Here is a 57671-nt window from a genome sequence, read left to right as displayed (position 1 = left end):
GGCACTGGGTGCCGACGTCGCCATCAACTACCGTACAGAAGATTTTGTTGAACTGACCAAAACTGCCACCAACGGCAAAGGCGCCGATGTGATTGTCGATTTGATCGCGGGGGAGTATGTAGAGAAGAACTACCGCGCCGCCGCCATGGACGGGCGTATCGTACAGATCGGTACGCAAAATGGCGTAGTGAAAGAACTGAACCTGATGCCGCTGCTGCTTAAGCGCCTGACCCATACCGGCTCAACCCTGCGGGCGCGCAGTGTGGAAGACAAAGCTCAGATCGCCGCCGACCTGGAACAGAAAGTATGGCCGTTGCTGGCACGAGGGGCATTAAAACCGCAGATTTTCCAGACATTCCCGCTAGAACTTGCCGCACAGGCTCATGCGTTGATGGAGTCCAGCGCCCATATCGGTAAAATTATGCTGACGCTGTAACAGCCCCCCTCCGGCCAGCCGGAGGGGAACTATCAACCGAACAGTTTACCTTTCAGTAAATCCATACCGGCGCTCATCAGGTCGCCGCCCTGTGGCTCTTGGCCATTCGGTGACAGTTTGTCGGTGATCATCGGCAAGTACTGGGCAATCAGGGCGGAAGCCTGCGCCGGATCGATCCCCAACTTGCCAGCCAGTTGTGCAATCGCATCGCTGCTTAACGCCTGCTCAACGTGTTCACCGCTGATTGGCTGATTTTCACCCGTGCCGATCCAGGAGGCGACCACATCCGCCAAATTTCCCTGGCGGAGTTTGTCCAGAATGGCTGGCAGGCCCCCCTGCTGTTCAACCCACTGCAAAATAGCGCTGTAATCCATCCCTTTACCGCCGCTCAATGCGCCGACCAACCCATCTAATAATCCCATTGCTATCCCCTTCTCAGAACGCCGTACGTTCATCACATTTAAATGAAAAAGGGCCGCCGCAGCGACCCCGTTGTCCGGTTGTTGATTAGCTTCTGATCTTTCTGTAGATAAAAAGCACCACCAGGGCACCGATAACGGCAACCACAAAGCTACCCAGATTAAAGCCATCGACCCGGCCCATTCCGAAGAAGGTACTGATATAGCCACCGACAACCGCACCCACCACACCCAGGATCACAGTCATGATAAAACCGCCGCCGTCTTTACCCGGCATGATCCACTTAGCCAAAATACCGGCGATTAAGCCAAAAACGATCCAGGAAATGATACCCATTTTTACTCTCCCTTAGTGACTCGTTGCCTGCACTTGCTGGCAATGCTGTTATCAAGACGTTGTTCGTCAGAGACCACCCCCTGACAGAATTAATGCCTCTGTACCTATACTATAGTCAAAAATCAGCGAGTTACCCATCTCTTGTAGTCTGAAAAACCCTGCGCAAAAAATGTGCAATTTTCATCGGATTGTCATGTTGCCGCACCATAATCAGCTATAATGAATGATGCTCAACAAAACTGTGACCGAGGATGGCACCATGAGCAATCCCCCTTTCATGTTGTTTCTGGTATTGGTCTATGCCTTGGCAGCCTTATGGGACGGCTCTGCGGCGTTATTGTTTATGTGAAAGCAAGAGGAGGGGCTATGCTGATCCAACCCTATCTGTTTTTTTCCGGTAACTGTGAACAAGCGGTGAATTTTTATGCGCAACAGTTAAACGGCAATATAGAAATCATGATGCGTTACCGGGATATGCCGCCAGAGGAACAGCAAAATGGCGCGCCTGATACCGATCCCGATTCGATAATGCATGCCAGACTGGCGATCGGAGAAAACGTCATTATGGCATCGGATGGTTGCCCGGCCGATCCAACCGGACCAACACATCGCGGTTATTCACTCTCTATCCGCAGTGAAAACGTCGAGCAAGGCGGTGAGGTGTTTAATCGGCTAGCCGAAGGGGGAACCGTCACCATGCCCTTCCAGCCAACCTTCTGGGCCAAGGGCTTTGGTATGCTGACCGATAAGTTCGGAGTCAACTGGATGGTCAACGTTGAATAACCGTACGGTACAGTGCCTTGCTCTGATAGCGGGCACTGCTCAACGCTAATAATGCCAACGGTAAGCCACCAGGGCGAACAAGACAAACAGCACCAGCAACGGCAGCAGAGCCAGCCGCCAGAACGGCGATCTGCGCCGCAGGAGCGCGATAATCATCAACCCTGCCAGCCCTCCGAGCGTAAACGGGTAATATACCGCCAGCGTCAGTAAAACCTGCATCATTGCGTCAGATAGTGCTGCCATGCGCCTCCCCGGTGTCAATTTATGCTGATTATATCCTGGAGATATAACTGGACATGCAAGTCGCAGATATAAGGGTTAAGATTGTTCGCAATACCTGTACCCAACTGATTCCATAACAGGAATGCTATGCTAGCACCCCAGCTCCCACCAAAAAAAAATCAATTACCCGGGAAAAAAAAGAACTCGCCGTTACTCTTTCAGGCTGGCGTGTTTGTGATTATCGTCGTGCTCACCCTGGTGATATTCAATGCCTGGCAAATCTGGAACTCTCATCAACGCAACCTGCAACTTGCCGAAAACGACTCGCAGAATCTGGCCCGATCGCTGGCGCAACATGCCGAGGATACCTTTGCCCAGGTGGACAATAACCTGGTCGATCTCAGCGAGCGTATTGAAAACGATGGTCTGGGCGAAACTCAGCGTTTGCGCCTGCAAAAAGTCATGCAGACTCAGGCCAGCAACTTTCCGCAACTGCATGGCAGCTTTGTCTATGATACCCAGGGTAACTGGCTCCTGACCTCCAACGGTAAACCACTCAGCCATGCCAATAATGCTGACCGGGCGTACTTTAAATACCACGTCACCCATAACAATAATGCGGTGTATATAGGCGAAGTGATCCGTAGCCGCTCAACTGGCGATTTGATTATTCCGGTGTCGCGCCGGCTTAACCATGCGGACGGCAGTTTTGCCGGCGTGGTGATTGCGACGCTGTACGTCAATTATTTCCGCCAGTTTTATAACACCTTTGCCCTGAATAACGACGCCTCACTCAGCCTGGTGCTGGCCGACGGCACCATTTTGTACCGCCGTCCATACAATGAGAATGCCATCGGCAAAAATATCTCCCACAGCATCCTGTTCCGTGAAATTCTGCCGCACTCCACGTTTGGCAACGTCACTCTGGTGTCACAGTTTGATAATGTGGAACGAGTCTATGGTTATTCACGGCTAGAACGTTATCCGCTGGTGATCACCGCCGGGCTGTCGAAACGAGACGTTCTCGCAGACTGGCGCAGTGATGCGTCACTGTTTGCCGTCGGCGGCGGCGTCCTGCTGTCGATCCTGTTGGCCCTTGGATTGGTGTTGATCCGCCAGATTAACCATAGCGTCCAGACCGAAGTCGAACTGATGCGCACCCGCGATCAGTTGACGCAAATGAACCACACGCTGGAAGAGTTGGCATTGCTGGATGGCTTGACCGGCCTGGCCAACCGCCGCCAATTTGATATCGCGCTGAAAAACGAAATGACCAGGGCTGCACGCAACGATCGCTCAGTGGCCTTGCTGATGCTCGATATCGATTATTTCAAGCAGTTTAACGATATCTATGGCCACGTGGCTGGAGATCAGTGTTTACAACAACTGGGCCGCTTGCTGCAAGGCATGGCAAGCCGCCCTGGCGATCTGATGGCGCGTTACGGCGGCGAGGAACTGGCGATTATTCTGCCGGATACCGATCTTCAAGGCGCCATTGCCTTTGCCGAGCGGGTGCTGGAGGGCATTCGCCAGCTGAAAATCGCCCACACGGGTAGCCCGCTGGGAATGATCACTGCCAGTATCGGTGCCACCGCTAAAGTGCCGCATCCGCATAATGACACGCCGCTGAGCTTGGTCAGCATGGCGGATAGCGCCCTGTATACGGCGAAAAAAGGCGGTAAGAACCAGGTTTGCAGCATCTAGACTCAGTCTTGCTGTTCCACCACGGTTTCGCCTTGCTGCTGAGAGAGTTGGTAATGCGTTACGGTGCAATGCTCGGCAATCAAACCCGCCAGTAGTGGTGAGTGACTGGTGACCCACAGTTGGCTGTAGCGGCTGGCCTGGGCAATCAGTTGTGCCAACGCGGGCAACAAATCCGGATGCAGACTGTTTTCCGGCTCGTTCAACGCCATAAAGGCAGGCGGCCTTGGGCTGAGCATCGCCACCGTCAGGCATAGAAAACGCAACGTGCCGTCGGAAAGCTCGGCGGCTTCGAGTGGCCGCAGGATCCCCTCACGATGCATCAATAATTGGAAGCGGCCCTGCTGGGCCTGTACCTTAAACATGGAATCAGGGAAAGCCTGTTCCAACGTTTGATACAGCAAAGCGCTGTTTCCTACCTCATGGATGGTTCTGAATGCAGAGGCAAGATTGCTGCCATCGTGCGCCAGCACCGGGGAGCGAATGCCAATCTGCGGCACACGCAGCGACGAACCCGGCCAAACCGCAAACTCATGATAAAAGCGCCACTGGCGCAGAGTTTCCCTGGCCTGCGATAGCTCAGGATAAAGATGCGGATCGGATAACTGACCAAATACCGACTCTTCCGCATGCAACACGGCGGGATAGGCCGCCCGTTCTCCCTGGACGTTGGTGAGAAACGCGGTTTGATTAGCGCGTTCCAGCAGACGCATCGAATTGCGCCGCCCATGCCCACTCAACCACAGAGATTCCTGCTTCACCAGGGGATCTAGCGTAAACAGGCTAGGATCATCACCATTATCAGGCGGGGGAAAGCCAAGCTGAATTTCATAGTCAAAATCGTCCAGCGTAGCCGACAGGATCATCCGTTTTGGATCGCCACGTCTATCCCCCAAGCGCGCTCCCCCCGCCCACATCGCATTTTGAATGCCCCCCTCTTCTGCCAAGGCCAGTGACAGCCGACCGCTAGCCGCCTCATGGATCAGGCGTACGGCTTTATACAGATTGGATTTGCCACAGCCGTTTGGGCCGCTGATCACATTCACGCGGCCAAGGGTGAACTGCATATTGCGGATGGAGCGAAAGCCATTCAGGCTAAGCTGTTGAATAGTCATGGGTAGATAATTTCAGCTAATAATAGGGCATCTTAGCACGATGCCCCCGACGATCCAGCCTTAGTGCGCCGTGTTGAAATCCCCTTCCTGACGCGCCACCAGCGTCAGAATGCTGTACAGCGCCACCGCTTGCTGGTGCTGGTTAAGCACCTGCACATCCCAGACCACCACGCCATGCGGGCGATCTTCAACGGTTTTCTGCGGCTTGCGGATTTTCTTTTTGCAGGTCAGCCGCACCTGAATGGTGTCGCCAATCTTCACCGGTTCGATAAAGCGCAGGTTTTCCATGCCATAGTTGGCAATCACCGGCCCGACGCCCGGATCGACAAACAAACCCGCAGCGGCAGACACGACAAAGTAACCGTGCGCCACGCGTTCACCAAACAGGGATTCCGCCGCGCCGATCTTGTCCATATGCGCGTAGAAGTGATCGCCACTCAAACAGGCAAAGTTGACGATATCAGCCTCAGTGATGGTGCGTCGCGCAGTCAGCAAGCTTTCACCGATCTGCAACTGCTCGAAGTATTTACGGAACGGATGTACCTGCTCTTCCACCACATTGGCACCGCGAACCCATTCGCGGCCAATGGCCGCCAGCATCGACGGACTGCCCTGGATCGCCGTGCGCCGCATGTAATGTTTTACCGCGCGCAGCCCACCAAGCTCTTCCCCACCGCCGGCTCGCCCTGGCCCGCCATGCACCAGCAAAGGCAACGGTGAACCGTGACCTGTCGATTCGGTCGCGGCGTGACGATCGAGCACCAGCATACGACCATGGGCGCAGGCCGTGGCGCGAATAAATTGCGCAGCCAGCCCCTCATCAGCCGTCACCAGCGATCCGGCCAGGCTGCCTTGCCCCAGCAACGCCAGCTCAATCGCCTGCTCGATAGTTTGATACGGCATCAGCGTCGCCACCGGGCCAAATGCCTCTGTGCCATGAACGGCCTGATGGCGGAACGGATCGGCACAGTACAATAAGGTGATCGGGTAAAACGCGCCTGATTGCGCGCTATCACCCACGATCGTCAACTTATCCAGCGTCGCACCGCAAAGTGGCTCACAGCCATTGCGCAGCAGGAATTCCACCTTTTGCTGCACGTCATCGCGCTGTTCCTGATTGACCAACGCTCCCATCCGCACCTGCTCGAGTTGCGGATCGCCAATCGTCACACCGGCCAAGCGCTGCAACAACGCCTGTTGTACCTCAGAAATGCGAGCTGCCGGGACGATAATGCGCCGGATGGCGGTACATTTTTGCCCCGCCTTACTGGTCATTTCGCGGCTGACCTCTTTAATAAACAGCGCAAACTCTGGCATTTCGGGCGTCACGTCCTCCCCCAACACGCAGCAGTTCAGCGAATCGGCCTCCATGGTAAAGGCGATGGATTTTTCCAACAGCCGCGGATGAGCACGCAGCTTTTGCCCGGTTTGCGCCGAGCCAGTAAAGGTGACCGCATCCTGATAATCGAGGTGCTCGAACATATCGCCCACGCCACCACAGATCAGCTGTAACGCTCCTTCCGGCACCAGCCCGCTGTCAATAATCAGTTTCACCATCGCCTGGGTCAGCTGTGCCGACGCGGTGGCGGGTTTGATGATGGCTGGCATACCGGCCAACCAGGTAGGAGCCAACTTCTCCAACATACCCCAGCAAGGGAAGTTGAAGGCGTTGATGTGCAGCGCAACGCCAGGGCGCGAGGTCAGCACATGGCGTGCGGCAAACTGCGACTGTTTGGAAAGAGGGATCAGCTCATCTTCCGGCCACAGCGTATCGTCCGGCAGCTCTCGCCCGGCCAACCCTGCATAGGAGAACAGCGTGGCGATGCCGCCTTCGATATCCACCCAGCCGTCGTTACGCGTAGCCCCAGTTTGATAGGAGATCTGATACAGCGCTTCCTTATGGGCCAACAGGTGCTTCGCTACCGCTTTGATCATCTGTGCGCGCTGTTGAAAGGTCATCGCTGCCAGCGCCTTACCGCCCAGCTCGCGGGCATAGCTCAGGCTGGCCGCCAACGGCAACCCGTCGGAGCAGACCTGATACAAAGGCTCACCGGTAACGGCATGCTGGATCTCGCGGGATTGCCCCTGGCCGTACGCCCAAGCGCCAGAAAGGTAACTGGTTAACTGCTGCATTTGCTCCTCCGGAATTCATAAATAGACAATTACAAGCTTAATGATGTATCACATATTTTCCATTCGGCGCCAGATTAAAATTTAACAAAAACAAAACAAAAGTATAAAACCAAAACAAAGCCAAGAAAACACAGAGATTTAATTACATTAAAATCAATAAATTAACAAATTGCATTGTGATGCGAATAGCAAAACCACACTATTTGCATTTGATCTTATTGTTATCAACTTGTAGCCTTACGGTTAGTTAAAGTGATTCACATTTTTAGTTTCAATGTGAAAAACACGAATCACCAAGAGGCAAGCATGACAACTGACGCACAATTTCAGCAGCACTTTGACGACAAGATTGCCGCCGATATCTCCATCGAAGCCAAAGACTGGATGCCGGATGCCTATCGTCGCAACCTGATCCGGCAGATCGGCCAGCACGCTCATTCCGAAGTGGTCGGCATGTTGCCGGAAGCCAACTGGCTGACCCGCGCCCCTTCCCTGCGGCGCAAGGCGGTATTACTGGCCAAAGTTCAGGACGAAGCCGGGCACGGCCTTTATCTGTACAGCGCGGCGGAAACCCTCGGCTGCACCCGCCAGGATATCTACCAAAAGATGCTCGCCGGCCAGATGAAATATTCCTCAATCTTCAACTATCCCACGCTGAACTGGGCCGACATTGGCGTGATCGGCTGGCTGGTCGACGGTGCCGCCATCGTCAACCAGGTAGCGCTGTGTCGCGCGTCTTACGGCCCGTACGCCAGAGCGATGGTGAAAATCTGTAAGGAAGAGAGCTTCCACCAGCGCCAAGGGTACGAAGCCGTGATGGTTATGGCCCAGGGCAGCGCAGCGCAGAAAGCCATGTTGCAGGACGCCATCAACCGCTTCTGGTGGCCTGCACTGATGATGTTTGGCCCCAGCGATACCGATTCGCCCCACAGCGCGCAGAGCATGGCCTGGAAGATCAAACGCCACAGCAATGACGAGCTGCGGCAGAAGTTTATCGACAACACCGTACCGCAATTGCAAGCCCTGGGCATGAGCGCCCCCGATGCCGATTTGGTGTGGGATGAGGCCAGCGGGCACTACCGCTTTGGCGAGATCGACTGGGCAGAGCTGAACGAGGTGATCCACGGACGCGGGCAGTGTAACCACGAGCGTCTGCAAGCCAAGCGGAAAGCCTGGGACGAAGGCAGTTGGGTACGGGATGGTGCCATGGCCCATGCCAGCAAACGCGCGGCAAACGCTGCTTAATCGAGGAGAGAAAAATGACTCATGTCGAATGGCCGTTGTATGAAGTGTTTATTCGCAGCAAGCAGGGTTTGGCCCACCGCCACGTGGGCAGCCTGCATGCCGCAGACGATCGGATGGCGTTGGAAAACGCCCGCGATGCCTATACCCGTCGTAATGAAGGTTGTTCAATCTGGGTGGTGCAGTCCAGCCATCTGATCGCCTCCCAGGAGGAGGATCGGGCGGCATTCTTCGATCCTTCCGACGACAAAATCTACCGTCATCCGACGTTCTACACCATTCCCGACGGCATCAAGAACATGTAGAGGCAGGCCATGACGACGATTAACGATGCAACCCTCAGCTATGCCCTGCGTTTGGGCGATACGCCGCTCATCCTGGCACAACGCCTGTGCGGCTGGTGCGGCCACGCTCCCGAGTTGGAGATCGACCTGGCGCTGGCCAACATTGGCCTCGACCTGCTGGGGCAAGCGCGCAACTTTCTGAGCTACGCCGCCGAGCTTTCCGGCCCACAGCACAGCGAAGACAGCCTGGCCTTTGGCCGTGACGAACGTGAATTCCATAACCTGCTGTTGGCAGAACAGCCCAACGGCGGCTTTAACGACACGCTGGTACGCCAGTTCCTGCTGGACACCTACCATGTCCTGTTGCACCGCGAGCTGAGCCACAGCAAGGACACCCAACTGGCCGCCATCGCCGCCAAATCGCTGAAGGAAGCAGACTATCACCTGCGCTTCAGCCACGGCTGGATGATCCGTCTGGGCGACGGTAGCGAAATCAGCCACCAGAAGATCCAACAGTCATTGAACGATCTGTGGCGCTTTACCGCCGAGCTGTTCCACGCCGACGAGATCGAGCTGCAATTGGCCGAACTGGGCATCGCCGTCGATCCGCGCCAATTGCAGGCTCCGTGGCAAGCCATGGTCAGCGACACGCTGCACCAGGCCACGCTCGCACTGCCCACCGAGCAGGCATTCCGCCACGGCGGCAAGCAAGGGCGTCACACTGAGCACCTCGGCCCGATGCTGGCAGAGATGCAGTTTCTGCCACGCGCTTACCCGAACTGTAACTGGTAGAGGCCATGATGAATATCACCCGACTGCAACCGGCAGAGATCCCCCAGATCTGGCACTGCTTACAGCAGATCAGCGATCCCGAACTGCCGGTCCTGTCCATTACCGATCTGGGCATGGTGCGGGACGTGGAGCGCGAAGGTGCAGGCTGGCATATCACCTTCACTCCAACCTATTCAGGTTGCCCGGCAACGGAGTACCTGCTCAACGCCATTGAACAGACGCTGAATGACGCGGGTTTCAGTCCGGTGAAAATCACCATCAGCCTTAGCCCGGCCTGGACCACCGATTGGATGAATGCGGATGCTCGCCAGCGCCTGCGTGAATACGGCGTGGCACCGCCGCAGGGGCACACCTGTGAGAAACCGTTGGCACATGGCCCAGTGCAGTGTCCCCGTTGCGGCAGTTCCAGCACGGAAAAGATCAGCGAGTTCGGCTCCACCGCCTGCAAAGCGCTTTACCGCTGTTGCGACTGTCGGGAACCGTTCGACTATTTCAAATGTATTTAGGAGCACTGAAAACCATGACGGTCTTTCATCGCCTGAATGTCGCAGCCATCGAGCGCGAAACCCCGGATGCAGTCGCCATCACGCTGCGCGTCCCGGACGAACTGAAATCCCATTACGGCTATACCCCCGGCCAGCACCTGACGCTCAAGGCGCGGGTCAACGGCGAAGAACTACGCCGCTGCTACTCCATCTGTAGCGCACCGCAGGAAGGCGTCTTGCGGATCGGTATCAAGGCGATCCATCAAGGGCGCTTCTCTACCTTTATCAACCAGAGCTTGCAGGTGGGCGACGAGCTGGAAGTGATGCTGCCGCAGGGCCGCTTTGGTTATCAGCCACAGGCACAGACCCAGGGCAACTATCTGGCGATCGCCGCCGGCTCTGGCATCACGCCCATGCTGTCGATCATCAAGGCGACGTTGCAATTGGAACCCAACAGCCAATTCTCGCTGATTTACGGCAACCGTACCAGCCGCTCGGTGATGTTTAAGGAAGCCCTCTCGGATCTGAAAAACCGTTATCCCCAGCGCTTCCAGCCGCTGTATCTGTTCAGCCAGGAGAACCTCGACAGCCCGCTGCTCAGCGGCCGCATCGATCGTGATCGCCTGACCGCCATAGGCAACACGCTGGTGAACTTCAACGAATTCGACCACGCCTTTATCTGCGGCCCAGAGACGATGATGGACGACGCGCACACCGTGCTGGAACTCGCCGGGATGCCTGCGGAACATATTCACAGCGAGCGTTTCAACACCAGTGGGATGACTGCCCGTCCGGTTAACGCAGGCAGTCGCAACGCTACCCAGGTAGAGATCCGCCTCGACGGTCGCAGCCTGAAGATCGAAGTCGGCAGTGAGGATGACAGCATTCTGGATGCCGCATTGCGCCAGGGAGCCGATCTGCCTTACGCCTGCAAAGGCGGCGTCTGCGCCACCTGCAAATGCAAGCTGAAGGCCGGTGAGGTAGACATGGCGATCAACTACAGCCTGGAGCCGGACCAACTGGCGGCAGGCTATGTCTTGAGCTGCCAGTCCTGGCCACGCGGTGCAGGCGTGGTACTGGACTTTGACGTTTAGGAGCTGACGATGGAAACCCCTTGGATCCTGCATGAGCAGCAACAACGCGTGGTCACGCTGACGCTGTACCGCCCCGATGCCCGCAATGCGCTGAGTACCGCCTGCCTGGAGCAGTTGGTCTATCAACTGGAACAGGCCGATGCCGATACCGGCGTAGGTGCGGTGGTGATCGCCGGTGCCGCACGGTTCTTCGCTGCCGGTGCCGACCTGCGCGAATTACAGCAACAGGATGTCACCGCCACCCAGCTCGATCACCGCCCTTTGCTCTGGCAACGCCTGGCCCAGTTCAGCAAGCCGTTACTGGCGGCGGTGAACGGCTACGCCCTCGGTGCCGGCTGTGAGTTGGCACTGGCCTGCGACATCACGCTGTGCGGCGAAAGCGCCCGTTTTGGCCTACCCGAAATCACGCTTGGCCTGATGCCCGGAGCCGGTGGCACCCAGCGCCTGATCCGCAGCGTGGGTAAATCCCGCGCCTATCAAATGGTACTGACCGGCGAAGCCATCGACGCCCGCTGCGCACTGCAAATCGGGCTGGTGAGCGAAGTCTGTGTCGACGCATTAACGTTGGAACGCACTCAGCAGTTGGCCCAGCGCATCAGCCAACAGGCACCGCTAGCCCTGCGCGCCGCCAAGCAGGCGCTCAAGCAGGCACAGGAAACCGGCCTCAGCCAGGGCTTGCAAATGGAGCGCCAGCAGTTTGTCACCCTGGCCGCCACCGACGATCGCCGCGAAGGCATTGCCGCCTTCTTCGAAAAACGTACACCGAACTATCAAGGGCGCTGATTTATGGAAAACGCATTAATTCTCAGCCACATCGAAGCCGGGGTACTAACCATTACCCTCAATCGCCCCGATCGGCTCAACAGTTTTAACGATGAAATGCACCACCAGCTCAGCGAAGCGCTGACCATTGCCGAACGCGACGAGAGCGTGCGCTGCGTGCTGATCACCGGTGCCGGGCGTGGCTTCTGCGCCGGACAGGATCTGAACGATCGCAACGTCAGCGTGGATCAGGCCCCTCCGGATCTTGGGCTGTCGGTGGAACGTTTTTACAATCCGCTGATCCGCCGTCTGAGCGCCCTGCCTAAACCGATCGTCTGCGCGGTCAACGGTGTTGCCGCCGGAGCGGGTGCCGCATTGGCCTTGGCCTGCGATATCGTAGTGGCCGCCGACAACGCCAGCTTTATCCAATCCTTCTGCAAACTGGGCCTGGTGCCAGACTCTGGCGGCAGTTGGTACCTGCCACGCCTGGCCGGACATGCGCGAGCTATGGGCATGGCGCTGCTAGGCGACAAAATCAGTGCTCAGCAGGCGCTGGAGTGGGGAATGATCTGGCAAGTCGTACCCGCCACCGAGCTGGCCGATCATACCCAAAGCATGGCCAGACAGCTTGCCACCCAACCGACCTACGGTCTGGGTCTCATCAAAAAGGCCATGTACAGCTCGGCCAGCAATACGCTCGACCAGCAGCTCGATTTAGAGCGTGACTTACAGCGTTTGGGTGGCCGCAGTGACGACTATCGCGAGGGCGTCAGCGCCTTCTTCGCCAAACGTCCACCGAATTTCAGCGGGAAATAGCCATGAGAGAAAAGATGGCGGTGAATGCTTCAACCCCCTCCGCAACGGTCGCCGTGATTGGTGCCGGAACCATGGGGATCGGCATTGCCCAGTTGGCCGCGGCGGCAGGACATCGGGTCAAACTGTTCGATATCGCCCTGCCCGCCGCCTCCCGTGCGTTTGAGCAACTCGGGCAACGGCTGCGTAAACGGGTCGAGGCAGGTAAAGCCGATGCCCACAGCACCGAAGTCCTGCTGGGCAATATTCAGTTGACCGACTCGTTGGGCGATCTGGCCGACAGCAATCTGGTGATTGAGGCGGTGGCGGAGAAGTTGGCAATCAAACAGAGCCTGTTTCGCGATCTGGAGGCGATCTGCTCGCCAGAGGCGCTGTTTGCCAGCAATACCTCATCACTCTCGATTACCGCCATCGCCAGCGCGTTACAGCATCCGCAACGCATGGCTGGCCTGCACTTTTTCAACCCGGCTCCGTTGATGAAGCTGGTAGAGATCGTCGGCGGGCTGGAAACCAGCCCGGAAACGCTGAGCAGCCTGCAAACCTTGGCTCAACACTGGGGTAAGCACAGCGTCGTCTGCCGTTCGACTCCGGGCTTTATCGTCAACCGCGTGGCCCGGCCTTTCTATGCCGAAACCCTGCGCGCCCTGGAAGAACAGATTGCCGACCCCGCGACCCTGGACAGCGTGCTGCGTGACGCCGGTGGTTTTGCCATGGGACCGCTGCAACTGACCGACCTGATTGGCCACGACGTCAACTATGCCGTCACCGAATCGGTCTATCACGCCTTCTATCAGGACAGCCGCTTTACCCCTTCGCTGGTGCAGCAGGAACTGGTGGCTGCCGGGCATTTGGGCCGCAAAAGTGGCCGCGGTTTCTACCGTTATGGCAGTGAACAGGCGGCACCACAGCCAACCTTTGCTACCGCAGCAGTGGTTGAATTACCGAAGTCCGTTGCGCTGCACGGCGATTGGTCGGCCATCGGTGAGTTTGCACAGTTGCTGGCAGGAAATGCGGAGACGATCAAACATTCTGGCCAGACCAGTGCGTTAGCCCGGATCGACGAAGTTACATTTATGTTAACAAATGGTAAAACAGCAAGCCAAGTCGCCGAAGAAATCGGATCGCCCGTGGTACTGTTCGACCTGTCCGTCAACTATCAGCACGCCCCCGTTATCGCCATCAGCAGCGCCGAGCAGAACACGCTGCCACAAACGGCCAAAGTCATCCGCCTGCTGCAATCGCTGGGTAAACAGGTGATCCAGTTGCCGGATTACCCAGGTCTGCTGGTGATGCGCACCGTCGCCATGCTGGCTAATGAAGCCCTAGACGTGGTGAATAAAGGCGTGGCCAACGCCGCCGACACCGACGACGCCATGCGCTTTGGCGTCAACTACCCGCAAGGGCCGCTGGCCTGGGGCAGCAAGCTCGGCTGGCAACAGATCCTCACCACGCTGGAAAATCTTCAGCGCTATTACGCAGAACCCCGCTATCGCCCCATGCCGCTACTGCGCCGTTATGCCGCCAACTATTCAGGAGCCAAATGCTGATGAATGCCAATACTCCGCGCGCGCTGGCCCAGCGCTGCGCCGACCAGATGTTTAGCCAGGATACCTGCGCACAGGCGATGGAGATGCACATCGATGCCGTGGATGCCGGTATGGCCAAAGTCAGCATGACCGTCGGCCCGCAGATGCTCAATGGCCACCAGACCTGTCACGGCGGCCAACTGTTCAGCCTGGCGGATACCGCTTTTGCTTACGCTTGCAACAGTCAGGGGCTGGCAGCGGTCGCTTCCGGCTGCACCATCGATTTTATCCGCCCAGCGTTGGCTGGCGATCGTCTCACCGCCTGCGCAGAAGTGCGCCATCAGGGTAAAACCACCGGGCTTTATGACGTCGAGATCGTTAACCAACTGGGGAAAACCGTCGCCTGGTTCCGTGGCCGCGCCCATCGGTTGGGCCACAGCATTGTAGGAGAGCAACCATGAATCAGGCGTTTATCTGCGATGGCGTGCGTACACCGATTGGCCGTTACGGCGGCGCATTGGCCAACGTGCGGGCCGACGATCTGGCCGCCCTGCCGCTGCGCGCCCTGTTGGAACGCCACCCTAACGTGGACTGGTCACGGGTGGATGACGTGATCCTGGGCTGCGCCAATCAGGCCGGGGAAGACAACCGCAATCTGGCCCGTATGGCGGCGTTGCTGGCCGGGCTGCCGCAAAACGTTTCTGGCACCACCATCAACCGGCTATGCGGTTCGGGGTTGGATGCGTTGGCCATGGCGGCCCGCAGCATCAAGGCCGGTGAGGCCAGCCTGGTATTGGCCGGAGGGGCAGAGTCGATGACCCGCGCCCCGATGGTGATGGGCAAGGCCGACAGCGCCTTCAGCCGTCAGGCACAGCTGTTTGATACCACCATCGGCTGGCGCTTTGTGAACCCGCTGATGCACGAGGCTTTCGGCACCGACTCAATGCCGGAAACCGCCGAAAACGTCGCGGCACAGTTTGGCATCAGCCGTGCCGATCAGGATGCCTTTGCCCTGCGCAGCCAGCAGCGTACCGCCCTGGCCCAACAGCGGGGGATTTTGGCACAGGAAATTATCCCGGTGAGCCTCAGCGGCAAGAAAGGGGTGGTCACGCAATTCAGCGAAGACGAACATCCGCGCGCAGAAACCACGCTGGAACAGCTACAGAAACTGAAAACGCCGTTCCGCCAGCCGGGCTGCGTCACCGCAGGCAATGCTTCCGGCGTCAATGATGGTGCGGCGGCACTCATTGTCGCTTCCGAAGCCATGGCTTTGCAGCAAGGCTTGACGCCACGGGCACGCATTGTCGCCACCGCCACCTGCGGCGTAGAACCCAGATTGATGGGGATCGGTCCGCTGCCCGCGACCCGCAAGGTTCTGGAGATCGCCGGATTAAGCCTGGCGCAGATGGACGTCATAGAACTTAACGAAGCATTCGCCGCACAGGCATTGGCGGTATTGCGCCAGCTTGGTCTGCCGGATGATGCCGAACAGGTCAATCCCAACGGAGGTGCCATCGCACTTGGCCACCCATTGGGCATGAGCGGTGCGCGCCTGGCGCTGGCCGCCCTGTTTGAGCTGGAACGACGCGCTGGCCGCTACGCACTGTGCACCATGTGCATCGGCGTCGGTCAGGGCATTGCCATGATTATTGAGCGTGTCTAACCCCTGCGAGGCTAAAAAGATGACTACAAATCCACGGCCAATCGACGCGATTGAATTTGCTTCACGCGACGAAATCGAAGCATTACAACTGGAACGCCTGCAATGGACCCTGCACCATGCCTACAACAACGTCCCGATGTATCAACGCAAGTTCGATCAGGCCGGTGTTCACCCGAGCGACCTCAAACAGCTGAGCGATCTGGCACTGTTCCCCTACACCACCAAGCAGGATCTGCGTGACAACTACCCGTTCGACACCTTCGCCGTGCCGATGGAACAGGTAGTGCGCATTCATGCATCGTCTGGCACCACTGGCCGCCCGACGGTGGTGGGTTACACCCAGCGGGATATCGATAACTGGGCCGATATTGTTGCCCGCTGCCTGCGCTCTGCCGGGGCAACGGCCAAAGATAAGATCCATGTCGCTTACGGTTACGGCCTGTTTACCGGCGGGCTGGGAGCGCACTATGGCGCAGAACGGCTGGGGGCAACGGTGATCCCCATGTCTGGCGGCCAGACGGAGAAGCAGGTGCAACTGATCCTGGACTTCAAACCCGACGTGATCATGGTGACGCCGTCGTACTGCCTGACGCTGATCGACGAACTGGAGCGTAAAATGGGGGGCGATGCACGTAACTGCTCTCTGCGCTTGGGCGTGTTCGGTGCCGAACCCTGGTCAGAATCCCTGCGTCATGAGATCGAGTCACGCATGGGCATCAAGGCGCTGGATATTTACGGCCTTTCCGAGGTGATGGGGCCGGGCGTGGCGATGGAGTGTGTCGAAAGCGGCGGCGGCCCGACCATCTGGGAAGACCACTTCCTGCCGGAGATCATCAACCCGGAAACCGGTGGTATACAGACCGACGGCGCGCACGGCGAACTGGTGTTCACCACGCTGACCAAAGAAGCGCTACCGGTGATCCGCTATCGTACCCGCGATCTCACCCACCTGATGCCAGGGGATGCCCGCAACATGCGCCGGATGGGCAAAATCACCGGCCGCTCCGACGATATGCTGATCATTCGCGGCGTCAACGTGTTCCCATCACAGGTTGAAGAACAGATTATGCAGTTCGAACATCTGTCGCCGCATTATCAATTACAGGTGAGCCGTGCCGGGCATCTGGATACGCTGGCCGTGCGCGTGGAGCTGAAAGAGTCAGCGCTGACGCTTAATCACCAGCAACGTTGCGATATCTGCCACCAACTGCGCCACCACATCAAATCGATTGTGGGGGTCAGCACCGATGTCAGCATTGCCAACTGTGGCGATATTCCCCGCTCGGAAGGCAAGGCCCAGCGGGTGATCGATCTGCGGCCGCGGTGAGGGCAGCCCATCGTCGAATATGCTAATGTCGTGTCTCAGTAAAGGCTAACCCATGGAAAAATATGGAACATAAACTGGACAACTTTATTAGCCATGCGCTCAGTGCCCAACCGATCAGCGGCACCTCGCTGATCATCTCACTTTACGGCGATGCGCTGAGCCATCGCGGCGGAGAGATCTGGTTAGGCAGCTTGAGCGCACTGCTGGAAGCGCTGGGCTTCGGCGATCGTTTTGTGCGGACCTCGGTGTTTCGTTTGCAGAAAGAAGGTTGGCTGGACGTAGAAAAGATTGGTCGGCGCAGCTATTACCGCGTTACCGAACAGGGCATGCGCCAGTTTCGCCACGCCGAGTCCAAAATCTACCTCAGCGAGCAACCGCAATGGGATGGCAAGTGGGAGCTGCTGCTGTTGGAGAGTGCGGAAAAAACCGAGCGGGCACGGCTGAAAAAAGAGTTGGGCTGGTTGGGCTTTGGCCAGATCGCCAACAACCTGATGGCTGCCCCCACCCATGCACAAACCGACGTCACCGCCCTGCTTGGTGAACTCAATGCCAGCGAGCAGGTGATCTACTTCCGGGCCGACTATCCCTACAACCGTTCCGAACAGGCGCTGCGGCAAATGGTCGCCAGCTGCTGGTCGTTGAGCGAAGTGGCCGGCTACTATCATGAGTTCATTGTCTCCTTCCGCCCGCTGATGACCTTGCTGCGCGAAGCCGACGAGCAGGACCTGACGCCCCTGCGCTGCTTTCAGATTAAGCTATTATTAATCCACTTTTTCCGCCGCGTGGTGCTGAAAGATCCCCTGCTGCCGGATGCACTGTTACCCGCGCAGTGGGAAGGCCAAATAGCCCGCAACCTGTGCATCAACATCTATCAGCGGGTGGATCGCGCCGCGACGGAGTATGTCAGCGCATTGGCAGAAACCACCATCGGCAGCTTACCTGCACCCAGTGCCGGTTATTATCGCCGCTTTGGTGGGTTGCCGCGCGATCCCACTACATTTTAAGGAGTTTGCCCTATGCCCGTGTATCAGATTGACGGTTTGACGCCGGTGGTCGATCCCAGCAGCTTTGTTCACCCCACCGCGGTACTGATTGGTGACGTGATTATCGGCAAAGGAGTCTATATCGGGCCCAATGCCAGCCTGCGCGGCGACTTTGGGCGCATTGTGGTCGAAGACGGTGCCAACGTGCAGGATAACTGCGTGATGCACGGCTTCCCGCTACAGGACACCGTGGTTGAACAGGATGGGCATATCGGCCACAGCGCCATTCTGCACGGTTGCCGCGTGCGCCGGAACGCGATGATCGGGATGAATGCCGTCATCATGGACGGAGCGGTCATTGGCGAAAACACCATCGTCGGCGCGGGCGCCTTCGTCAAGGCCGCTGCGGAGATTGCCGCCAACCAACTGGTGATTGGCAGCCCTGCTCGGGTGATCCGCGAACTGACCGAGCAGGAGTTAGCCTGGAAGCGCACCGGCACGCTTCAGTATCAGGAGCTGGTCTTACGCTGCAAAAACAGCCTGCACGAAGTAGCCCCGTTAACCGCGCCGGAACCGGGCCGCCAACGCCCGAACTTTGGCGACCACATCATCCCCAAAAGCCAGCTTTAGTTGTGAGTTACTCCACGCCCTGCACCGGTGCCTTCGCAGCAACCGGTGCCAAACTCCGACGGCTGTAGAAATAGATGGCCACCAGCAACGCGGTGAAAGGAATGCCAAACCACAGCGTCATTCTAAAGAAGTCCGTGAACAGCGTGGTTATCATCAATCCGGCCATCAGCAGCGCCCCCGCCAAGGTAAAGTATGGATAACCCCACATGCGGAACTTGAGATGCGTCTGCGCATGCTGGCGGCGGAAGAACAGGTGCGTTACAAAGATCATCAGCCAGGTAAAGCAGGCACCGTACACCGAGATCGACATCATCACGGCGAAGGATTTCTCCGGGGCGGCAATGCTCAGCACGATCGAGACAATAATCCCCACGCAGGAAATTGCCAACGCGTTGACCGGAATACCCCGTTTGCTAAGCTGCCCCAACGCTGCCGGAGCCTGCCCGGCGCGTGACAGTGAAAACATCATGCGGGTGGTGATATACAGTTGGCTGTTCATGGCAGACAGTGCGGCAATCAATACCACAAAGTTAAAGATCCCGGCGGCGGCAGGTAGATGGATCACGTTCATCGCGACCAGGAACGGACTTTCACCGGTGCCGGACTGGCGCCACGGTACGATGGCCAGCATCAGGGCTATCGACATCATATAGAAGATAAACAGCCGCAAAATGGTGCCTTTAAACGCGCTTTTCACCGCAACCACCGGATTTTTGGCCTCCCCGGCGGCGACTGCGATCATCTCAATACTCAGATAGCTGAATATCGACACGATCACCGCAAACCACATGCCTTTGATTCCAAACGGGAAGAAGCCACCGTTGTCGGTGAAATTACGCATGCCGAAGGTCGGGTTGGCGGAAAACGCCAGAATGCCGATGCCGATCAGGATAAACGCCGAAATGGCCACCACCTTGACGGTGGAGAGCGCGTACTCAACCTGGCCAAAAGACTTCACCCCGATCACGTTAACGACGATCACCGCAGCCGAGAACAACAGCACCCATGGCCAGATCGGCGTGCCAGGGAACCAGAACTGCATATACATGCCGATGGCGGTCACCTCGGTCCCCACCGCCAGCACCACGCAAGACCAATAGGAATAACGCACCAGAAAGCCGAACAGCGGGCTGAGGTAGAACTCGGCATAGTCACCAAACGACCCTGGGGTTGGGTGTTCGGAGGTCATTTCTGCCAGACAGCCCATCAGCAGTAGCGCAATCACCCCGCCGATAAAATAGCTCAGCAGTACGCTTGGCCCGGCCATCTGGATCGCGTAAGCGCTGCCCAGAAACAGACCGGTGCCAATAGCCCCACCGATCGCCAGCATCGACATCTGCCCGGCGGTCAGGTGCTTTTTCAGCCCATCCTGCCGCTGGGCGATAGCGTCAAAACGTTTCGCATCTTTCATGGTTGCTCACCTTTTCTATGCGGTACGGGTAACGTCAAGGATGGCGGCGGTCACATAATCCAGATTCTGCTGGTTGAGGCCGGGCAGACACATCCTACCGGGGGCCACCAGATAAATGGAATATTGCTGCCGCAGTTGGCCGAGCTGAAGTTCATTCAGCCCGGTGTAGCTGAACATGCCTTTTTGATCGCGGATGCGGGTGTAATCCAGCGTGGTGTTGCCTTGTTCCAGGCCAGCCGCCAGGCTAACGCGCATCTGTTTGATTCGTTGACGCATGGTGGCCAACTCACTGGACCACATTTGATACAGTTGTGGGTCAGCCAACAGGGTTTCCACAATCTGGCTGCCGTGGGTCGGCGGGCAGGAATAGCTGCGGCGGATCAGCGTCTTCAGTGCACCTTTGACGTTCGCCGCCAATGCAGCCGTGCCGCAGCATACCGATAGCCCGCCTAACCGCTGGCCATACAGCGCTACGTTTTTGGAGAATGAGTTGCTCACCAGGAAATCCATCTCGGTTTTCAACATCGCCCGCAGCGCGAAGCAGTCCTCATCCAGCCCATCGCCAAAGCCTTGGTAGGCGATATCAAAGAAAGGCAACAACCGACGTCGTTGTACCACCTCGATCACCGCCTGCCATTGCTTCTGGCTCAGATCGGTGCCGGTAGGGTTATGACAGCAAGGATGCAGCAACACCACCGCCCCTTCCGGCAAGGCGGAGAGCGTATCGAGCATGGCAGCAAAACGCAGTTCACCCGACACATCGTCAAAATACGGGTAGGTATTGACCCGCAACCCTGCGCCTTCGAATATCGCCCAGTGATTGGCCCAGGTAGGATCGGAGACCCAGATTTCGCGGCGATCCAGATAATGATAAATAAAGTCGGCCCCGAGCTTTAATGCGCCAGAGCCACCTACGCTTTGCACCGTGGCAATACGATCCGCAGGTTCACCAAACAGCAGCGTCTGGATCTGGCGGGCAAACGGAGCAGAGCCTTCGATTGGCGGGTAAGTATGTGGCCGCTGTTGTTCCAGCAACCGCTGTTCGGCAATATGCACGGCCTGCATCAACGGGATATTCCCCTGGTGATCGTAATACAGGCCAATTCCCAGGTTAACCTTTTGCGGATTAGCATCCTGCATATAGGCTTCCATCAGTGACATTATTGGGTCGGGCGTTGAAGGGCTGATATTTTTGAACATAGATTATCCTTAACTCATTATTCAATGAATTGGCAGGTGAACATTATTTTTCTGATAACGGATTAAGCGGTAGCGCTAACAGTAATTTCTATTTTCATACCAGGCACCACCAATTTATCAACAATGACCGTTGAGCGATTGGGATACGGATAATTAAAATAACGTTGGTAGATTTGATCCAGCAGTCTGACATCATTCACATCGGTAAGATAAACAATCACCTGTAATACATTATCGCTATGGCTATTGGCGGCCTTGAGCGTGGTAGCCAAATTATCAAACGTCAGGGTGATCTGTTTTTCCGGCTCGCCGGTTTCAATAGTTCCATCCTGCCTTACAGGGCCATGAGCGGTAAATAACATGCCGCCGCCCTTGGTCGCCCAGGAAAAGGGCTGGCCGATCTCCGGTAGGCCGGTATCAATGACTGTGCGCATCAGGTCTCTCTCCATCGGTAAGCAGGTAGCGGTGCAAAGCGCCATCGGCAGCAAATACCGCATCCAGTACGCTGTAATGATTGGCTCCGGGGAGCGCATCGCAGCTAACCGGCAGCCCCTGCGCCCGCAATGTGGAATAGTAATAAAGTGATTGATTCATTAGCTCCGGCAGCTCTGCCGCACCGTAAAACAACACCATGGGTTTCAACGATAACGGTATATTGCGCGCCGGGCTCAAGGCCGCTATCTGTTGGGGAGTCAGTTTTAGCTGCTGATTGACGTAGCTTCCCAGCAGCGGTTGCAACTCAAAGATACCGCTGATGGGAAACACCGCCCGCACCAGCGGATGCTGCTGCCAAAGCGCCGCCAGATGCCCGCCGGCAGAATGCCCGGCTAGATAAACCGGCTTATCACCATTCGTTTCCAGCCGCCGCTCAATAGCATCCAGAGCCACACCAATTTGCCGGCAAATATCGGCCAGGTTAGCTTCCGGAGCCAGAGTGTATTCCACCAGCACCACATCAAAACCTGCTGCCAAGGGTGCACTGGCTATAAAAGCAAAATCCTGTTTATCACAAAATTGCCAATAACCGCCGTGAATAAAGATGATAGTGCCTTGATATTTTTTAGCTGAATAAAACCAGTCAAAAACTTCACGCGGTGAATTACCATAGGCGATATTCAACTCATGGCGTTGCTGTTGGTAAACTCGCTGACTACGGGATTGAAATGATAGCAGGATCGCATTTTCATCCTCCACCGTGGTTGCGTTATCGTAACTGCCCACCAGAAGTTTCATATATTAAACTTTGTTTATTATTTAAGATGTGAGTTAACTATTAGCAACATGTTAAAATATTGTCAAGATAGCTGATGCAGCAATGCGTGATCGGCGATATAAATTTAATTTTCCGGCCAATTAGTTTCACAGGTAAAACTATTAGCGCACGTTTAACGTCTCACCCATGAAACCCAGATTAAATTCTGTCAATTATGCCCGGGTTGTATTTGCGCTATCTGGCTCAGTTGCTGATAGGCGAAGTCCCAGAAGGTACGCACTTTCAGCGGCATGTATTGCACGTTATTCGTGACCAGTTGCACCGGTATTGGCTGGGGCTCATAGGCGGCCAACAGCCGTACCAGCGTGCCATTGGTCAGATCGTCCGCCACCTGATAAGACAGTAGCCGGGCAACCCCCTTGCCTGCCCGCACCGCCAACAGTTGGGTTTCCACCTCATTTAGCATCAAACGCGGCGTTAAGCGCACCCTCTCACCGTTTTCGCCAGGGCCGAAACGCCATTCACCGGATGACGGACGCAGAGTACCGACAATAGTGTCATGCTCGCTCAACTGCGCCGGTTCCAGCGGTTCCCCACGCTGCGCCAGATAGGCCGGACTAGCCACGGTGAGGCGAGTCACCTCTCCGAGCTTGCGCGCCACCTTGGAGGAATCCTGTAAATGGCCGATACGCACCGCCAGGTCCAGCCCTTCATCGATCAGCTCCAGATTGCGGTCATTTAACTGCATGTCGATCTGGATTTGCGGGTAGCGTTCGAGAAAGGCCATCACCATCGGCGCTACGTGCTTACGCCCGAACTGTACCGGCGAGGTGATGCGCAGCAGGCCGCTCAGTTGTGCCTCGGCGGTATCCATCACGGCTTCCTGATAGTCATGCAACAGCGCTCGGGCACGTGCGGCTAGCCGCAACCCAGCCTCCGTGGGTGCCAGACGCCGGGTAGTGCGTTCCACCAGCCGCGCGCCAAACCGCTGCTCCAACGAAGCGATAGCCCGGGTCACCGCCGGAGCGGAACGGCGTAGTTTGCGGGCCGCACCGGCCAAGCTGCCCTGCTGGATCACCGCCACAAAAATCGCCAATTCATCTAAACGATCCATAGATTATTCCGCCAAGTGAAATTATCAATTGCCATCTTCCCGGATACCCATCACCTGACGCAAGAGTATTCTAATCAACAACACGATAAAGGAGAGTCACCATGCAAACCTTGAAACTGTACGCCACACCGGCCTCTGGCCATTGCCACCGCGTCGAGCTGCTGCTGCGGATGCTCAATCTACCTTACGAGTATTGTGAAGCCCCGGCCACGGTGCGCCGTAGCGAGGCATTCCTGCGGCTTAATCCTGTGGGCCAGATCCCCGTATTGCTGGCCGATGAGCTGGTATTGATCGATAGCAACGCCATCATGGTGTATCTGGTTAAGCGTTATGCGCCTGACAGCCACTGGCTACCGGAAGATCCGTTGGCGGCGGCTCAGGTGCAGGTCTGGCTTTCTAAAGCCGCCGGAGAGGTGCGCTATGGCCCTGCGTCCTGCCGGATGGTGGTGCAATTCTCTGCGCCAGAGAACTACCCGTACGCACAAAGCATCAGCGCACGCTTTTTACCTCAGTTAGAGCAACATTTGGCAGAGCGCGAATTTTTAGCGACCGCGTTACCAACGATTGCCGATCTAGCTTGCTACAGCTACGTCGCGGTCGCTCCCGAAGGTGGGCTTTCCCTCAAATCCTTCCCGGCTATCCGGCGTTGGGTAGATCGTATCGCCGCCCTGCCCGGGTTCTTCCCGATGCCTGCGTTACCTCTGCCAGACATGGCTGAAGGGCAATAAGATGCTCTCCCCCCTGTTTCACCCCGATGAGCAACTGGCGCAGGATCTAGCCGGTTTTGATGCGGTGAGCGGTAACATCTACACCGCCATGCCCGATCAGCACCGTGAGTTCTTTGCTCATCTGCCCTACCTGTTTGTCGCCACCCTGGATGAGCGGCAATGGCCGGTTGCCACGTTATTCAGCGGCCCCGCCGGTTTTTTACGCTCGCCCGATGACACCCATTTGCGGATCAGCACGCCACGCCGCGCAGACGATCCGGCTCAGGCGGCGCTCTATCCCGGCCAGCCCGTCGGCGCATTGGGGTTAGATTTCAGCAACCGCAGGCGCAACCGGGTTAACGCACCATTAGCCGCACGGATAAAAACCGCGTGGAAATTGCGGTGCAGCAGAGCTTTGGCAACTGCCCGCAGTACATTCAACGCCGGGAGCTGTTCGCCGAGCCGAATGTTGCCGAGCCGATCGCACACCTGAACGGTTTAGATGAACAGGCCCGCCAGTTGATCCAGCAGGCGGATACCTGTTTTGTGGCCAGCTATGCCCACGGCGATTTGGCGCAAGGCGGCGTGGATATCTCGCATCGCGGCGGTAAACCGGGGTTCATCCATCTGGCGGGCGAAACCCTGTGGATACCGGACTTTCGTGGCAATCGCTATATGAACACCTTGGGTAACCTGCTGGCACAGCCACGGGCGGCGCTGCTGTTTATCGATTTTGCACTCGGGGACATTTTGCATTTGCAGGGGGAAACACAGATTTTATGGCAGGCAGAAAGCGGCGATGTCGCCGGTGCCGAGCGCTACTGGCGGTTTGATATCACCAATGCGTGGCGGTTTCGGCAGGCTTTGGGTTGGCGTGGCCGCAACGTTGAGTTTTCGCCGGCAACGTTACGCACGGGGATCTGGCCAAATCACGCTGAAGACCAGGTTTAACAGCAGCTGCGATTTTTGCTAGCTAGCGCCATTTTAAAATAATCTGCGCTGGGTTACAGTGAAAGTGGAGAAGCCCTCCAGTGTCCAGTTTGACTCAAAGGAGCTTGAGTATGTTTCCAGAATACCGTGAGTTAATTTCGCACCTGAAATCAAGCCATCCCCGCTTCCAGTCATTGTTTGAGAAACACAACCAACTCGACCACCAAATCTCCCGTTTAGAGGGGCCAGCAGGCAATGGCTACTCTGACGAGGTGGTTCGCTTGAAAAAAGAGAAGCTACATATCAAGGATGAAATCCACAAAATACTAAAGGCAGAGGAAGCCGCCGCCAAGTAGCGCCCGCCGATCCCCGCTCATGGCGGGGATCACCGTCTACAGCAAAGAAATTATCGCTTAACCCATTCAGAATTGAATTTTTTTGACCGTGAGCATCTGCTGATGACTATCGAAAAGCCAGATGATGCAGTCTTGCTGACGATAGGCTTTATTCAGCCTTTTTCATTGTAAAGCTTACCTTAATATCCGAGTGACCTACGGCATCTTGCAGCGTATCAGGCGCAACGACTTTGCCGATTGGCGTGTAACTATAAGATGTCTGAAATGTCTCGTAGAAAAGCACAAGGGTTTTGCAGCCATATAGCATGAGGTCACCTCTATGCAGGGTGCCTGGACTAATGTGATGGGCAATTAAAGAATCGGATAAATCAGCAAATTTCTCATTCCCGTTCAGTTCCTGCATCGTCAGAGTTAATGGGAGTTGCTGAATCAATGCCTTCACTACCGGATTATCCTCAAGCTCAATGTCGTAGCTCCGCTGCCCTATAGTCATCTCGATTATCATCAGATCCTCTTTACCTGGCCAGGTATCGCCATCAGCATGAACGGGAAACACACAATAAAACAGCTGAAATAATGATAAGAATATGGATTTTTTCAACCTGTCTCTTCCTAAGTTCCCGCCCCTGTAGAGGGGCGGCTTTTGCTGTTATTTCAGATTGATTTTGAAAAATGATGTCAGCTTTTCAAAGGGGATCAGGTCAGTGCGATCGTACAGATCAACATGACCTGCGCCGGGCACAACATACATCTCCTTCGATTGACCAGCACGTTTATAGGCATCCTCGCTGAATTCTTTCGAATGTGCCTGGTCACCTGTAATAAACAACATTGGCCGTGGTGAAATGGTTTCGATATCATTGAACGGATAGAAGTTCATAAACTTGCCGATGCTGCTTAACAAAGGCTTAGTGGTCAATTCTTCTTTCTCGCCCTGAGGCGTATAGCCTGCTCGCGCAGTACGGTAAAAATCAAAGAATTCACGCTGAATGGCCGGGGTTGACTCATCCAGCTTGTTCACTGTCCCCGGGATATACGCCTTCTCTGCGCCTTTAAATTCTGCAAATCGCTGTTCAATGGCGGACTGAATAACGGCCTTACGCTGTTCCGGCGTCTGGGAATGATTCAGGCCATTGCGGAAAGCCGATCCCATGTCGTACATGCTGACGGTGGCAATCGCTTTCATTCGTGGATCAATTTTTGCCGCGCTGATAACAAAACTGCCGCTGCCACAGATGCCCAGTACACCGATTTTCTCGGGGTCAACATATGGCTGTGTGCTGAGGTAATCAACCGCCGAGCTGAAATCATCAGAATAAATTTCCGGTGAAACCAGATGTCCTGGCTTGCCTTCACTTTCCCCCCAAAAAGAGAGATCAATCGCCAGCGTCACAAAACCCTGCTCTGCCAGTTTTTGTGCATACAGATTCGAGCTTTGCTCTTTTACCGCGCCCATTGGGTGTCCGACGATAATCGCCGGATTTTTGGCATTTTGATCCAGCGTTTTCGGGATAAACAAGTTGCCCACAACGTTCATCTGGTACTGATTCTTAAAGGTTACTTTTTGTTGGTTAACCTCATCGCTTTTATAGAAGTTATCCGCGCCTTTTGACATATCCGCCGCTGTTGCGGCCAATGAGCTGATTAACAGCCCCAACGCCAACGTCATATTTTTCATGAAATTCCTCCTCTAGTGTGCATGGTGTGTTTTACGTGATGTCAGCATGGTCAGCCCAGCAGCGACAATCAGTAGTCCGCCGCTCAGAGCAAAAGTGCTCTGCCAGCCAATGTGGTCAAACGCCAGGCCACCGAGCGTGGAGCCGAGCGCAATGGAAAGCTGGATCACTGCCACCATCAGTCCACCACCTGCCTCGGCATCTTCAGGCAGCGTGCGCGCAATCCAGGTCCACCATCCGGTTGGCGCGGCCGTCGCCATCAGTCCCCAGAAGCCCAGCAGTGACGCAACCAGCCAGACGTGATTGCCCCTCAGGATTAACGCAACCGCGATGGTTGCCATCAGTAAAGAGATGGCAGTCAGCGTGAAATAAAGCCCTTTCTTTAACACGGAGCCGATCGCTAGCGTGCCAATAAACCCCGCCACGCCGATAGTGAGCAAAATCAGGGATAAAGTACGGATATCTACCCGAGTGACGGTTTCAAGAAATGGCCGTACATAGGTGAACAGAGAGAACTGGCCCATGAAGAACAGCCCGCAGGCAAGGAGCCCAACGGCAACAGCGGGACGTAAGAGCAGACGAGCAGCAGAATCGCCGGAACGTGCATGTTGTTCGACTGCCATTGTGGGCAGGCTGAAGCATTGCCAGATGAAGGCCACTATCGCGATCGGGACCAGAAAGAAGAAAGCGCCACGCCAGCCAATCACTGAGCCAAGATAGCTGCCAAGCGGTGCCGCCACGACGGTTGCGAGGGCATTTCCAGCGTTGAAAATCGCTAATGCGCGAGGTACCAGGCGCTGTGGCACCAGACGAAGCGCTGTCGCGGCAGACATCGACCAGAACCCACCGATCGCAATACCAATCAGGGCACGACCCAGCATATAAATCAGGTAACTGGAAGCCAGGGCAACAATCGTTGCCGATAAAGCCATTAGCGCCGTCATGCCCAGCAGCAAATATTTGCGATTCAGGTTCCCGGCTAGAGTGGAAAGAGACAGGCTGGTTAACACAGCCAGTACCCCTGAAATGGCAATCCCCTGTCCGGCCAGTCCTTCGCTCACCTCTAAATCAACGGCAATAGGTGTCAGAAGGCTGACTGGCATAAATTCTGAGGCAATGAGTACAAAAACGCACAACGTCATCGCGAACACACCGCTCCAATACGTTTGCTCTTTGTGATGTGTGGTGTCACGGGTGAATGTGAACATTAACGGCTACCTCTGAATATCGACTCGGCTACATTCAGGCAAGCCGGGGTCGGACGCTATTCGCGGGAATAACCGCAAAAGCGCATGAATATATATGCAGTTGATGATTATTTGTTGGTGGAATTTTTACACGACAGGTGTAGTCTGACTAGCTAATGAATACTTAATGGGCTTATAAGCCAGGCTTATTAATTAGGACCTACCTGATGAAACGCAACCTGAATGATCTTCTCTATTTCGTCACTGTCGCCCGCGCAGGGAGTTTTACCCGTGCGGCTGCACATCTTGGTGTCACGCAACCTGCTCTGAGCCAGGCAATTTCTGCGCTGGAAGACCGCCTGCAAATTCGACTCCTGACCCGCACCACGCGCAGCGTGTCACCCACAGCAGCAGGAGAGAGGTTGTTGTTATCCATCGGCAACCGGATTGATGAGATTGAAACTGAACTGGATATGCTCACAGAGCTACGAGACAAACCCGCCGGTACAGTCCGAATCACCTGTGGGCCGAACGTATTACGCACGACATTGTTACCCAAACTGACACCACTTATGCGGGAATACCCTGATATTCACATCGAGTTCGACGCCAACCACGGTTTCCGCGACATTGTTGCCGACCGTTTCGACGCTGGAGTGCGCCTGGGCGACACTATTGATAAAGACATGATTGCCATACCCATTGGCCCGCAACTGCGTATGGCGGCCGTAGCATCACCGGATTATTTCTCACGTTTTTCCGTTCCGCAAACACCGCATGAACTGACGCAACACAGCTGTATAAATCAAAGAATGGTCAAATCGGGGGGGCTGTACGTCTGGGATTTTGATCAAGACGGGGGTGACCTGAACGTGAGGGTGAACGGACAGGTAACGTTCAATACTTCAGAACACATTGTTTATGCCGCTCTGGAGGGATTAGGTATCGCCTTTTTACCCGAAGAGGAGTTTGGTGAGCATATTGAGAAAGGTCGATTAATTCGTGTACTTGAAGCATGGTGTAAACCTTTTCCTGGGTACTATTTGTATTACCCCAGCCGTAAACAAGTTTCTCCTGCATTTTCTTTGGTATTAGATGCTCTACGTGCTCATCGTAAGCGTTAACATATAGACAGGCAAAATTAGTACATCATCCGAGGTATGCCCATCTTTCAATTTAAAACACCCCCAGCTTAACCAACAAAAACTCAAAATAGAGAATGCCACCTGCCGCTCCCCGCGATTTTCGGAGGTCACGGTTAATTTAGCGACGCTGAAAACATGAGAGGACGATATCTGGATAAAGTCCTCCCCTCTGCGTGAAAGTGTTACCTAACCACCACAACGTATCGCCTGACCCTGCTCATCAAACACCAGAATATTATCGCAGCTGGCACCGATGCTTACCTCTTCACCCGGGGCGAGTTTCAGTTGGTAAGGCACCTTCATTTGTAACGTGCCGTATTGCGCAGAGCCAAGCAATACCACCGTAGAGTCGCCATGCATTTCAGTGAGCTCGTTTCTCACCTGCAAGCACAGCTCGGCACTGTCGGTTAAGGAAAGATGCTCAGGGCGGATGCCTAACGTCAAGGTCGTGCCTGCGGCCAGGTCCGCATTCGCCAGATGCGAAATAAACACGCTTTGCCCATTTATATTCACTCGCCCTTGCTGTTCATAGGCGACTGCAAACAGGTTTATTTTCGGCGCGCCAATAAAACCGGCGACAAACGTATTGGCCGGATGGTTATAGACCTCTTCCGGCGTTCCTACCTGCTCTATTCTGCCCTGATTCAAAATGACGATCCGGTCTGCCAGCGTCATGGCTTCTGTTTGATCATGGGTCACATAGACGGTGGTTTTACCGAGATCCTTATGCAGTTTACCGATTTCCTGCCGCATCTGGATACGTAACGCCGCATCCAGGTTAGAAAGCGGCTCATCAAACAAAAATACGTTCGCACAGCTGACGATGGATCGCCCTATTGCGACACGCTGACGCTGGCCACCGGACAAGTGCTGGGGCAAACGTTCCAGATAATTATCCAACTGTAAGATAGCCGCGGCATTGGCGATCCGAGCGGCGATTTCCGGCTTCGGCGTCTTGATGTTTTTCAAGCCAAACGCCAGATTTTCCCGCACGGTCATATGTGGATACAGCGCATAAGACTGAAACACCATCGCTACGCCGCGTTCTCCGGCATTCATATGGGTCACGTCCTGGTTACCGATCCTGATTTCACCGCCGCTCACCTCTTCAAGGCCCGCAATCATTCTTAACAGCGTGGACTTGCCACAGCCCGAAGGCCCAACCAGCACGATAAATTCCTTGGAGGCAACGTCAAGGTTAACCTGATTAATGGTTTTGATATTGCCATAATACTTTTCGAGATTAGTAAGAGAAACGCTAGCCATTATCTGCTCCAACTTTGTGCTGTCATCTATTCAACCCTTCGGCATTTAATTACGGCGAAGATTTACGTCAACAAGCAAAATAATCATTCACTTCACCGCGGCGGCCTTACTTAGGGATTCCATTGAATAAGTTCGGTCAACTGTGCGACTTTTTGTTCCAGCAATCGAGGGTCACCGCGAGTTTCAATATTTAATCGTAACAAGGGTTCAGTATTTGAGCCGCGCAAGTTAAAGCGCCAGTGCTCAAACGCCATGCTCAGGCCGTCGATTGCCGTGGTTTGCAGCACGCTATCGGCATAAAACTGCTTGATCTGCTCGATGCTGGCGTTCGGATCCTCAACGGTAAAGTTAAGTTCGCCCGATACCGGGAACCGCGCCTTGCTGGACTCAATCAAGGCTGACAGCGAGGTCGCTTTGCGCGACAGCAATTCGATGATCAGCAGCCAAGGGATCATTCCGCTGTCGCAGTAGCCAAAATCGCGGAAATAGTGGTGCGCGCTCATTTCACCGCCATAAACGGCATCATGTTGGCGCATGGTGTCTTTAATAAAAGCATGGCCCGTTTTGGCCTCGATCGCCGTACCGCCAAGCGCCTGCACAATCGCCTGGGTGTTCCATAACAAGCGCGGATCGTGGATGATTTTCCCGCTATTGTCGGCGCGCAAAAACGTTTCCGCCAGTAAACCGACGAGGTAATATCCTTCAACAAAGTTACCCAGATGATCGAAGAAAAAGCAGCGATCAAAATCCCCATCCCAGGCGATGCCCAAATCCGCCTGATGTTCAAGCACCGCCTGACGGGTGATGCCCTGATTCTCAGGCAGCATGGGGTTTGGAATACCGTTAGGGAAAGTGCTATCTGGCTGATGGTTGATTTTAATCAGACGGACTGGCACCTGACGCTGTATCAATGCCGCCTCAAGCGCATCCAGGGTGGGGCCTGCAGCGCCGTTTCCTGCGTTGACCACAATGTTCATCGGCGTTAATGCGCCAAGATCAATATAGCTCAGCAAGTGCGCAATATAATGTTCACGGATAGAACGAACGGCAAGCTGCCCCTGAATGGCTGACGGCGTAAACTGATTCAGCTCGGCCAAGCGCTGGATGTCATACAGCCCGTTATCACCGCTGACCGGCCGCGAATCCTGCTTAACCAGCTTCATGCCATTATAATCAATCGGGTTATGGCTGGCGGTGACCTGAATGCCCCCGTCAACGCCATAAAAGCGGGTGGCGAAGTAAACCTCCTCGGTGCCCACCATGCCGATATCTAGCACATCGGCCCCGCCGTTCATCAGCCCTGCTGCCAGCGCTGTTTTCAGTGCGGCGCTGGTCGCGCGGGCATCGCCGCCTACCACCACGGTTTTTGGCTTTAGCCACTGGCAGTAGGCGCGGCCAATCCGCCAGGCTATCTCTTCATTTAACTCCGAACCCAACTTACCCCGAATATCGTAGGCTTTGAAACAGGTTAACTTTTCCATTTCCTTTCCATATGGTTATGCCGAATCACGAACAATCAGTTCAAAATCCAGAAAGATATCCTCGGTCAACTGGCCCGCTATCAACGCTCTGGCGGCATGATGCCCTTTGGCAACAATGGGTTGGCGGATGGTGGTCAGTGCAATCGGGGGATCCTGAATATCAATATCATCAAACCCGGTGATCGCCATCTGGCTGGGAACCGGGATTTTATGGCTTTGGCAGTAGTGATAAACGCCGAAGGCAAAACGATCGGACAGGCAGATGATGGCCGAAATGCCCGGCTCCTGTGCCAGCAGCACTTTGGCAGCCTCTTCTCCCCCCGCTTCGTCATGATGCTGCTCCGCAACGTGGCTGGTCGTTAAATCAATACCGGCTGCGGACAATGCCTTGATACAAGCGCTAACGCGCCCAAATGCCACGCCGTTGTCAAATTCATCAGAGAATTCGGCCAACGATGACAGTACGCCAGCCTCCTTTTTCACCGGGAAGGCGACAATGCCAAATTTTTTATGCCCAGCCGCCAGCAGATGCTCGCAGATTGCCCGCATGGCGGCAGCATCATCAATAGAGACACAGGTGAAGTCCTGCAATTTGATATCGGTAGTCACCACCGGCAACCCGCTGGTTAATGCGGCCTGGACAATTTCATCATTGCTATAGGTCGCATTTAAAATATAACCATCGACGACCGCACTCATCATGCGTTTTTTAAATTCGTTATTCACCTTAAGCGGCATCAACGCGATATTGATGCCGTGTTTCTCACATTCTTCGGCTATCCCACGCATCAGCGCAATATCGTGACGATCGGAAAAAACATAGCTCAGATTGTCGTTAAAAATCACCCCTAGCGTTCCACTTTTGCCCGTGCGCAAGAATCGTCCTGCTCCTGTGGGGCCGTGGTAATTAATGGATTCGGCGTAGGCTAAAATTTTCTCACGCAGTTCTGGCGAGACTTTTTCCGGGTGATTAAACACATTGGAGACGGTGGTATGCGTAACGTTTAACGCCTCGGCAATGGTTTTTAGGGTTTCGCGTTTTTTACCAGTGGTCATGTTAAAAGCTCCGGGAAGTTAAATGTACCAAGTTGCCCCTACTATATCCCAATCTGCCTTAAGCCATGATCGGTTCTCACCACCACGAAGCGTATACTACTCCAGTTTTAACGTTAAAATTGCAACCTACGTCACCATTTTAACGTTAAAATAAAAATAATGAGATGTGAGAGCACTCACAGAATCCCGGCATCTTCGCTGCTATTTTAACGTTAAAAATTGGCCTGACCGCCTTTCTTCCTACTGATGAATCGTTCATAGGTAATAAATTCATGCGAAAAAAAATCAATAACACCCTGCTCTCTCTGGCTATCGCAGCCAGTTGCATAGCGTTTACGGGCTGTGATGACAACTCGGCCACAGCTAACAATGAAAAACAGGAAATAACCCTGTGGATCGCCCCAAACAACGTCCAGGAGGCATTTTGGAGCGAAGTGGTGGGTGAATGGAATCAACAAAGCGATAAAAAGAAAGTGGTATTTTCCACCATCCCGGCAGCCGGCAGCTCAGAAGAAGCCATCATGAACGCCATTGCCTCTGACCGTGCACCGGATATATCAGAGAATATTTTTACCGGCTTCGGTACGCAATTGGCTGATTTGGGCCAGATCGTCGATCTCTCTGCGCTTGAGGGCTATGAAGCATTAATTGAGACCCGCCAGATGGGCGATATCATGAAGAACTGGGGCTATAACGGCAAAAATTACATTCTGCCGATTTACATGAATCCGGTGCTTTTCTGGTGGCGTGGCGATCTATTACAGGAACAGGGTTTCAGCGGTATTCCGCAAACCTATGACGAGGTGTATGCCCTCAGTGAAAAATACACCATCGAGAACCAGCGTTACGCGGTGCAAGCCACGTCTGGCCGTAACTGGTGGGACCGCTGGTTTGATTTTATCGCGCTCTACTATGCCCAGAGCGGCGGTAAGCCCTATATCGCCGACCAGCAAGCCACCTATGACAACCAGGCTGGCCGCGACGTCATCGGCTTTTTAAACACGCTGTTTGAAAAGAAATGGACCGTCTACGATTTTGGCCAGGATGATCCTCTGGTGACCGGCAAGGTGATGGGCGCAGTACGTGGCCCTTGGGACATCAGCCGCTATCAGCAGCAGTATCCGGAAATCCTCAAGCAGATCAAAATTGGCCCGATGCTGGTGAAAAATCAGCAGGCGATGCCACATACCTTCGCCGATGGTAAAGGACTGGTGCTATTCAGTCATTCCAAGGTGCAACCCGAAGCCTGGGAGTTCATCCAATGGGTGTTCAGCCAGCCGAAATTCGATAAGCGCTGGGTAGAGCTGACTGGCATGCCACCAGCCAGAGCCGATTTACTGACTAACCCGCTGTTTACGCAATATTACCAGGATCACCCTTACGCCGCGGTCTATGCCAAATATGTCAACGTCGCCGTGCCGCCAGCGTCCAGCGGCGAAACGGTGGAAATTCAGCGCAGCATGACGCAAATGCTGGAGAAGACCGCATTTAAAACCGTCACGCCGGATCAGGCACTGCAACAATCCGCGCAGGAAGTGAATGCTCTGTTAAAACCCTGATCACCATAACTTATTGATTTCTCATTTGATGCTTCGCCTGAAGGTGGCCGTTAGTTATGATTTCTCTCAAGCTTAAAGATAAACACGTCGGCGGTATTCTGGCGGCCTCCTATCTGGGATATACCAGCGTATTCTGGTTGTATCCCTTTATTTGGCTGGCGGTGTTGTCGCTGACTGAATGGCGTTTTGTTGGCATGCCTTCATTCAACGGCCTGCAAAACTTTGTTCTGGTGCTACAAGACCCGCTGTTCTGGAAATCGATGCTGAACGTGCTGCGGTTTTTAATGTACTACCTGCCGGTGGTGTTTATTGCTTCGCTACTGTTTGCGTTTGGTTTACAGAAATTGAAATACGGCAGGACCTTTGTCGGCCTGAGCTTTTTATTGGCTAACGTCTCCTCCGGCGTGGCCTACTCCATCGTGTTTTCCAAGATCTTCAGCCAGAACGGGCCATTGAACCAGTTTCTCTATGACTGGTTTGGTTTTACCCTACCCTGGTTAACCAGCCCGGACTTCGCCATGTTATCCATCTCGCTGGTGGTGACCTGGAAGTTTGTCGGTTATTACGGGCTGATACTGTTTTCTGGCCTGAACAGTATTCCCAAAGAAATTTACTCGGCGGCAGAGCTGGATAACACCCCTGCGCTTAAGCGCCTGTTCCGCATAACCCTGCCGCTGATCAACCCGCAACTGATCATGGTGCTGGTCTTAGCCATTACGGTCTCTTTTGCCATCTTTACCGAACCCTATCTGATCACCGGCGGTGGCCCATTAAACAGCACCACCACGCCGATGGTCGTCATGTATGAAGCCGCATTTATGAAGATGCAGCCAAGCTGGGCGGCCACCATGTCCATTTTTATCGCACTGATCAGCTTTAGCCTGATCCTGATCGTCAGAAAGCTGCTGGAAAGAAAGGTGGAGATCGTCTAAATGAAAAAATCTGTCAGCAGTCTCATTATTCATCTGGTTATGTTCTTTTTGGCGCTGTCGTGGCTGTACCCCTATATCTGGATGGTGCTTTCCTCCTTCAAACCTTCCGCCGAGGTTTATACCACCGGGCTGTTGGAGGGGAGTTATTCGCTCGATAACTACCGTTTTCTGTTTGAAAACACCGGGCGGGTGGAGAAACCCTTTCTAAAGACCCTGTTCAACTCGTTGTTTATCGCCACGACGGTCACCGTAGCGGTCACGCTCAGTTCGATGTTTATCGGTTTTGCGCTGGCTAAAATGCAGTTTGCCGGCCAGCGGTGGTTTAAAAACCTGCTGTTTTTACAAATGGTGTTCCCGGCCTTCATGTTCATCATTCCGCAGTTTGTCCTGGTGCGGGAACTGGGGCTGTTAAACAGCTATAGCGCCATGATCGTGCCCTTCCTGATGAGCGCCTGGGGGATCTTTATGATTTCGCAAAGCTTCCAGAGCACGCCGAATGACTATATTCACGCGGCCAAGATCGATAACGCCAGCCTGTGGCAAATCATGATCTATCTGATGATGCCGCTCAACAAAGCCATCATCGCCATCGTGGCGCTGTTCACCTTTGTCGGCACCTGGGACAACTTCCTGTGGCCACTGATTGTTATTCAGGATGAGAGCAAGATGCCGCTCTCGGTGCTGCTGGCCACCTTCAGTAAATCCTATGGCGTCTACGTTGGGCCAGTGATCGCCGGTGCCGTGCTCCAGACCATCCCGATCGTCGTGCTGTTCGTGTTATTCCGTAAATACTTTATGCAGGGCATGTCCCTGTCGCTGAAATAAGGAACGGCTGCAATGACTGAACAAGCGTGGTGGCGTGAAACCGTGTTCTATCAGGTCTATCTGCCTAGTTTTCAGGACGGCAACGGCGATGGGATCGGCGATTTCTACGGGCTGATAGATCGGCTGGACTACCTGCAAGCGCTGGGCGTTGGCGGGCTGTGGATCACCCCTTTCTACCCTTCCCCTCTGGTAGATAACGGTTACGACATTAGCGATTACCTTAATATCGCCCCGCACTATGGCACGCTGGCGGTGTTCGAGCGGTTTATCGCCGAAGCCCATCGGCGCAATATCCGGGTGATTATTGATATGGTACTTAACCACGTCTCTACCGAGCATCCGTGGTTCAAGGACGCATTGAATAACCCGCACAGCCGCTATCGTGACTATTTTATCTTCACCCGCCAGCCCAACAACTGGCAGTCGTTCTTCGGCGGCCCGGCCTGGGAGCCTGAAGCCAATGGCGGTGAATACTATTATCACAAGTTTGCCATTGAGCAGGCCGATCTCAACTGGGCCAATCCGGCCGTCGCCGAGGAAGCCAAGGCCGTGCTGGATTTCTGGCAAGCCTTGGGGGTGGATGGTTTCCGGCTGGACGTGATCAACTTCCTGTCATGCAGCCCCATCCGTACGGACAACCCGACGCTCGACAACGGCGAACAGCAGCATCTGTACGATATTAACCAGCCGGGGCTTGAGTCATGCCTCGCCGATTTAATCGCTCATGTACGAGCCAAAGGCCCCTGCTTTATTGTCGGGGAAGTGGGTAGCGACAAGCTTGCCGAGCTGGCTCGTTATCAAGCTGACAGCCTGTGCGACGTGGTTTTCAATTTTAATTTAGGCAGCCTGCCGGCCTTTGATTTACCGCAGATGGTCCAACAGTTGACGCTGATGAACAACCTACCTGGCGGCGTGCCTACGCTGTTTTTCTCCAGCCATGATATGCCACGGATGATTAGCCGCTTTGGCGAATCTGCTGGCGATACTGACCGGGCGCGGGCGGTGGCTTGTCTGCAATTAACGGCCCGCGGTGTGCCTTTCATTTACTACGGTGAAGAGGTGGGCATGCAGGATTATGTCGCCACCGAGCCGAATGCCATTTATGACATCCAGGGACGGACGCACTATCAACAGAGATTAGCCGCATGCGGTAACCCAGAGGAAGCGTTTCAGTTTGCGCTAACCAAGAGCCGTGATAATTCGCGTACGCCCATGCCGTGGTCGGCTGATCCCTTTGCCGGTTTTAGCTCCCAGCCACCATGGATGCCAATCAATGAAGATTATCGGCAGAACAATGTCGCTGCCGCGCAAGATGACCCCGACTCCCTTTGGCATGGTTATCAACAGCTCATCGCCCTGCGCGGCCGCTATCCCGTGTTTCATTACGGCGACTACGAGCAACTAACGCAGGTACAAGACACCCTGATATTCAGCCGCCGCTATCGCCAACAGCGCGCCACCGTAATGATTAATTTTGGGGAGGACTACCCCTTCGAGGTGCCGCCCCACGTCAGCGTTTTATTTGATACTCGCCAACTCCCTGGCCATTTGACTAACAACGATATCGTTATTTTTGTAGAGGATAGTAATGATTAGATTTTCCGGTAACCCATTAATCACCCCCCAGGACATTACGCCAAGTCGCCCGGGATTTAAGGTCGAATGCGCGTTCAATGCGGGCGTCACCCGCTTTGGTGATGAAACCATTATGTTGGTGCGCATTGCGGAAAGTGTGATACCCAGGTATGAAGGCACCACCGTGGTCCCTTGGTTAGCCGAAACCCCGGAAGGTTGGCAGGTTACCACCAGAGAGTTTTGGCATAACGATCCCGCCTACGATTTTAGCGATCCACGGCTGATCGTCGATAAGGCAGATCCGGCCATCGTCTATCTGACATCGCTCTCTCATCTTCGGGTCGCCAGAAGCGGCAATGGCGTCGATTTTGTGGTTGATACGCAGCCATTTATCTTCCCGGACAATAGTTACGAGGCCTTTGGCTGTGAGGATGCTCGCATCACTGAGATTGAAGGTGCCTTTTATATCAACTATTCCGCCGTCTCCTCCAAAGGGATCTGCACGGCGTTGGCGGTGACCCAGGACTTCACCACCGTTGAACGCCTGGGATTAATATTCTGCCCGGATAACCGTGACGTTTGCCTGTTCCCGGAAAAGGTGGCAGGCAAATACATGGCTCTGCATCGCCCTGCACCAAAACACTTCGGTAAACCGGAGATTTGGCTGGCCAGTTCCAACGATTTGCTGCACTGGGGACAGCACCAGCATCTGCTGGGAACATCTCAAGATCCCTGGGATGCGCTAAAGCTGGGTGGCGGCGCACCGATGCTGAAAACGGCCAAAGGCTGGTTGCAAATTTACCACGGGGTTGATGTGAACCAGCGTTACGCCCTCGGTGCCATGCTGCTCAAGTTGGACGATCCCAGCCAGATCCTCGCCAAGTCGGCGGTCCCCTTGCTGCAACCGCAAGCACCTTATGAGCTTCACGGCTTCTTTAATAACGTCGTCTTTACCTGCGGCGCGTTAATTGAGAACGATACCCTGCGGGTCTACTACGGTGCCGCAGACGAAAGCATGTGTCTGGCTGAAATGCCGCTGAGCCAACTTTGGCAACACCTGTCGGTGTAATTAGGGAGAATACGCCATGCATCATCACTCTCCGGCCAGCGTGGCCGAACTGATCGCCGACTATCACCAGAGAACGTCGGGTATGACCTTCAACACTGCCCGGCTCGAATTCACCGGCGTGGGCGACAAGGATGTATATAACATTACCGCTCCCTTCACCTCTGCCGGGCTACAGGTGATTGCCGGGCGCGTTGAAGCCAGGGACTCAGAACATTCAACGATTGTCTTCTTTCATGAGCAGCAGGGAAAATGGACGCCGGTTGCAGATGCGCCCACCTTCCCGTTACAGGATCCCTTCTTTTACTTTATCGCCGGTGAGCTGATACTGGGTGGCGTCGAGGTTAACCCTCATCCCGAGCACCCGGAGCAACTGATCTGGCATACCGTTTTTTATCGTGGGCGTGACATCATGTCGCTCAACCGTTTCGCTCGTGGCCCGGCAGGCATGAAAGACATCCGCCTGTGCCAGATCCAGCCAGGGCGCATCGGGGTCTTTACCCGGCCGCAGGGCGACATCGGCGGCAGAGGCACCATTGGATACGTGGAGATCGGCAGCCTGGAGGAACTCACGCCAGAAACGATCGCCAGTGCACAATTGCTCGATCGGCAGTTCAATCACGACGAATGGGGCGGCGTCAACGAAACGCATTTACTTGGCAATGGCACTATCGGCGTACTGGCCCATATTGCCTGTTTTGATCAACAACAAAGGAGGCACTACTACCCGGGGGTCTTTATCTTCAACCCGGACACCAAAAACTACACCGCTATAAAAATCATTGCAGCAAGATGTCATTTACAGCCAGGCGATGCTAAACGCCCTGACCTGGTCGATGTCATTTTCCCCGGTGGCCTTATCGCATTAGGTGATAATCGCTGGCGATTATATGTCGGTGCCAGCGACGCACAAGCGCACTGGATTGATATAGAGGATCCTTTTATCGGCATGTAATTCGTAAGCAATCGATATTGCGCTTTTAACTGGCTTAATGGAAAAACTAATATTAATCATATTGGATGGCATTGCCATGGCCAAAAACCAGGTAATGCCACCAGTTTAGAAGGGATTATAATGAAATATTCTAAAATTTTTTCTCTGCTTTTGCTGGCTGGTCTCAGTTCTACTACTTATGCAGAGAACGCCCCCAATAACACCAAAGCTGCAGGTGCTGAAAACCGACCTGTTTTCGCCGGTGACAAAATTAGAATAATTAAAGACAACGGTGAAATGGTAGATACGGTTATCGAGCTAAGCGATGACAATATCGGTATTATTCGCCTGCCAAAGGATGAACGTTCTTACTTCCACGGTAACTGGTTGGCAGAGTATAAAATAGAGCATTTCCGCAATGAAGGGCGCAGCACCAACTCGCGTCCGGTGCATGAGATCGTCTTTGCAGATGGGCGTGTCAACTTCGGTGACAGCGGCTGGAACACCGGTTTCGTCCTCAAACAGGTGCACTTTACCAACGACTCTCGTAATGACAGCAAGCAGAAAACCGACTTCCGTATGATCGAGATGGAAATCCGCCCGGCATGGGCGAAAAGTATCGATAAACACTGGTTTATGCTGGAAGGGATCTATCTGGGTAAAACCGGTTATGAGAAGAACCGTACCACCGGTCACAATAATAACATTGGCGGTGATGGTTATGGTTTCCGTCCTTACTACCGTTATCAGGTATCGGACAACTTCAGCGTCAACACCGATATCAAAATGCTGGTAGAGGATAAGGATGCTCGTGGCGCCGATAGTGGACGATTCCAATTTTATGAGGCGCTGGTGAATTTTAACTATCGAGTGGCAGATCGTGTCAACGTCGGTTTTGAAGTGTTCCGCAAAGAAGGCCAGGACTTCAATCATGATGGCGACAAAACGGCGAACGTGCTGGAACAGGAGTTTCGCCCCTGGGTGGCCTGGAGCATGGGTAAAAACAACTTCCTGTTGAAAATGGAACCTCAATTACGCCGTATTGGTGGCCGTGACGGTTATAAGGAAACTTCCAGAAGCGAAAAATATATCTTTAACTACAGCTATCCGATTACCGACAGATTTTATGCGGTTGCCGAGTATTTTTACCGGGTCGAGCATGACAAAAAATTCTGGGATCATAACGTCCGCGATCCCAATGCCTATAAAAACACCGAGACTAATTTCGGCAAGCTGGGTGTGAACTATGTTTTTTAAATTGAAATAAACTACTCAATAACAACAAGGAAAAAACATGAAACTATTGCATACCCTGGCTTGCATCATTGGATTAGCCACTTTCTCGGCTTCCGCCACCGTGGTGAACCCCGCGCATCTGGATGCCCTTTACCAAAAGATCACACTAGCCGACAACACAGAATTGGGGCTGATCCATATCTATAGTGAATATCCTGATTATCGCTGGGTGAAAGATCCTATCGAAGGCGTCTCGGCAATTGATGACGTTGCCAGGGCCGTAGTGTTTTATCAACGTCAGTATCAGCTAAACGGTTCTGCGGCGGACTTGGAAAAGGTGAAATCGCTGGTGCAGTTTATTCTCCATCAGCGAGCGGAGAACGGTTATTTTTATAACTTTATCTACCCGGATCACTCCATAAACAAAACGTACAAGACCAGCGTAGCGGAGCCCAACTGGTGGACATGGCGTGCCTTATGGGCCCTGACAGAGGCTTACCCTACCCTGGTAAAGACAGACGAAGCGCTGGCGAAAAAGGTACACGAAACCATTTTCGCCACCACGGCGGTTATTTATAAAGACTTTAACTTCAAGCAGACTCGTGGTGAAAAAGACGGTATTGCGATAGCCGAATGGTTACCGCAAACCGCAGGAGATCAGGCTGCGATATTGCTAATGGGTCTGAGCAATGCCTATAAGTTGGAGCCCAAGCCGGAAATTGAAAAAGTGATGCGTGCGCTAGCGGCGGGCATCATGCTGATGCAGGTCAAGGATAGCGCCTCCACGGTGAACGGCGCATTTTTAAGCTGGCAAAACATGTGGCACGGCTACGGCAACAGCCAGGCTTATGCTCTGCTGACGGCAGGTGAAACGCTGGGGGACAGGGAGATGATTAAAGCAGCGTTTAACGAGCTGGATCACTTCCAACCCGCACTGATCAAAAAAGGTTTGGCAAACTGGTTCACCGTGCAACAGCAGGATGAGAAAGTCACCGTGATTGAGGAACAGACGTTTGCTCAGATCGCCTACATCATCCGCCCAATGGTGTTTGCCAACGTCAAAGCCTGGCAGATATCCCGCGACACGGCTTATTTGCAGCAGGCCGTCGATTTAGCGTTGTGGTTGTTTAACAAGAACCCCGCACAAGCACAAATGTATTTTCCCGCCACAGGGATCGCTTTTGATGGCATCGATTCACCCACCAAGGTGAATAAAAACTCGGGAGCGGAATCCACCATTGAAACCTTGCTGACGTTGCAAAGCATTGAGTCCGTCCCTGAGGCTAAACGCCTGCTGGATGCGGCGCTGGAAAAGCAGGATATTGAGCGGTAATCCCAACTGATTTACCCAATGCGGTGCCCCCTCACCCCAGCCTTCTCCCTTTGGGAGGTTAGGGTGAGTCCAGCGTCGTGGGCAGGTAAGGTGACACGTCGTAGGGGCGCTGCATGCTGCGCCCGTGCCAAAGTCAGATTCTGGAGTTAATGGGTCGCATGTACAGTCCCCTCTCCCTTTGGGAGAGGGTTAGGGTGAGGGGCATCGCAAAGCGTATTATTCGCTTAACTGACAAGCATTACGCCCCTACGGTCGAACATGTTACCCATTCAGCAGCATTGCTACTTTTTCACCCGGAAATACGGGATCGGCTGCTAGCAAGATTTTCTATGTGGGCGTTTGATCACAGACAAACTTAAGCGTAAGTGATTGAATAGTGGCGCAGAGAGGAGCGTTCCCTCCTCAACGGCTTGCGAACTCGTCCCATACTGCCATTACGGCATCTCTGCGTGAAACGCTTGCTATAGTGCCCCTTTTTGCGGCATGTTGACGCTATCAGCCCCAGCCGAATGTTCCAGTGACCCTTAGAGCAACGCAATGATTAAATGGCCGTGGAAAGCAAATCAAGCGCAGGCGGAAACGTTTGCCGACTGGCAGGAAGCCCTGAACATCCCCCTGCTCTCACCGTTGGATGAGCAAGAGCAGCGGCGTTTGGTGGCGGTCGCCAGCCAGATTTTGCAAAATAAACGTATCGTGCCTCTACAAGGGTTGGAACTGACCTCCCTGATGCAGGCGCGCATTGCCCTGCTGTTTGCGTTGCCGATGATGGAACTGGGGGCAGAATGCCTGGACGGTTTTAACGAAGTCCTGCTCTACCCCACCCCCTTTGTGGTGGAAGATGAATGGCAGGATGACATCGGCCTGGTGCATTCCGGGCCAGTGGTGCAAGCAGGGCAAAGCTGGGAACAAGGGCCCATAGTGCTTAACTGGCTAGATGTGCAAGACTCCTTCGACCTTTCCGGCTTCAACCTGGTGATCCACGAAGCAGTCCATAAGCTGGACATGCGCAATGGCGGTACCGCCACCGGGGTGCCACCGATCCCACTGCGCGATATTGCCACCTGGGAATATGATTTACACGCCGCGATGGAAAACCTGCAGGACGAAATCGATATGGTGGGAGAAGAGGCTGCCAGTATGGATGCCTACGCCGCCAGCGATCCGGCGGAGTGCTTCGCCGTGCTTTCAGAGTATTTCTTTAGCGCCCCAGAGCTGCTGTCTAACCGCTTCCCTGCGTTGTATGACCATTTCTGCCGCTTCTACAAACAAAACCCGCTGGCCCGGTTACAGCGCTGGTATGCAGACAGCGAGCCACAACACGATTGAATTCGCTCAGATGATGAGCAGTTGCGCTGCCGCAGCCAATTTTGCGTTGACACGTTCTTAACGGCTGGATATGATGCGCCCCGTTCACACGATTCCTCTGTAGTTCAGTCGGTAGAACGGCGGACTGTTAATCCGTATGTCACTGGTTCGAGTCCAGTCAGAGGAGCCATATTTAGAAAAGCCCGCTTAGGAAACTAAGCGGGCTTTTTGCTGTTTGCCATTCAATCGTTGCAGGGTTCACCGAGCATGGGCATCAAGCTGCTGACCCAGGCAAAGAAGGCTATCGCCTGCCAGTCATTCGAAAAACCAACCCCACGATAAACCTTTCAAGTTGGCCAATAGCGCCTGCATCTGTCTGCGGATTTAACACCCACCCCATCAAGACTGAGCCACTGTCCCCAAAATACTTCTGAGTTGACCCAAATATTACGCCATCTTGATAGGCGCAGCTCGATAGTTAATAGCCGATAGCAACGCCATGAAGTGAGTAGATATTTCCTCCGCAGACCAACAACCGCTGGAGCCAAGACGGCGAAATGTTTCCCCAGCAGCCAAGGCAATCTTGTTCGGTAACTGACAATCACTCAGCATCTGTGCCAATGCCTCCATCTCTTCCGCCCTGCGCGTAATATGGTCTGGATAGGTTGGGACCAGTTTTCGTAAATCAGACAATGTACCTCCCAAATGGTACCCGATCAGTTCGAACAGAGGATCGGTGACATCAAAGGCATTGGCGGTATTAGCCGTTTCAAACAGGGCAGCAGTAACCGCCTTGTTAAAACCTGCAAAAGCCATTTTGAAAATTGATGCCTGGACAACCTCATCACCAAGCCGAATCACTGGCAATATATCTTTAAATAATTCCTCTAATGGCATGGTGTCTGGACCGCTGACATAAATTCGTCCTTCTTTACCTAAATGCGAGGCGCGCCCGATAATACAGGCATTGCAAAAAGGCAACGAAGCCTGGTCGAAAGCCCTACTCAAATACTCTGCATCCGTTGGAGTTTTTGCATTCATATCGATAAAAACGGGCATAACACTCTTTTCACGGCAGGCGCTTATTGCTTGATGTGCCACATCTATAACTGCAGATGGGGGTACCAGCGACAAAATCAGGTCACTCTCAACAACAGCATCGACCATGCTGTCACGTATGCCGATCCCGACCTCCCTTGCTGATTTTTGGGTTTTCTCGCTACGGCAACCCACCGGACTGATCGTTTTATGGCCAGCCGCCAATAGCAACGCTGCAAAAGCACCGCCCATCTGGCCCGGATAGAGAATAGTGACCGTCGACATGATATTACCTCCTGTACAGGTTTAAAGTTTCGGTGTCATTCGCGGGACAATGCTGGCCCCAAGAAGGGCCAAGCCACCGAAAACGGCAATCGCCGCATAAATCTCAAAGGCGACAACATAGCTACCCGTTATATCGAACAACAGCGCCGCCAATAACGGTCCACCGATACCTGAGATCATGACCAGAGGCGTAACGATCCCCATGATAACGCCTTGATTCTTGCGGCCGAACAACGAAGCGAGCAGGAAAGGCATCATCATGATCAGCCCTCCTGCAGACAAACCGCTCAAGACACCATAGCCTAACTGCAGTTGCCAAATACTCCCCGCGCTGATGAACAGGATGAGTCCTATCGCTTGCAATATTGAGAGGCTAAGAACGACCCACTTCGTTGAGACTTGTTCCACAATAAAGCCCGTTAATAACTTGCCCAAGATGGCAAAAGCGCCATAGGTCAAGATCACACTACCTGCCTCGGCGGTTGTGAAACCAAGCGACTGAGCAGCTGGAACCTTATGTAACAAGGCACCTTTCAACACAAAATCGCTGAGATTCCAGCCAACCATTAGAAACCAGAATCCTGGTGAACGAATGGCTTCTGTCAATGTAAGGTCAGGGCAGGCTCCCCCGTTTTGCTCTTGAGCAAATTCGCTGCCTTGTTCCTCGCCGTACGGCAGAAGGTTCATATCTGCTGGCTCGCGACGCAGAACAAAGATAGCAAGTGGCACCAGAATGAGAATTGGCAGGAAGCCAAGAAAGAACCAGGTAGAGCGCCAGTCGGAAATAGACAACAACCAAATGATGACCGGCGACAACAATATACCGCCGAGGTTGGCACCGGATGATACCAAGCCGGTTGCACGCCCACGCTGGGTTGAAAACCATTTGGCAATCAGAGGAAACACTAATGCATTAGACAGACCGGCAACGCCGATACCGCCAATTACGCCAAAAATCAAAGCGAACTGCCAGAAAGTTTGTGTGAAAGAGACCACGCTGAGCGACAGACCAACAAGAATAGCGCCGACCAGCATAATAATTCTTGGCCCCCGTCGATCAACCAACCAGCCGACAAGAGGTGCGACAACTCCTGCGATCAATTCCCTGAATGCAATTACCCCTGTAATTTGAGTATTGGACCATCCAAGCTCTTCACGAGCCGGGTTGATGATGAAACCCATGGTCTGGAAACCGATACCCGCACGGATAGACGATATAGCCAAACAGGCTAAAGCAACATACCAAGCATAGTGAATACGCGTTACTCTACACATACACATCATGGCCTTATAAACTGTGCTTCGTTTGGATAGATTATGTGGCGATTAATGCCAAAATCGGCCACCACGCTCTTCGTCTGTACCGGCGACGTTCGCTTTCACAACAGCGGATATCAATAGAAATAACCACAAAAAGACTGAAAGTTATTTATAAAATCGTTTTGCTCCATACCCCATTCGCTTTGTAGATGAGTAAAAAACTGACTACAAATAAAACAACACACGTAGTTAACAATAAAAAACCTTAAACACTATGAAGAAAGTATGAAGATAACGTCAAGAAATGTTAATCACGCGTTCGGTATTGTCGAGCAAGACCAGCGATCCCTTTCAGATCCGTAATAAACCCTGAACATACCAGCCAAAGATAATTATTCACGTACTATTCCATCAGAAAAACTACAAATTCATCTTATCATCACAGGCAACTCTTATAATAACCAGATATTATTCATCAAACTTAAAACACCCTCGAATAAATGCCAAAAACAAAATAACACACCTATCTATAACGAAGTGTTGTAGTATATTTTATTACAAACCACAAACCTTGATGTATTAAATAAATATGAGGCGAGAATCATATATACTTAACGCTACATAGGTAAAAATCGATAGTCAAAATAATGGCATCTCGCCAGATGAAATGTATATCCCGTTGTCGAAGAACCGGAATCGGGTTCCGACCACTGATTGGAGAATGTGAAAACTTATCGTCGTTTTGCAACACGGACCGCAGAAGCGTCAGGAAGGTGATACCGGGTAAAAGGTGACCTTAATCGCAATGCGCTTCGCCATTTTCAAAAGTCGCCGGTGAAACCCACCCCGCACTTGACTTATTTTGTCTAATTTGTATTTTAAGGACATGCATACCTTTCTGATTATCGTCCCCGAAGGGGGCATGTTATTCGAGCCTACGGGCATTGCCGATATCCTGATGCAGGCCAACCGCTTGAGGTCAGCAGATGCCGCACATCCACCGTATCAGGTGTCGATTGCCACGACCCAGGCGCATCGCGTGATACGGGGGATGTCGGGGTTAAATCTGCTGGCCGATCACCGCCTCGCTGACCTTGATCCCACATTGCCGCGTGACACCATCATGATCACCGGCAGAGGCACCAGCACTGAGGAAGGTGATATCGTCGTCAATTGGCTGCGTCAGGCTGCACCGCATGCACGGCGGGTGGTATCGATTTGCGGCGGCGCATGGTTATTGGCTCAGGCCGGTCTGCTTGATGGCCGCCGAGCCACCACGCACTGGCGGCTACTTGACGCGATGCAAACCCAATTCCCCAAGGTTAGGGTAGAGAAAGGCCCGATTTATCTTCAGGACGGCAAAGTCTGGACCTCCGCCGGCGTCAGTTCCGGCTTCGACCTGACGCTGGCTTTAGTGGAAGACGATCACAGCTTCACGTTAGCGCGCGACGTCGCCCAAGACCTGGTGATGTTCCTGCGTCGCCCCGGTGGGCAATCACAGTTCAGCCGTTTTCTGCTCAGCCAGGCCAATTCCCCTGGCCCAATCCGCGATCTGCAAACGTGGATACTGCACAATCTGTCCGGCGATTTATCCGTTGAAAGGCTGGCGGAACACGTTGCCATGAGCCCAAGGAACTTTACCCGCGTTTTCACCCGTGAAACCGGGATCAGCCCCGCCAAGTATGTGGAGGAAGTCCGCCTCGACGTTGCACGGCAGCATCTGGAACAAAGCTCGGACAAACTCGAGCACATCGCCGCCGCCACCGGTTTTGGCAACAGCCTCAACCTGCGTCGCGTGTTTGAAAGGAATTTACAACTGACACCGTCAGATTATCGTGAGCGTTTCCACGCTCGCACCTTGTCCTAAATTGATTGTTATTTGTCATTTACGCCAAGTCACCCGCGCACTATTTTGGAACCAGATAACTCACCGAGGAGCACATCATGGTCAAAGTAGGCATTAATGGGTTTGGTCGAATTGGCAGAAATGTATTGCGCGCAGCACTGGGCCGCAATGACTTTCAGGTAGTAGCAATCAATGACCTGACCGACAGCAAAACCCTGGCTCATCTGCTGAAATACGACTCGCTGCAAGGCACATTGAGCGCCAGTGTGGAAGCCTCTGAAGGCCAGTTACTGGTGGAGGGCAAAGCCATTCACGTCTTCTCCGAGCGCGATCCCGGCGCCATTGCGTGGAGCAGCGTGGGGGTGGATGTCGTTATCGAAGCCACCGGATTTTTCACCGATAAAGCCAAAGCCGAAGTTCACATCACCAAGGGCGGCGCAAAACGGGTGATTTTATCTGCGCCCGGTAAAGACGATGACATCACGGTCGTGATGGGCGTTAACCATGAGAAATACGATCCTGCCTTGCATAAAGTGGTCAGTAACGGCAGCTGTACGACTAACGGACTGGCACCGGCAGCACAGGTCTTGCACCAATACTTCGGCATCGAACATGGTCTGATGAACACCACACATGCCTATACCAACAGCCAGGCCCTGCATGACCAACCGGAGAAAGATCTGCGCGGAGCCCGTGCCGCTACGCTTTCTATCGTGCCTTATTCTAGCGGTGCAGCCAAGGCGCTCGGTAAAGTGATCCCGGAATTGGACGGACGCCTGACCGGCTATTCACTGCGCGTACCGGTGCCTGTGGTGTCTATCGTTGATCTGACCGTTACTCTTAAACGGGATGTCACTGCCGAAGAAGTGAACGCGGCATTTCGTAAAGCGGCAACATCAGGACCATTGAAAGATATCTTGGGCTACAGCGATGAACCCTTGGTGTCGAGCGACTATCAGGGCGACCCTCGATCATCCATTATCGACGGCCTGTCTACGCTGGTGATTGGCGGCAACCTGGTGAAGATCCTCGCCTGGTATGACAACGAATGGGCGTTCTCTAACCGCCTGGTGGACCTGGCCGTGCTGATGGACCAACGCGGTTTGTAATTGCTTCTCTGCTCTCAAGGCGGGCGCTGCAAATGCTGCGCCCGTCACGCTAATCACATTACAGAGCAATGACTCTTTGCTGGTTGTAGCCCTCCCCCCAGTTTTATCCCAACACCTGTAGTCTTAAACCTACAACTCACCGATGGGTAATCTCATTGTGGTGTTAAGCCAGGCAAATTATCCTACCCCTACGCAGTTTATCTGCGCAACCATTTGATTTAAAAATTGGCATAAGGGTAGAAATGAATCAATTTAACTTAACTGACTGGTTAATCCTGACGATTTCCGTAATCTTAATCTATATGACATTTTTAATTATCTTTTTTATTTAATTAAAGCCAAAGCAGTGTTAATAATAGATCCCCACCTTCCCTCTCGCATCACCTTAATCAGAATCTGCTTTAACTATTTCAACCTTGCCTACTCTGGGCAGTATTGTCAATGTAGGCCATGACCTACAACATACTGATGACTATTCCCATATTAAAAACAACCACTTTCTCTATCATAAAATCTACAGAGGCGCTAGCACCCCCGCTAACGTACATCTAAGGTCATGCATTTTTATAAAATGCTCACTGCAATGTCCATTCAATGGTTAAGAGACTAGGTAGCACCCCATGATACAACCTCATTTACCTCCAGGTAAAAATAAAATTCCCGTGAACCTGTTAATTATCACGCATTGTGCTTATACCGCTACTGGCATCAAAGAGCTCTGTACTGACTTTACCCATTGGCGAGTCAATTGCATCTCCAGCAACAGGTTTGAACTCAAAGAAATACTTATCAAGCAGCCAATAGACTTATTGATTCTGGAAGTCGGTAACATGGGGAAAGAAATGATGACGCTTTTTTCATTGCCTTATAGTTATCAAAATAAAACCATTCTACTGACCCATCGCTCGTCTTGCAAACTGCGAGATCTTGGCCGCTTAGCCGGTGTCAATGCGGTGGTGGATAAATTGATCCCCCTGGATTTACTTAAATGCGTGTTACATAGCGCAGTCTGCACCTTGCAAGAACATACGGTTTTAGCTGACCATCAGATTGAATCACAAAAGTTGGAGCGTGTGGTGTTACGTGCACTATTGAGTGGTCTCAGCCAGAAAAAGTTAGCAACGGCACTGGGCATTACCACCGCAGCCGTCAGTCGCTATAAAATGATTGCGTTACGCCGTATGGGGATGACAAGTTTGAATGAAGTGATTACAGGAAATTAAGGCCAAATCTTCAATCCGTTGGTCACTAGGTATGTTGCCAGCCTCGTGGGTAATGCGATCAGAACGGTTGAAAGCTGATGCCGAGCGATCCTCAACATCAGCTTGGGCAATACCTTTACGGCACCCCGATAACCAGTACTCCGGAACCGCTACTGACACCGGTTGCGGGGGCTGACCCAGGACGTCTTACCAGCGAGAAGGTCACATCATCGCCACCGGTGCTGTTAGTCAAATTGGTGGTGAACGAAGAACCTAACGGTACCACCTGCCCACCCCTTTCCATCACAACGCCTAAATCTGCATTGCTCATCTTCAATACCTGGGAATTAAACCCGGCCCCCGTTCCACGCAAGGTTACCGTGATCGGCAAGGTCAGGCCGGGTGCAGGGCAACTATAGCTGAGGCGTTTGGTCACGCGGTTTTTCTGGCCCGGGATGGATTCATCAACCTCCCTACCGGCTACTGTACCGAAGTTAACATCCAGCAGTTGCCCTGCATTAATTTTGCAATTGGATGGATCAAGGGTGAAACTGTTGCTCGCAATTAACCTTAGAGTGATATTATTAGTAAACCCATTAAAGTTATTAGATTGTAAAAGACTCACGTCGGCAATTCTATCCCCTGGAACAATATTTATTGGATCCTCAGGGTTAGCGCTCAAATTGATATATGGATATAAATTAATTGGCACAGAAAAAACATAACTTGGCACCGTAGCGACGAAATTATTACCTGCAATCGGCGCAGAATACGTGGTCCCGTTAATAACAAGCCCGCCAGTTTGACCCGCAAGCTTGCCAAGGAAAGTCACTCCTGGATAAGTTGTATGGTAGTAATCTTCCCGACCAGGCGCTTGATCGTCAACGCTAAAAGCGCAGTCTAATGAGTAACCACTTAACTCCAGTCTGTTTTGAGGATAGGAGGGTGTCATTGTTACGCTTACATCTGTTGCTCCCGTAGTGTGCAAATTAAACCATCTACCACCATTCACCCGGCATTCTGCCGCATATCCTTCGAAAGAAAGGAACAGCAACGCCATACTGATGAGAACTTTTTTCACATCAACCTCGATATTTTATGCAGTGAGACGTCCCTTGATATATTGAGAACGTCATCTACTGTGTAAAGAATTATCAGTTATAATCCAAATTAAATGTCGCCACCGCGCGAAATAGGCCGCGGGTGATGGTGTGGTTCGCCAGGGCTTCCGGCTCACCTCGCAAATATCCTTTGATGGTAATGACGTTAGAACCGTCAGCCAGCGGGTACGTTTTTCCTGTCGTATCGTTCAGCGGGATCAGTTGCCCCTCCTGGGTCTCGATACCAATGGCGATCCCAGCTGCAGTGCTGCTATCATCTACAGCCAGATAACCTGGTAATTGGCTGTTTTCCTTACCGCTGAAGCTCAGGGTAACCATATTACCGATCCCGGTATCGCAGTTAATCAGGTTAAAGCTGATCGCCCGGGGCGGTGTACTGGTATTAAGATATAGGTATCGGTCTGCCACCATTCCCAGTTCCAGGGTCTGGTTTTCATCCCCAGGCTGAATATCACAGGCTTCATAGACCAACGCACCGTGCAACCGCATATTATCCGCTGCACCGGCGGAAAATGACGCCGCCAGCCCGCCTCCCAGCAGCAGATAGCCGCTCAGCAACCCAATGCCTGCAGACCATTTCAACATTGTCGCTTCTCCTATTGATAATCTGCAAACAGCGTGGCAGATGCTTCAAAGGGCCCATCAGTCAGGTCCTTTGCCGGGTCTTTGACCGGTACTACCTGCAGCACAGGTGGGGCAGCACTGTCGATCTCAAAGCGGGTATTCATGGTAAATGGCTCGCCATTACGCAACATACGAATACCCAGCGCAGACTTGTTGGTTTGTACCGCCGCCTTATCATAAGCCGCTGCCGATCCCTGGAAGGTCAATCCCAGCGTCCAGCCGGGCACGCCAGGCTCGCAATTAATGGTGTAATTGACTCGCTGGATATAATTACTGCCATCGACCTTTTTAATCGCCACTTTCTCGCCAAAATCCACGTCAATCAGATTGCCGTTGTTAATGGTACACGGCGGCGGAGCCTGCAGCGTGCCACTGAAATTTACGTTCACGGCCTGTGCCGGCGTCATCAGGCTAACCCCAATCAACAACATCAGGGTATTGCCAATAAAAACATTCATTACCCTATCCTCACTGATAAAGCACCAGCATCGTAGCGACACCCGAGAATACGCCTGGTGACAAGGTCGATCCTGGTCGTTTGACCAATACCGCGTTGATCTCTGGTGCCGCGGGCCAGGTGAAGTTCAGCCAGCTATTGATCGGCAGTACCGTATCCCCATGCAGCAGCTTGATCCCCAAGTTGCTGTTGCTGGTCGCCAGGGCAGAATCAAAGCCCGCAGCCTGGCCGGTAAACTGCAACTTGAGTGCGTTTGATGACGGTTCCGGTACACAAGTCAAATTGTAGGGAACCGGCTGCTTATAATTCTCACCATTCACCCGGGTGATCAGCACGTCAGTACCGAAATTCACGCTGACATCGTTACCGTCATTAATCTTGCAGGGCGGAGGATCTATCACCGTCACCGAAAAATTGACCGTGGTGTTTGCCAACGCTACGGTTGGCAAGAGAAGCCCACCGACCAACAGGAGCAGTAGCCCCCCGCTCAAATATCCGACAGCCCCACGCCGCTTCAAGAAATTCATGGTGCGCATGTGGCACTCCCTAGTCATAACTCAGCCTAAAATCTACATTAGCGGTGTAAGCACCGGCCTGTAACGGCGCTGCGGTACGCACCGGAGTCAACCAGTAATTCAGCACATTATTCCCTGGGTTCAGCAGTACCGGCCTATTGCGTTGCCCTAGCGGTACAGGATGCTGTTCGCTGTCGCTCAGGCGTAGCGCCAGCCCCTGTGCACCTCTGACCCCGATCATCTTGCTATCATAGATATCCTGGGGGGCGAGAAAAGTGATTGACATAGAGGGCTGGTCTTCTGCCCACACCACGTTCCCTTGGCGCTCATCCAGGTTGTATGACGAGACACGTAGGCAGTCTCGCAGAATTAAATTCACTGCCACTGGGGTACCTTCTGCCCCCACGGACTGCAGACGCCCGGTGCCGATTACACCCATTTCCACGACCTGATTAGCCGAGGTCATATCCAACCGACAGGCACTCTCTGTCAGCGCACCATACACATGCAAGATGCCCTCATTGCCTTCAACAAACCTCTCGCTGGTCGACAGATTACGCTCAGCGCTGTTGCGCCCGGCATCAGCGATTGCCGTACCGCTCAGCACCAGCAGGCTAGTCATCAGCAGGGACAATGAGGATAAACGCATGCCCCGATCATTACCGGGTTGATGCTGGCTGGATTTCCCGGAAATTACTCGCATTATCTGTTGCATTTCTGCCTCCTGGCCGCACGTGACTGTGACGCCTGGCGGACATTATCCGCCTCGACGAACAACGCGCGCCGTTATGTTTATTTTTTGCTGCTATCAGGTGCAACCTGACAGGTGCTTCCACTGCATGTGAAGTTCAGAGCCGGACGACCACCATAGTCATTGACATAGGTCAGTATCGGTCTGTCTCCCAATGCACTGGCGCTGACATTCAGTTCACCACTGGACAGTGGTGCCACCATCAGCGGCTCAAAGCCATTGACGGTAACCCCTTTCGTCTTGCTGGCATCGACCAGCGTGACGTAATAAGGCGTCGGGTTATTCACCTGATAGCGGTTTCCCTTGCGGGTCAGCGTCAGCTTTTCCTGCCACGGGTTATCCATATCCTGTCGGCTTGGCACAATCGCGGCCGGGCGATAAAACAGCTTGATACGCGTTTGCAGGGCGATCTGTAAGCTGTTGGGTTTATCGCTCTTTGGTGGGATCTCACGCAAGTTGAAGTAGTAAAGCGTCTCCCGGTCACGGGCCAGCAGGTTCGCCGCCGGCAGCACCTGGACTTTAATCTGGCTTTTCTCACCCGCCTCAACCCGCTGTACCGGCGGTAACACCACCAGTGGAGAGGTGATTTTGTTGCCCTGCGGATCCTCAATCCAGCTCTGCGCCAGGTAAGGCAGCTGTTTATTTTGATTACTGATGTTCAGACTGACAGCCTTGTCAGTTTCGTTGACGATCACCCGCGTCCGGTCAAGGGCAATAGCAGCCCAGGAGGACGAAGCCACCAGGCTACAACCCAACCCCAGGATGAGGGCGATACGTGAGTTCAGTTTCATTGTGTTCATTTACCTGTTTCTAGTGTATTTCGTGAAATTGTGTCTGTATTAACGCTCGAGGTAGCCTGATTGGACAGGGTTGTACCCGAAAGTGGTATACACGGCAGTAATAACGCGGACTGTGCTGCCGCCGACAATGCAGGGGGTAACACCACCGAGCACTGCTCAGCGCCGTTCCAACGGACAGTCATACGTTCAGCGGCATTAATACCACTGAGGTAAACACTGCCTTCATCATTAACAATGCCGGTTTCCTGCTTCTTACCGTTAAGGACGGTCGCGCCGAACGGTGGATAACTGCCGTCTGCCATACGTATCACTGCCATGGCTTTTTCACCCGCAATGACCTCGAACTGACGGTAACCTATCGCCCCTTCTGTCAGCGTGGCCTGTACTACAGAACGTTTTGCTTCAGCGTTATCGGCCAGCTTATTGATATCGATGCTGGCGCTGTTGCGGTAGTAGCTGTTGACATCGGCGACGACAACTTTGCCAAAGGCATTACTGTTAATGGTTGAACCATATCCTCTGACCGGAATACCCGCGACCCCACCGGTATCCAACAGCAGACGAGTCCCACCTTGAGTATTGCTGCGGTGCAGCGCTCCCCCTTCAGCAGTTAATGTTGCCCCCCCCGTCATACCCAGACCGACCGCAGAGTAGCGCCCATTCTGGTAGCTGGCATTGGCGTTAATCTGTGCCGCATCACCATCATGGGTGTAAAAGGCACTAGTCTCGGCACCATGGTGGGAACCACCTGCTGTCAGGTTGTAACTGCTGCGTTCATTAATCCGGTCATAATACGAGACGTTATGTGACGTATTATCCCCGCTAATAGTGCTGTTATAACTGACGGTAGAGGTGTCGCCCCACGGAATGGAAAACGACAGATAAATACCATCATCATTAGTACCGTTGTACTCATTGCGAAACGCCGTGATTGATCCATTGATGTTTTTGAAACGACCAATATCAAAGTAGCGTGACATCATCAGGTTATAGCGATCGCTCTCAGAACGGTTCCAATAGGTCTGATGGAAATAGTTCAGATACACCGACAACCCCAGTTCGCTGAATTGCTTGCTCAGTGAAACGGTGTACATCTCTTTATTGTTGCCGGACTCAAACTCGCTCCCACTGCGGGCCTCAAGGTATTCCGCCATGCTCATAAAGGTTCTTTCCGAGAAGCGGTAGCCCGCAAACGTTACCTGGCTGTCATACTCATCAAAGCGTTTGGAGTAGTTCACCTTGTAGGATCTGCCACTCTGGGTTCCCTGATCCGGCAAGGTCGCCCGCGACTGTGTCACGTCAAACGAGATGGCTCCGAGGGCCAGCAAATCGCGCCCCACCCCTAGTGACATAGCGTTGTAGTCACCGCCCAGCAGGCCGCCACCATACAGCGACCAGCCGTTACTGATCCCCCAGGAGAATTCCCCGCTACCAAAGCCCGGCCCTTCCATATCGTGATCGATATTGGAGGCTTGACCTGCAGCCATCTTAAAGCGCAGCTGTCCCGGCCGCGTCAGATAAGGGATGTTGGCGGTATTCACCTGGAAGGTCTGTACGCTGCCATCTTGTTCTTCAACCCTGATATCAAGCAAGCCGGAGACCGCGTTGTTCAAATCCTGAATACGAAACGGGCCTGCAGCGACCTGAGTTTCGTACAGCACACGTCCTTGTTGGCTGACGGTGACCTTGGCATTGGTTCTCGCTACTCCCGAGACTTCCGGCGCATAGCCGCGCAGGTTCGGAGGCAACATGTTGTCATCGGAGTTCAGGCTGGCCCCGGTAAAGCGGAAGCTGTCAAAGATATCCGAGTTCAGGAAGTCTTCGCCCACCACCAGCTTGGAACGCAGTTGCGGAACTGCACGATAGGCATAAAACCGACTCCAGTCCCAGTCACGCTTGCTGCTGTTACTATCGTCCCCAGTCTGATGATCGGTGCGCCCTTGCCAGTCGGCGCGCAAACGCCATGCGCCCATATTCGCTCCCACAGTACCGTTACCGCTCACATCATAGCCACGCACACCGCTCTCCTGCTGGTGGCTGCTTTGTGCATTGACGCTGTAATCCAACAGTAATCCTGGAATACCTTCGTCCCAGCGCGAGGGTGGATCCCAATTCTCTGAACTGTACTCCAAATAAGCCTGGGGAATACTCAGCTGAAGAGCGGATTCACCTAAGTTACCGCGCATTTCAACGCCTTTTAGCGTACGGATATCAATACACTGGCCCTGATGCCAGGTAGTGAAATCTTTTGTCACTTCGTCTTTAAATCCTAGGGTGTGTCCCGTAACTATTTTTTGTACAATATAGTCATGTTTAACTGACAGGAAGCTTTCGAATTTGGCTCGTTATGATGTTCCAGATGAAGCCTGGGCGCTCATTTCTCCTATGCTACCGCTTGAACGTAATAGT

Annotated in this window: 55 protein-coding genes, 1 tRNA gene and 2 pseudogenes (1 of these 58 running past the window's edge); 33 read left to right on the top strand and 25 right to left on the bottom strand. The window is 53.5% G+C overall.

What is annotated here, in order from left to right; all coding sequences use genetic code 11:
* Positions 1–436, top strand: the final stretch of a protein-coding gene (locus ACRDCA_RS16620) for an NAD(P)H-quinone oxidoreductase (RefSeq protein WP_438690529.1). 572 nt of this gene lie to the left of the window's left edge; the window shows 436 of its 1008 coding nt (coding positions 573–1008); its start codon lies off the left edge, out of view; its stop codon occupies positions 434–436.
* A gap of 32 nt (positions 437–468) precedes the next feature.
* Here the strand turns inward: ACRDCA_RS16620 and ACRDCA_RS16615 are convergent, their stop codons facing one another.
* Entirely contained in the window at positions 469–858 is a 390-nt protein-coding gene (locus tag ACRDCA_RS16615; protein ID WP_438690528.1) for a YidB family protein, read from the bottom strand.
* A gap of 85 nt (positions 859–943) precedes the next feature.
* A complete protein-coding gene (locus tag ACRDCA_RS16610) occupies positions 944–1192 on the bottom strand; it encodes a GlsB/YeaQ/YmgE family stress response membrane protein (RefSeq protein ID WP_368464365.1) in 249 nt (82 codons plus the stop codon).
* 366 nt (positions 1193–1558) lie between these two features.
* Here ACRDCA_RS16610 and ACRDCA_RS16605 point away from each other — a divergent pair, with 366 nt between their 5' ends.
* Positions 1559–1975: a VOC family protein gene (locus ACRDCA_RS16605; protein WP_438690527.1), complete on the top strand. Its 417-nt coding sequence runs from the start codon at positions 1559–1561 to the stop codon at positions 1973–1975.
* A 45-nt stretch (positions 1976–2020) separates the two neighbouring features.
* On the opposite strand, the gene ACRDCA_RS16600 is transcribed toward ACRDCA_RS16605, so the two are convergent.
* Positions 2021–2218 carry a hypothetical protein gene (locus ACRDCA_RS16600; protein WP_438690526.1) on the bottom strand — a complete coding sequence of 66 codons (198 nt, stop codon included), beginning with the start codon at positions 2216–2218 and terminating at the stop codon, positions 2021–2023.
* A 126-nt stretch (positions 2219–2344) separates the two neighbouring features.
* On the opposite strand from ACRDCA_RS16600, the gene ACRDCA_RS16595 reads away from it, so the two are divergent.
* Positions 2345–3901, top strand: a complete 1557-nt coding sequence (locus ACRDCA_RS16595; RefSeq protein WP_438690525.1) for a sensor domain-containing diguanylate cyclase — start codon at positions 2345–2347, stop codon at positions 3899–3901.
* 2 nt (positions 3902–3903) lie between these two features.
* Here the strand turns inward: ACRDCA_RS16595 and ACRDCA_RS16590 are convergent, their stop codons facing one another.
* Entirely contained in the window at positions 3904–5013 is a 1110-nt protein-coding gene (locus ACRDCA_RS16590) for an AAA family ATPase (RefSeq protein ID WP_438690524.1), read from the bottom strand.
* Between the two features lie 60 nt (positions 5014–5073).
* Positions 5074–7146, bottom strand: a complete 2073-nt coding sequence (gene paaZ, locus ACRDCA_RS16585; protein WP_438690523.1) for a phenylacetic acid degradation bifunctional protein PaaZ — start codon at positions 7144–7146, stop codon at positions 5074–5076.
* A gap of 306 nt (positions 7147–7452) precedes the next feature.
* On the opposite strand from paaZ, the gene paaA reads away from it, so the two are divergent.
* The 13 genes from paaA (at position 7453) to paaY (ending at position 18747) form a co-directional block, all read left to right on the top strand.
* Positions 7453–8391 (top strand): 1,2-phenylacetyl-CoA epoxidase subunit PaaA, encoded by a 939-nt coding sequence (gene paaA, locus ACRDCA_RS16580; RefSeq protein ID WP_438690522.1) that lies wholly within the window; start codon positions 7453–7455, stop codon positions 8389–8391.
* 14 nt (positions 8392–8405) lie between these two features.
* Positions 8406–8693: a 1,2-phenylacetyl-CoA epoxidase subunit PaaB gene (gene paaB, locus ACRDCA_RS16575; protein WP_438690521.1), complete on the top strand. Its 288-nt coding sequence runs from the start codon at positions 8406–8408 to the stop codon at positions 8691–8693.
* Positions 8694–8702: 9 nt separating this feature from the next.
* A complete protein-coding gene (gene paaC, locus ACRDCA_RS16570) occupies positions 8703–9464 on the top strand; it encodes a 1,2-phenylacetyl-CoA epoxidase subunit PaaC (RefSeq protein WP_438690520.1) in 762 nt (253 codons plus the stop codon).
* A gap of 8 nt (positions 9465–9472) precedes the next feature.
* The gene (paaD, locus tag ACRDCA_RS16565) at positions 9473–9970 is read left to right on the top strand and encodes a 1,2-phenylacetyl-CoA epoxidase subunit PaaD (RefSeq protein WP_438690994.1); all 498 of its coding nucleotides are present in this window, start codon (positions 9473–9475) and stop codon (positions 9968–9970) included.
* A gap of 14 nt (positions 9971–9984) precedes the next feature.
* The gene (gene paaE, locus ACRDCA_RS16560; protein ID WP_438690519.1) at positions 9985–11043 is read left to right on the top strand and encodes a 1,2-phenylacetyl-CoA epoxidase subunit PaaE; all 1059 of its coding nucleotides are present in this window, start codon (positions 9985–9987) and stop codon (positions 11041–11043) included.
* A 9-nt stretch (positions 11044–11052) separates the two neighbouring features.
* The gene (gene paaF, locus ACRDCA_RS16555; protein WP_438690518.1) at positions 11053–11826 is read left to right on the top strand and encodes a 2,3-dehydroadipyl-CoA hydratase PaaF; all 774 of its coding nucleotides are present in this window, start codon (positions 11053–11055) and stop codon (positions 11824–11826) included.
* Between the two features lie 3 nt (positions 11827–11829).
* Positions 11830–12621, top strand: a complete 792-nt coding sequence (paaG, locus tag ACRDCA_RS16550) for a 2-(1,2-epoxy-1,2-dihydrophenyl)acetyl-CoA isomerase PaaG (protein ID WP_438690517.1) — start codon at positions 11830–11832, stop codon at positions 12619–12621.
* Positions 12622–12623: 2 nt separating this feature from the next.
* On the top strand, positions 12624–14165 hold the full coding sequence (locus ACRDCA_RS16545) for a 3-hydroxyacyl-CoA dehydrogenase (RefSeq protein ID WP_438690516.1): 1542 nt from the start codon (positions 12624–12626) through the stop codon (positions 14163–14165).
* Positions 14165–14605, top strand: a complete 441-nt coding sequence (gene paaI, locus ACRDCA_RS16540) for a hydroxyphenylacetyl-CoA thioesterase PaaI (RefSeq protein ID WP_025123344.1) — start codon at positions 14165–14167, stop codon at positions 14603–14605. Before ACRDCA_RS16545 ends, paaI begins: the two co-directional genes overlap by 1 nt.
* Complete coding sequence (gene pcaF / locus ACRDCA_RS16535; protein WP_438690515.1) at positions 14602–15807, top strand: 3-oxoadipyl-CoA thiolase; 1206 nt, start codon at positions 14602–14604, stop codon at positions 15805–15807. The genes paaI and pcaF overlap by 4 nt, the downstream gene beginning before the upstream one ends.
* Positions 15808–15826: 19 nt before the next feature.
* The gene (gene paaK, locus ACRDCA_RS16530) at positions 15827–17134 is read left to right on the top strand and encodes a phenylacetate--CoA ligase PaaK (RefSeq protein ID WP_438690514.1); all 1308 of its coding nucleotides are present in this window, start codon (positions 15827–15829) and stop codon (positions 17132–17134) included.
* A gap of 62 nt (positions 17135–17196) precedes the next feature.
* Positions 17197–18138 (top strand): phenylacetic acid degradation operon negative regulatory protein PaaX, encoded by a 942-nt coding sequence (gene paaX / locus ACRDCA_RS16525; protein ID WP_438690513.1) that lies wholly within the window; start codon positions 17197–17199, stop codon positions 18136–18138.
* 12 nt (positions 18139–18150) lie between these two features.
* Positions 18151–18747 carry a phenylacetic acid degradation protein PaaY gene (paaY, locus tag ACRDCA_RS16520; RefSeq protein ID WP_438690512.1) on the top strand — a complete coding sequence of 199 codons (597 nt, stop codon included), beginning with the start codon at positions 18151–18153 and terminating at the stop codon, positions 18745–18747.
* 7 nt (positions 18748–18754) lie between these two features.
* On the opposite strand, the gene ACRDCA_RS16515 is transcribed toward paaY, so the two are convergent.
* The 5 genes from ACRDCA_RS16515 to ACRDCA_RS16495 all read right to left on the bottom strand — a co-directional run bounded on the left by ACRDCA_RS16515 (position 18755) and on the right by ACRDCA_RS16495 (position 23685).
* Positions 18755–20158, bottom strand: a complete 1404-nt coding sequence (locus ACRDCA_RS16515; protein ID WP_438690511.1) for an amino acid permease — start codon at positions 20156–20158, stop codon at positions 18755–18757.
* Between the two features lie 15 nt (positions 20159–20173).
* On the bottom strand, positions 20174–21358 hold the full coding sequence (locus ACRDCA_RS16510) for an aromatic amino acid transaminase (RefSeq protein WP_438690510.1): 1185 nt from the start codon (positions 21356–21358) through the stop codon (positions 20174–20176).
* A 62-nt stretch (positions 21359–21420) separates the two neighbouring features.
* Positions 21421–21792, bottom strand: coding sequence for a RidA family protein (locus ACRDCA_RS16505; RefSeq protein WP_438690509.1), 372 nt, complete (start codon positions 21790–21792; stop codon positions 21421–21423).
* A complete protein-coding gene (locus ACRDCA_RS16500; RefSeq protein ID WP_438690508.1) occupies positions 21776–22591 on the bottom strand; it encodes an alpha/beta hydrolase in 816 nt (271 codons plus the stop codon). Before ACRDCA_RS16500 ends, ACRDCA_RS16505 begins: the two co-directional genes overlap by 17 nt.
* Before the next feature lie 188 nt (positions 22592–22779).
* Entirely contained in the window at positions 22780–23685 is a 906-nt protein-coding gene (locus ACRDCA_RS16495) for a LysR family transcriptional regulator (RefSeq protein ID WP_438690507.1), read from the bottom strand.
* Positions 23686–23786: 101 nt separating this feature from the next.
* Here ACRDCA_RS16495 and ACRDCA_RS16490 point away from each other — a divergent pair, with 101 nt between their 5' ends.
* The 3 genes and pseudogenes from ACRDCA_RS16490 (at position 23787) to ACRDCA_RS16480 (ending at position 25678) form a co-directional block, all read left to right on the top strand.
* Complete coding sequence (locus ACRDCA_RS16490; RefSeq protein ID WP_438690506.1) at positions 23787–24413, top strand: glutathione S-transferase; 627 nt, start codon at positions 23787–23789, stop codon at positions 24411–24413.
* Position 24414: 1 nt separating this feature from the next.
* Positions 24415–25343 (top strand): annotated as a pseudogene (locus ACRDCA_RS16485) (pyridoxamine 5'-phosphate oxidase family protein).
* A 110-nt stretch (positions 25344–25453) separates the two neighbouring features.
* Positions 25454–25678, top strand: coding sequence for a YdcH family protein (locus ACRDCA_RS16480; protein ID WP_248944426.1), 225 nt, complete (start codon positions 25454–25456; stop codon positions 25676–25678).
* A gap of 148 nt (positions 25679–25826) precedes the next feature.
* Here ACRDCA_RS16480 and ACRDCA_RS16475 read toward each other — a convergent pair whose 3' ends face one another.
* Genes ACRDCA_RS16475 through ACRDCA_RS16465 form a run of 3 tightly spaced genes read right to left on the bottom strand, consistent with a single transcriptional unit; the run spans position 25827 to position 28562 of the window.
* Positions 25827–26279, bottom strand: coding sequence for a cyclophilin-like fold protein (locus ACRDCA_RS16475; RefSeq protein WP_438690505.1), 453 nt, complete (start codon positions 26277–26279; stop codon positions 25827–25829).
* 48 nt (positions 26280–26327) lie between these two features.
* Complete coding sequence (locus ACRDCA_RS16470) at positions 26328–27356, bottom strand: alpha/beta hydrolase (protein ID WP_438690504.1); 1029 nt, start codon at positions 27354–27356, stop codon at positions 26328–26330.
* A 12-nt stretch (positions 27357–27368) separates the two neighbouring features.
* Positions 27369–28562: an MFS transporter gene (locus ACRDCA_RS16465; protein WP_438690503.1), complete on the bottom strand. Its 1194-nt coding sequence runs from the start codon at positions 28560–28562 to the stop codon at positions 27369–27371.
* Positions 28563–28768: 206 nt separating this feature from the next.
* Here ACRDCA_RS16465 and ACRDCA_RS16460 point away from each other — a divergent pair, with 206 nt between their 5' ends.
* Entirely contained in the window at positions 28769–29665 is an 897-nt protein-coding gene (locus ACRDCA_RS16460; protein ID WP_438690502.1) for a LysR family transcriptional regulator, read from the top strand.
* A gap of 207 nt (positions 29666–29872) precedes the next feature.
* On the opposite strand, the gene ACRDCA_RS16455 is transcribed toward ACRDCA_RS16460, so the two are convergent.
* The 3 genes from ACRDCA_RS16455 to ACRDCA_RS16445 all read right to left on the bottom strand — a co-directional run bounded on the left by ACRDCA_RS16455 (position 29873) and on the right by ACRDCA_RS16445 (position 33489).
* Positions 29873–30952, bottom strand: a complete 1080-nt coding sequence (locus ACRDCA_RS16455; protein ID WP_438690501.1) for an ABC transporter ATP-binding protein — start codon at positions 30950–30952, stop codon at positions 29873–29875.
* A gap of 110 nt (positions 30953–31062) precedes the next feature.
* On the bottom strand, positions 31063–32433 hold the full coding sequence (locus ACRDCA_RS16450; RefSeq protein WP_438690500.1) for a phosphomannomutase CpsG: 1371 nt from the start codon (positions 32431–32433) through the stop codon (positions 31063–31065).
* A 15-nt stretch (positions 32434–32448) separates the two neighbouring features.
* On the bottom strand, positions 32449–33489 hold the full coding sequence (locus ACRDCA_RS16445; RefSeq protein WP_438690499.1) for a LacI family DNA-binding transcriptional regulator: 1041 nt from the start codon (positions 33487–33489) through the stop codon (positions 32449–32451).
* 272 nt (positions 33490–33761) lie between these two features.
* Between ACRDCA_RS16445 and ACRDCA_RS16440 the strand changes: the two genes are divergently transcribed.
* From ACRDCA_RS16440 to ACRDCA_RS16395, 10 genes are all read left to right on the top strand, one after another.
* Positions 33762–35048, top strand: coding sequence for an ABC transporter substrate-binding protein (locus ACRDCA_RS16440; protein WP_438690498.1), 1287 nt, complete (start codon positions 33762–33764; stop codon positions 35046–35048).
* A 56-nt stretch (positions 35049–35104) separates the two neighbouring features.
* Positions 35105–35980 (top strand): carbohydrate ABC transporter permease, encoded by an 876-nt coding sequence (locus ACRDCA_RS16435; RefSeq protein WP_438690497.1) that lies wholly within the window; start codon positions 35105–35107, stop codon positions 35978–35980.
* Positions 35981–36805 (top strand): carbohydrate ABC transporter permease, encoded by an 825-nt coding sequence (locus ACRDCA_RS16430; protein WP_438690496.1) that lies wholly within the window; start codon positions 35981–35983, stop codon positions 36803–36805.
* Between the two features lie 12 nt (positions 36806–36817).
* A complete protein-coding gene (locus ACRDCA_RS16425) occupies positions 36818–38401 on the top strand; it encodes an alpha-glucosidase (RefSeq protein WP_438690495.1) in 1584 nt (527 codons plus the stop codon).
* A complete protein-coding gene (locus ACRDCA_RS16420; RefSeq protein WP_438690494.1) occupies positions 38394–39449 on the top strand; it encodes a glycoside hydrolase family 130 protein in 1056 nt (351 codons plus the stop codon). The genes ACRDCA_RS16425 and ACRDCA_RS16420 overlap by 8 nt, the downstream gene beginning before the upstream one ends.
* 16 nt (positions 39450–39465) lie before the next feature.
* On the top strand, positions 39466–40401 hold the full coding sequence (locus tag ACRDCA_RS16415) for an MTP-1 family protein (RefSeq protein ID WP_438690493.1): 936 nt from the start codon (positions 39466–39468) through the stop codon (positions 40399–40401).
* 120 nt (positions 40402–40521) lie between these two features.
* Positions 40522–41637 (top strand): hypothetical protein, encoded by a 1116-nt coding sequence (locus tag ACRDCA_RS16410; RefSeq protein ID WP_438690492.1) that lies wholly within the window; start codon positions 40522–40524, stop codon positions 41635–41637.
* Between the two features lie 655 nt (positions 41638–42292).
* Positions 42293–42949: a sugar phosphotransferase gene (locus ACRDCA_RS16405; RefSeq protein WP_438690993.1), complete on the top strand. Its 657-nt coding sequence runs from the start codon at positions 42293–42295 to the stop codon at positions 42947–42949.
* Between the two features lie 537 nt (positions 42950–43486).
* On the top strand, positions 43487–44275 hold the full coding sequence (gene mtfA, locus ACRDCA_RS16400; RefSeq protein ID WP_438690491.1) for a DgsA anti-repressor MtfA: 789 nt from the start codon (positions 43487–43489) through the stop codon (positions 44273–44275).
* Positions 44276–44368: 93 nt separating this feature from the next.
* Positions 44369–44444, top strand: a tRNA-Asn gene (locus ACRDCA_RS16395).
* Between the two features lie 257 nt (positions 44445–44701).
* Here ACRDCA_RS16395 and ACRDCA_RS16390 read toward each other — a convergent pair.
* Together ACRDCA_RS16390 and ACRDCA_RS16385 are read right to left on the bottom strand one after the other, a co-directional pair.
* Positions 44702–45577, bottom strand: a complete 876-nt coding sequence (locus tag ACRDCA_RS16390) for a DUF1932 domain-containing protein (RefSeq protein ID WP_438690490.1) — start codon at positions 45575–45577, stop codon at positions 44702–44704.
* A 21-nt stretch (positions 45578–45598) separates the two neighbouring features.
* Entirely contained in the window at positions 45599–46852 is a 1254-nt protein-coding gene (locus ACRDCA_RS16385; protein WP_438690489.1) for an MFS transporter, read from the bottom strand.
* Between the two features lie 871 nt (positions 46853–47723).
* Between ACRDCA_RS16385 and ACRDCA_RS16380 the strand changes: the two genes are divergently transcribed.
* The 3 genes from ACRDCA_RS16380 to ACRDCA_RS16370 all read left to right on the top strand — a co-directional run bounded on the left by ACRDCA_RS16380 (position 47724) and on the right by ACRDCA_RS16370 (position 51015).
* The gene (locus ACRDCA_RS16380) at positions 47724–48704 is read left to right on the top strand and encodes a GlxA family transcriptional regulator (RefSeq protein WP_438690488.1); all 981 of its coding nucleotides are present in this window, start codon (positions 47724–47726) and stop codon (positions 48702–48704) included.
* 77 nt (positions 48705–48781) lie between these two features.
* Positions 48782–49792 carry a type I glyceraldehyde-3-phosphate dehydrogenase gene (gap, locus tag ACRDCA_RS16375; RefSeq protein ID WP_438690487.1) on the top strand — a complete coding sequence of 337 codons (1011 nt, stop codon included), beginning with the start codon at positions 48782–48784 and terminating at the stop codon, positions 49790–49792.
* A 620-nt stretch (positions 49793–50412) separates the two neighbouring features.
* Entirely contained in the window at positions 50413–51015 is a 603-nt protein-coding gene (locus ACRDCA_RS16370; RefSeq protein ID WP_438690486.1) for a LuxR C-terminal-related transcriptional regulator, read from the top strand.
* A gap of 115 nt (positions 51016–51130) precedes the next feature.
* On the opposite strand, the gene ACRDCA_RS16365 is transcribed toward ACRDCA_RS16370, so the two are convergent.
* From ACRDCA_RS16365 to ACRDCA_RS16335, 7 genes and pseudogenes are all read right to left on the bottom strand, one after another.
* A complete protein-coding gene (locus ACRDCA_RS16365; protein WP_438690485.1) occupies positions 51131–52075 on the bottom strand; it encodes a fimbrial protein in 945 nt (314 codons plus the stop codon).
* 73 nt (positions 52076–52148) lie between these two features.
* Positions 52149–52700 carry a fimbrial protein gene (locus ACRDCA_RS16360; protein ID WP_438690484.1) on the bottom strand — a complete coding sequence of 184 codons (552 nt, stop codon included), beginning with the start codon at positions 52698–52700 and terminating at the stop codon, positions 52149–52151.
* 11 nt (positions 52701–52711) lie between these two features.
* Entirely contained in the window at positions 52712–53197 is a 486-nt protein-coding gene (locus ACRDCA_RS16355) for a fimbrial protein (RefSeq protein WP_438690483.1), read from the bottom strand.
* Between the two features lie 10 nt (positions 53198–53207).
* On the bottom strand, positions 53208–53732 hold the full coding sequence (locus tag ACRDCA_RS16350) for a fimbrial protein (protein WP_438690482.1): 525 nt from the start codon (positions 53730–53732) through the stop codon (positions 53208–53210).
* A 10-nt stretch (positions 53733–53742) separates the two neighbouring features.
* Positions 53743–54426: a fimbrial protein gene (locus ACRDCA_RS16345; RefSeq protein ID WP_438690481.1), complete on the bottom strand. Its 684-nt coding sequence runs from the start codon at positions 54424–54426 to the stop codon at positions 53743–53745.
* Positions 54427–54503: 77 nt separating this feature from the next.
* Positions 54504–55253 (bottom strand): fimbria/pilus periplasmic chaperone, encoded by a 750-nt coding sequence (locus ACRDCA_RS16340; RefSeq protein WP_438690992.1) that lies wholly within the window; start codon positions 55251–55253, stop codon positions 54504–54506.
* Positions 55254–55258: 5 nt separating this feature from the next.
* A pseudogene (locus tag ACRDCA_RS16335) lies at positions 55259–57535 on the bottom strand (outer membrane usher protein); the annotation flags it as partial.
* Positions 57536–57671 lie beyond the last annotated feature (136 nt).

Origin of the sequence: Serratia sp. (in: enterobacteria), assembly GCF_051654945.1 — a bacterium.
Taxonomy (GTDB): domain Bacteria; phylum Pseudomonadota; class Gammaproteobacteria; order Enterobacterales; family Enterobacteriaceae; genus Chania.
The sequence above is the reverse complement of the archived record's forward strand: the minus strand, read 5'-3'. Positions and strand labels throughout refer to the sequence as shown.

Excerpts from the sequence above, each read along its gene's own strand:
- ACRDCA_RS16500 (WP_438690508.1), bottom strand. The coding sequence starts at position 22,591 with ATGAAACTTCTGGTGGGCAGTTACGATAACGCAACCACGGTGGAGGAT.
- ACRDCA_RS16590 (WP_438690524.1), bottom strand. The coding sequence starts at position 5,013 with ATGACTATTCAACAGCTTAGCCTGAATGGCTTTCGCTCCATCCGCAAT.
- ACRDCA_RS16610 (WP_368464365.1), bottom strand. The coding sequence starts at position 1,192 with ATGGGTATCATTTCCTGGATCGTTTTTGGCTTAATCGCCGGTATTTTG.
- ACRDCA_RS16545 (WP_438690516.1), top strand. The coding sequence starts at position 12,624 with ATGAGAGAAAAGATGGCGGTGAATGCTTCAACCCCCTCCGCAACGGTC.
- ACRDCA_RS16405 (WP_438690993.1), top strand. The coding sequence starts at position 42,293 with ATGGGTCTGAGCAATGCCTATAAGTTGGAGCCCAAGCCGGAAATTGAA.
- paaZ (WP_438690523.1), bottom strand. The coding sequence starts at position 7,146 with ATGCAGCAGTTAACCAGTTACCTTTCTGGCGCTTGGGCGTACGGCCAG.
- ACRDCA_RS16460 (WP_438690502.1), top strand. The coding sequence starts at position 28,769 with ATGAAACGCAACCTGAATGATCTTCTCTATTTCGTCACTGTCGCCCGC.
- ACRDCA_RS16595 (WP_438690525.1), top strand. The coding sequence starts at position 2,345 with ATGCTAGCACCCCAGCTCCCACCAAAAAAAAATCAATTACCCGGGAAA.
- ACRDCA_RS16370 (WP_438690486.1), top strand. The coding sequence starts at position 50,413 with ATGATACAACCTCATTTACCTCCAGGTAAAAATAAAATTCCCGTGAAC.
- ACRDCA_RS16605 (WP_438690527.1), top strand. The coding sequence starts at position 1,559 with ATGCTGATCCAACCCTATCTGTTTTTTTCCGGTAACTGTGAACAAGCG.
- ACRDCA_RS16470 (WP_438690504.1), bottom strand. The coding sequence starts at position 27,356 with ATGAAAAATATGACGTTGGCGTTGGGGCTGTTAATCAGCTCATTGGCC.
- ACRDCA_RS16355 (WP_438690483.1), bottom strand. The coding sequence starts at position 53,197 with ATGAATGTTTTTATTGGCAATACCCTGATGTTGTTGATTGGGGTTAGC.
- ACRDCA_RS16615 (WP_438690528.1), bottom strand. The coding sequence starts at position 858 with ATGGGATTATTAGATGGGTTGGTCGGCGCATTGAGCGGCGGTAAAGGG.
- ACRDCA_RS16420 (WP_438690494.1), top strand. The coding sequence starts at position 38,394 with ATGATTAGATTTTCCGGTAACCCATTAATCACCCCCCAGGACATTACG.
- paaA (WP_438690522.1), top strand. The coding sequence starts at position 7,453 with ATGACAACTGACGCACAATTTCAGCAGCACTTTGACGACAAGATTGCC.
- mtfA (WP_438690491.1), top strand. The coding sequence starts at position 43,487 with ATGATTAAATGGCCGTGGAAAGCAAATCAAGCGCAGGCGGAAACGTTT.
- ACRDCA_RS16415 (WP_438690493.1), top strand. The coding sequence starts at position 39,466 with ATGCATCATCACTCTCCGGCCAGCGTGGCCGAACTGATCGCCGACTAT.
- paaB (WP_438690521.1), top strand. The coding sequence starts at position 8,406 with ATGACTCATGTCGAATGGCCGTTGTATGAAGTGTTTATTCGCAGCAAG.
- ACRDCA_RS16435 (WP_438690497.1), top strand. The coding sequence starts at position 35,105 with ATGATTTCTCTCAAGCTTAAAGATAAACACGTCGGCGGTATTCTGGCG.
- paaE (WP_438690519.1), top strand. The coding sequence starts at position 9,985 with ATGACGGTCTTTCATCGCCTGAATGTCGCAGCCATCGAGCGCGAAACC.
- ACRDCA_RS16385 (WP_438690489.1), bottom strand. The coding sequence starts at position 46,852 with ATGTGTAGAGTAACGCGTATTCACTATGCTTGGTATGTTGCTTTAGCC.
- pcaF (WP_438690515.1), top strand. The coding sequence starts at position 14,602 with ATGAATCAGGCGTTTATCTGCGATGGCGTGCGTACACCGATTGGCCGT.
- ACRDCA_RS16455 (WP_438690501.1), bottom strand. The coding sequence starts at position 30,952 with ATGGCTAGCGTTTCTCTTACTAATCTCGAAAAGTATTATGGCAATATC.
- ACRDCA_RS16490 (WP_438690506.1), top strand. The coding sequence starts at position 23,787 with ATGCAAACCTTGAAACTGTACGCCACACCGGCCTCTGGCCATTGCCAC.
- ACRDCA_RS16440 (WP_438690498.1), top strand. The coding sequence starts at position 33,762 with ATGCGAAAAAAAATCAATAACACCCTGCTCTCTCTGGCTATCGCAGCC.
- ACRDCA_RS16360 (WP_438690484.1), bottom strand. The coding sequence starts at position 52,700 with ATGTTGAAATGGTCTGCAGGCATTGGGTTGCTGAGCGGCTATCTGCTG.
- paaD (WP_438690994.1), top strand. The coding sequence starts at position 9,473 with ATGAATATCACCCGACTGCAACCGGCAGAGATCCCCCAGATCTGGCAC.
- ACRDCA_RS16430 (WP_438690496.1), top strand. The coding sequence starts at position 35,981 with ATGAAAAAATCTGTCAGCAGTCTCATTATTCATCTGGTTATGTTCTTT.
- ACRDCA_RS16345 (WP_438690481.1), bottom strand. The coding sequence starts at position 54,426 with ATGCAACAGATAATGCGAGTAATTTCCGGGAAATCCAGCCAGCATCAA.
- ACRDCA_RS16600 (WP_438690526.1), bottom strand. The coding sequence starts at position 2,218 with ATGGCAGCACTATCTGACGCAATGATGCAGGTTTTACTGACGCTGGCG.
- ACRDCA_RS16380 (WP_438690488.1), top strand. The coding sequence starts at position 47,724 with ATGCATACCTTTCTGATTATCGTCCCCGAAGGGGGCATGTTATTCGAG.
- paaG (WP_438690517.1), top strand. The coding sequence starts at position 11,830 with ATGGAAAACGCATTAATTCTCAGCCACATCGAAGCCGGGGTACTAACC.
- ACRDCA_RS16465 (WP_438690503.1), bottom strand. The coding sequence starts at position 28,562 with ATGTTCACATTCACCCGTGACACCACACATCACAAAGAGCAAACGTAT.
- ACRDCA_RS16340 (WP_438690992.1), bottom strand. The coding sequence starts at position 55,253 with ATGAAACTGAACTCACGTATCGCCCTCATCCTGGGGTTGGGTTGTAGC.
- ACRDCA_RS16510 (WP_438690510.1), bottom strand. The coding sequence starts at position 21,358 with ATGTTCAAAAATATCAGCCCTTCAACGCCCGACCCAATAATGTCACTG.
- ACRDCA_RS16495 (WP_438690507.1), bottom strand. The coding sequence starts at position 23,685 with ATGGATCGTTTAGATGAATTGGCGATTTTTGTGGCGGTGATCCAGCAG.
- paaX (WP_438690513.1), top strand. The coding sequence starts at position 17,197 with ATGGAACATAAACTGGACAACTTTATTAGCCATGCGCTCAGTGCCCAA.
- paaY (WP_438690512.1), top strand. The coding sequence starts at position 18,151 with ATGCCCGTGTATCAGATTGACGGTTTGACGCCGGTGGTCGATCCCAGC.
- ACRDCA_RS16350 (WP_438690482.1), bottom strand. The coding sequence starts at position 53,732 with ATGCGCACCATGAATTTCTTGAAGCGGCGTGGGGCTGTCGGATATTTG.
- ACRDCA_RS16410 (WP_438690492.1), top strand. The coding sequence starts at position 40,522 with ATGAAATATTCTAAAATTTTTTCTCTGCTTTTGCTGGCTGGTCTCAGT.
- gap (WP_438690487.1), top strand. The coding sequence starts at position 48,782 with ATGGTCAAAGTAGGCATTAATGGGTTTGGTCGAATTGGCAGAAATGTA.
- ACRDCA_RS16445 (WP_438690499.1), bottom strand. The coding sequence starts at position 33,489 with ATGACCACTGGTAAAAAACGCGAAACCCTAAAAACCATTGCCGAGGCG.
- ACRDCA_RS16425 (WP_438690495.1), top strand. The coding sequence starts at position 36,818 with ATGACTGAACAAGCGTGGTGGCGTGAAACCGTGTTCTATCAGGTCTAT.
- ACRDCA_RS16515 (WP_438690511.1), bottom strand. The coding sequence starts at position 20,158 with ATGAAAGATGCGAAACGTTTTGACGCTATCGCCCAGCGGCAGGATGGG.
- paaF (WP_438690518.1), top strand. The coding sequence starts at position 11,053 with ATGGAAACCCCTTGGATCCTGCATGAGCAGCAACAACGCGTGGTCACG.
- paaI (WP_025123344.1), top strand. The coding sequence starts at position 14,165 with ATGAATGCCAATACTCCGCGCGCGCTGGCCCAGCGCTGCGCCGACCAG.
- ACRDCA_RS16505 (WP_438690509.1), bottom strand. The coding sequence starts at position 21,792 with ATGCGCACAGTCATTGATACCGGCCTACCGGAGATCGGCCAGCCCTTT.
- ACRDCA_RS16450 (WP_438690500.1), bottom strand. The coding sequence starts at position 32,433 with ATGGAAAAGTTAACCTGTTTCAAAGCCTACGATATTCGGGGTAAGTTG.
- ACRDCA_RS16480 (WP_248944426.1), top strand. The coding sequence starts at position 25,454 with ATGTTTCCAGAATACCGTGAGTTAATTTCGCACCTGAAATCAAGCCAT.
- paaK (WP_438690514.1), top strand. The coding sequence starts at position 15,827 with ATGACTACAAATCCACGGCCAATCGACGCGATTGAATTTGCTTCACGC.
- paaC (WP_438690520.1), top strand. The coding sequence starts at position 8,703 with ATGACGACGATTAACGATGCAACCCTCAGCTATGCCCTGCGTTTGGGC.
- ACRDCA_RS16390 (WP_438690490.1), bottom strand. The coding sequence starts at position 45,577 with ATGTCGACGGTCACTATTCTCTATCCGGGCCAGATGGGCGGTGCTTTT.